Origin of the sequence: Thioalkalivibrio sp. ALRh (assembly GCF_000381425.1) — a bacterium.
Lineage (GTDB): Bacteria > Pseudomonadota > Gammaproteobacteria > Ectothiorhodospirales > Ectothiorhodospiraceae > Thioalkalivibrio.
Genome location: NZ_KB906520.1, coordinates 167,386 through 217,679, shown reverse-complemented (window position 1 = coordinate 217,679; position 50,294 = coordinate 167,386). Strand labels below are relative to the sequence as shown.

Genomic DNA, 50,294 nt, shown 5'->3' with positions numbered 1-50,294 from the left:
AGCGAGTTTCAGCGCCGCCGGCCCGAGGGCCCTGGAGCAAGGTCCCCGGGCGGAATCCGGGTGCCCTTCTTTGGGTACTTTCTTGGGCAAGCAAGAAAGTACCTCGCGGCGCGCTGGCGAGACAGCGCAGGCAGGCGGTCGGACGAAAGCACCGTAAACACCAGATGCTGAACAAGGCCCAGCCTCACAGCGGCTGGTTGCCAACCACCGTTCAGGTGATAACCGAGGGTGGCAACTTGCAGACATACGCCCCGGCGTGCCGGGCGATGAGGGGGAAGCGCCGGGTGGCGGGATTTGCGAGACTGATCCTATGGCGATGAAAAAGCGAATCACGGTTGGGCTCATCGTGCTGGCAGGGGTGGCCGCGCTGGTATGGGCGCTGCGCCCGCAGCCGGTGCCGGTATCGCTGACCACGGTCGAGGCCGGCCCGTTCGAAGAGACCGTGCGCGAGGAAGGGCGCACGCGGCTGCGCGACACCTTTACGGTGTCGGCGCCGATCGCCGGCTTCCTGCATCGCGTCCGGCTCGAGGAGGGCGATGCCGTCGAGCTCGGCGACGCGCTCTTCCGCATGGAGCCTTTGCCGACCCCGGCGCTGGATGCACGTTCGCGTGAGCAGGCGCGCGAGAATCTCGCCGCTGCTCGGTCGCGGCTGCGAAGCGCCGAGGCGAATCTGGAGAACCTGCAGTCGGAGGCCCGCTTCGCGGAATCGGAATATCGCCGTTATCAAGAGCTGTTCGACCGGGGTGCGGTTTCCGCCACCGAGGTGGAGCGTATGGAGACCGCACGCGATCGGGCGCGCTCGGCGGTTCGCGCCGGCGAATCCGCGGTGGAGGTCGCGCGCAGCGAGGTCGAGAGCGCGCGGGTGGTGCTGGATATTGCCAGTGGACAGATGCCGGAGTCCGAGGCCGATGCCCTGACGGTTCGTTCGCCCGCCGCAGGCGTGATCCTGGAGCGGTATCGCTGCTGCGAGGGCACGATCGGGGCCGGCGAGCCGGTGCTGGTCGTGGGCGATCTCGACGACCTCGAGGTCCAGGTGGATCTGCTGTCCATGGACGCGGTGCGCGTGGTGCCGGGCATGCGCGTGCGCCTGACCGACTGGGGCCGCGATGCCGAACTGGAGGGCACCGTACGCCGGGTGCAGCCTTTCGGCTTTACCAGGATCTCCGCGCTGGGCGTGGACGAGCAGCGCGTGCCGGTGATCCTCGACCTCGACGCGGTGGAGGCCCGCATGGCCGGGCTGGCGGTGGGCTACCGCGTGGAGGCCGAGTTCTTGCTGTGGGAAGGGGATGAGGTGCTGCAGGTTCCGACCAGCGCGCTGTTCCGCGACCGCGGCGAGTGGTCGGTGTTCGTGGTCGAGGACGGCCGTGCCGAGCCGCGCCGGGTCGAGGTGGGGCGTCGCTCGGGTTTCGCCACGCAGATCCTCGAGGGCCTGGAGGCGGGCGAGCGTGTGGTCACCCGCCCGGGGGACCGCGTGCAGGCTGGCACGCGCGTGGTCGAGAACTGACCGCTGTAGATGGCGAAAGAGTTGAATGAGGCGCCGCAGGCCCGGACGCTGGAAGATCTCCTGAACCCCCTGGATGCCGCGCTGGCGTCGCACGGCGCCGCCGTGCTGGTGGCCGAACCCGGTGCCGGCAAGACCACCCGCGTCCCGCTGCATCTGGCCGCCTCCAGCCCCGAGGACCGTGTGATCGTGCTGCAGCCACGCCGGCTGGCCGCGCGCATGGCGGCGACCTACATGGCCGGGCAGCTCGGTGAAGCGCCCGGGAAGACGGTCGGCTATCGCGTACGCGACGAGCAGAAGGTCTCGGAGCGCACCCGGGTGGAGCTGGTCACCGATGGGCTGTTCCTGCGGCGCATCCAGGGTGACCCGCTGCTGGAAGGGGTCGGCACCGTGGTCTTCGACGAATTCCATCTGCGCCGTCCGGAGGCCGAGCTGGCACTGGCCTTTGCGCTGCAGGTGCGCCGGCTGCTGCGCCCGGAGCTGCGCATCGTGGTGATGTCGGCGACCCTCGACGACGAGGCCGTGGCCAGGTTGCTGGCCGGCCCGAAGGCAGATGCCGTTCCGGTGCTGCGAGCGCGCGGGCGGCAGTTCCCGGTCGAGGTCCGTTATGCCCCAACGGCCAAGGATGCGCCGCTGGCCGACGGCGTGGCGCAGGCGGTGCGGGACGCGCTGGCGGCGGAGACGGGCTCGATCCTGGTCTTCCTGCCCGGCGAGCGCGAGATCCGCGAAGTGGCCGCGCGCCTGGGTGAGGGGGTGGACACGGCCTCCGGCCCCGCGCAGATCGCGCCGCTGTTCGGGCGGCTGTCGGCGCAGGAGCAGGCCCGGGCCGTGGGCCCGGCGCCCGCGGGCGAGCGCAAGGTGGTGCTGGCGACCGACATCGCCGAGACCAGCCTGACCATCGAGGGCGTGCGCGTGGTGATCGACGCGGGGCTGTCCCGCGAGCCGCGCTTCGATGCGGCGACCGGGCTCTCGCGCCTGGTGACGCTCCCGGCCTCGAAGGCCGCCGCCGAGCAGCGCGCCGGGCGTGCCGGACGCACCGAGCCCGGCGTCGCGATCCGCCTGTGGGCGCGGGCCGACGAGGTCGCGCGCCCGGACTACGCGACGCCGGGGATGCAGCAGGTGGACCTGCTGCCGCTGGCCCTGGAACTGGCCGGCTGGGGCGAGGCGGTGGCCGAACTGGACTGGCTTGAGCCGCCGCCCGCGCAGGGCCTGGCCTCCGCGCAGGCGGTGCTAGCGGAACTGGGTGCGGTGGATGCCACCGGTCGGATGACCGGGCATGGGCGGGCCCTGCTACGCCTGCCGACCCACCCGCGGCTGGCGCACATGCTGTTGCGGGGCCGCGAGCGGGGGCTGGCACGCCTGGCCTGCGAACTGGCGGTAGCCGTGGAGGAACCGGGTGTGGCCGGGCCGGGGGCTCCGCTGGAGCTGGGTGCGCGCCTGGAGCGCGCGCGGCGCTCCGGTGGCCGGGCCTGGCAATCCGGGCTGCGGCGTCTGGAGCAGGCGCTGGCGCGAGCCGGGGACCGCCCCGCCGTTATGGATGCGGTACTGGACGAAGGCGCGGCGCTGGGCGTGCTGGCGGCGCTGGCCTGGCCGGAGCGCATCGCGCGCCGCCGCGGCGAGGCGGCCGGTCGCTTCGTGATGGGGAACGGTCGCGGCGCGTGGCTGCCGGAACGCGAGCGTCTGGCGCATGCCGACTATCTGGTGGCGGTGGACTGCACGGATGCCGACCGCGAGGCCCGCATCCGCTGTGCGGTGGCGCTGGATCTGGCCGCACTGGAGCAGGAGGCGCCGGAACTCTTCCACCGCGAGACGCGCTGCGACTGGGTGGAGGACGGCGCGCGGCTGGAGAACGCGCGGATTCGACGGATCGGCACGCTGGTGGTGGAGCGGCAGATGGTCGCGCTGGACGACCCCGCCGCCACCGTCCCGCGTTGGTGCGAGCGGCTGCGCCGCGAGGGCCTTGCACTGATGCCCTGGGATGACGCCGCGACCCAGTTCCGTGCGCGCATCCAGCTGTTGCACGAAACCATGCCGGGGGCCGGTTTTCCGGATCTGCGCGACGACGCGCTGCTGATGACCCTCGAGGACTGGCTGGGGCCGTATCTGGCAGGGATTACACGGCGCCGGGATCTGGAGCGGCTGGATCTGGCGGCGATCCTGCGCGCACGGCTGGACTGGGGCCACCAGCAGCAACTGGAGCGGGAGGCGCCGGCGCGGATCGAAGTCCCCTCCGGTTCCGCTCACCGCATTGATTACACGCAGGACCCGCCGGTGCTGGCGGTTAAGCTGCAGGAGCTGTTCGGCCTGGGCGAGACGCCCCGGGTGGCGGGCGGCCGCGTGGCGCTGGTGCTGCACCTGCTGTCGCCGGCACGGCGACCGGTGCAGGTCACCCAGGATCTCGCCAGCTTCTGGGAGAATGGATATCCGGAGGTGCGCCGCGAGCTGAAGGGGCGTTATCCGAAACACCCCTGGCCGGAGGATCCATGGAATGCGCCGGCCACGCGGCATACGAAGCGGCGCGGCTAGGAAGAGTCGGGTCTGGCGGGGGCTTCGCCTGCAAGCAGGTTCCCACAGGAGCTTGAGCAACACAGGACGCTGTGCGTCACCCTCTGTGTCGTCATCCCGGAAACCGCGGAGCGGTTAGCCGGGATCTCGGGCGTCGGGGTGGTGCATGGCTGCGGAGATCCCGGCTCTTCGCTGCGCTGCGGCCGGGATGACGAGGTGAGGTGACGCGGCCGGATTGACGCAGTGGGACGCGGCTGCGGCCGGGATGGCGAACTGGGGTGCGGCGGCGGGATGACGATGCGGCGGGTGGCGTTCTCGGGTAGTGTCGCGTTCAGAGCCTACCCGGGCCGAGTGCGAGGAAACGAACCGCGATGCTGAAGTTCCTGACCGTTGTCCTGATCCTGCTGTTTGTCTGGTGGCGGGTATCGCGCTGGCTGGAGGTGCGGCGGCGGCGGGCGCGCGGCGAGGATGTTTCCTACGAAGTGCGGGTGAAGGGCTTTCGCCCGATCACGATCCTTAGCGTCATCTTTCTGATTCTCTACGGGGGATACGTGATCTGGTTTGCTCTGACGGAGTGGGCGGATTTGTTCTAGCTGATTGAATCAGCGTTCCTCGGGAGGGGCCGCGCGTACTCGGGCCTGGGTCGAGCGCCATATTTTTGTGATGCAGTGCCTGAAACGATGGTGCGCACCGTGGCAGATCAAGGCCGGGTGGTTACGGTCGAACGACCCCCTCATGCGAGCCCTCTGTGGAAAACCAGCCGCAATCGAATATCGAATTCAGCGCCTTCGAGCGGACCTTGTTCCGCTATGTCGCCGTGCTCGCCGCCTTCATGGTGCTGACCGGGCTGGTGGCCCTGCTGGTCTGGTTGCTGGGGCAGGTGGTGTCGTTTTTCTACGCGCTGCTCTTGCCGCTGTCGGTGGCCGGGGTGCTGAGCCTGATCCTCTACCCGGTGGTGCGCTGGCTGCAGCGGATTGCGGGATTCTCGCGGATGGGGGCGGTGAGTTCGCTGTTCGGTGTGGTGTTGATTGCGCTGGTGGTTGTCGCCGTACTGGTGGTGCCCACGGCGAGCCATCAGGTTCAGGAGTTCATCAAGGGTGCCCCGGAGCTGGCGGAGAATGCCTACGAGTCATTCTCGCGCAATTTCCCTGACGCCACCGAGCGCGTGGCCTCGATGCTGGAGGACCTGGATCTCCAGAGCATCATGCCGAACCTGGAGGGTGTGGGCTCGCAGCTGATGCACTACGTGACGGTAGTCGTCGGGCTGGCCTTTGTGCCCTTGTATCTGTTCTTTGCGCTGCTGTCCGGCGAACGCCTGAAGGAGGGCGGGCGCGAGGTCTTGTCGGTCTTTCGGCCCCAGACCCAGCGCGAGCTGATGTTCCTGGGCCGCCTGTTTGTCGGCTATGTGACGGCGTTCTTCCAGGGGCAGGTGGTGATCGCCCTGATCATGGGGGTTCTGCTGGCCGCCGGGTTCTCGCTGATCGGCCTGCAGGCGGCGATCCTGTTCGGGTTGATGCTGGGGTTTCTCAATATCGTGCCCTATCTGGGGACGATCGTCGGCTTGACGCTGGCTCTTCCGGTGGCCTATCTCCAGCCTGAGGGTGGCGGATTGACCCTGGTTGCGCTGGTGCTCGTGGTGTTTGCCCTGGTGCAGCTGATCGAGAGCTGGCTGCTCACGCCGAAGATCATGGCGGATCGCTCCGGACTGCATCCGGCGATTGTCGTGATCTCGATTTTCTTCTGGGGGACGGCGCTGGGTGGCATCATCGGCATGATCCTGGCTGTGCCGTTGTCGGCGTTTGTGGCCAGCCTCTGGAAACACTTCAGGGTCAAGTGGAGTACGGCCCTGGTGGATACCTCGGAAGTGGCCGAGGAAGACCCGGAAATCCTGACGGGGTTGAGTGGTTTCGATGACCCTGCAACCAATTCCGCGGGGGATGGGTCGGAAGATGATCCAGGCCCGCGATAGGGAGTGCGTGTAATGGCAACGACGAAAAGCAGCAGTGCGAAGAAACAGGACGAAGCGGAGCATGATGCCTCCACCACTGAACGTGTGGCGGCCCAGGCCCACGAGGCCGTGGACCGCGTGGCGGAGCATGCCGGTACGGCCGAGGAACGCATCCGCGAGGGCCTTTCGCATGCGGATGAAGAGGTTCGCGAGCGGGCGGAGAAGGCGCGTCAGAGTTCCGAGGACGTCTTGCGCGTGGTTGGCAACTACGTACGCGACAACCCGCTGACCGCGATCGGCCTGGCCTTTGTGGCGGGGACCCTGTTCTCGGCCTTGACCCGCCGCAAGTAGGCCATGGCCGCGCAGGACGACGGGCCGGCGCGCGAGCGACCGGACTCCGATACCGCCGACCCCGGGGACGTGATGCAGGACCTCGGCCGAATCCTGGGTGATTCGCGCGAGTTGCTGGGGACCGAGACCCGACAACTGGTGCGCAATGCGGTGGGGGTTATCGTGTTTGCGGTGGTGCTGGGGCTGCTGCTGGTCACGGTGTGGCTGGCGCTGGTCGCGGCCGTGGTGATGCTGCTGCAGGCCTATGCGGGGGTGTCGCCGGCGTTGTCGCTGGTGATCGTGGCGGCGCTGACCGGCGTGCTGGCGTGGCTGGTTGCGCGCGGCATTGGCCGGCTGCTGCACGGCATGACCTACCCGGAGACGCGTGCCTTGGTACGGAATCTGGTCGCACGGCCCGAAAGCCGGGATACCGAGTAGCTCATGGCTGGCACCTGGCTGGGCCTGCGGGGCCGTTCTCGCGAACTGCGCCTGCGGCTGCAGGGTGAGGTCGACGAACTGCGCGACGATGTGCGTGCCACCGGCTGGTGGCGCGCGCTGCAGCGTCTGGGTTCACCGGAGATGATCCCCAGGGCGTTCCTGCTGGGATTTGCAGTCGATCAGCTGCGCGGACTGCGCCTGCTGCGGCCCGTGAAGGCACTGACAGCGGGTGTGCTGGCGGTGACGAAGCTGAGCTGGCTGACCCGGCGCTGGTGGTGGAAGGGCCGGACTCATCCGACCGAGTAAGGTCGAACCCCGGTTTCTCCTTCAGCCGCTCTTGAGGATGCGCGCTCGCTCGCGTTGCCAGTCCTTGTCCTTCTTGGCTGCGCGCTTGTCGAAATCCTTCTTGCCCTTGGCCAGGCCGATCTCCAGCTTGGCGCGGCCATGTTTCCAGTACAGGGCCATGGGGACCAGGGTATAGCCCTTGCGCTCCACCGCGCCGATCAGGCGGTTGATCTCCGAGCGGTGCAGCAGCAGCTTGCGCGTGCGGCTCGGGTCCGGGTTGATATGGGTGGAGGCGGTGGGCAGCGGGGTGATGTGGGCCCCGAACAGGAACGCCTCGCCCTTGCGTAGCAGCACGTACGCCTCGCTGAGCTGGGCGCGCCCGGCCCGCATGGACTTGACCTCCCAGCCCTGCAACTCCAGCCCCGCCTCCAGGCGGTCCTCGATAAAGAAATCGTGGCGCGCCTTGCGGTTCAGCGCGATGGTGTTGGAACCGGCGTCCTTTTTCTTCTTTGGCTTTCCCATGGCCCGCGCAGTGTACTGCACGCGCGGGGCGAAAGCCGAGGAAACACGCACGAACGTACAGGATCGCGGACGCGTTGCGGGTCGGCGCTTGCCGCGTACAGTTGAGCCCGTGGGAAGCCTGCCCCACAATTCCGGGCGACTCGAAGCCCCGCTTGTGCCGCCTGCGCCGTTGACCGCAACTCGATCTGGCTGCGCTGAACGATGGAACGGGTACCACCAACAAGGAGCCGCTGATGCCTGCCACGACTTCCATCCACGGTCAGTGGACGACCCGCCTGGCCTTTATCCTCGCGGCCACCGGGTCGGCTGTCGGGCTTGGCAACATCTGGCGTTTTCCCTATATCGCCGGCGATAACGGTGGCGGGGCCTTCGTGCTGGTTTACCTCGGCTGCATCCTGCTGATCGGCCTGCCGGTGATGATGGCGGAGATCCTGCTGGGGCGGCGCGGCCGCCAGAGCCCGATCAATACGATGGTGACGCTGGCGCGCGAAGAGGGCCTGAGCCGTGGCTGGGGCATGATCGGGTGGATCGGTGTGCTCGCCGGGTTCCTGATCCTGTCGTTCTACAGCGTAGTGGCCGGTTGGTCGCTGTCCTATGTGTTCAAGTCCGGCACGGGCGGCTTCTTGGGCCTGGATGCGGATGGCTCGGAGGCCATGTTCGACGGCCTGCTATCCAATCCCGAGGCCCTGCTGGCCTGGCATACGATCTTCATGGTGATGACCGCGATGGTGGTCGCGCGCGGCGTGCAGTCCGGTCTGGAGAAGGCCGTGACCATCCTGATGCCGCTGCTGTTCGTAATGCTGGTGGTGATGGTCGGCTACGCGATGGTGGAAGGGAACTTTATCGCGGGGCTGGAGTTCCTGCTGTACCCGGATTTCTCGGCGCTGACGGCCAACGCGGTGCTGCTGGCGATGGGGCAGGCGTTCTTCACGCTGAGCCTCGGCATGGGCGCGATCATGATCTACGGCAGCTACCTGCAGAGCGACGCCTCGATCGCGAGGACTTCGGCGGCCGTGGTGGGCGCCGACACCCTGGTGGCGATCATGGCCGGGCTGGCGATCTTCCCGATCGTGCTGGGCGCGGGCCTTTCGCCGGAGCAGGGGCCGGGCCTGATCTTCGTCACGCTGCCGCTGTCGTTCGCGGAGATGCCGGGCGGGCTCTACTTCGGGACGATGTTCTTTGTGCTGCTGGTGTTCGCGGCCTGGACGTCGTCCATCTCCATCATCGAGCCGGCCGTCGCCTATCTGGTGGAGAATGTCGGCATGACGCGCGTGGCCGCGAGCGCCAGCATTGCTATCGCCGCCTGGCTGATGGGAATTGGCGCGCTGCTGTCGCTGAACGTCTGGTCGGATTACACCCTGTTCAACATGGGGATCCTGGACCTGCTGGACTATGTGACTGCTAACATCCTGCTCCCGCTGGGCGGGTTTCTGATCGCGGTATTCGTAGGCTGGCGCATGACCGAGCGCTCGGTCCAGTCCGAGCTGCGCATGAAACTCGGGGGTCTGTACCAGATCTGGTATTTCCTGGTGCGCTTCGTGGCCCCGATTGCCATCCTGTTTGTGTTCCTGCGCGCGGTGGAGCTTATTTGATGTCCTCGACAGTCCGGCGCTCGGCGGAGGTCCCGTACTCCCGCGAGCAGATGTTCGACCTCGTTAATGACGTGGATTCCTACTCGGAATTTCTGCCGGGTTGCCGCAGCTCGCGTGCGCGCATGTGCGGAGAGGATGAGGTGGAAGGGACCATCGAGATGGCCAAGGGCGCCCTGCACAAGTCGTTCACCACGCGCAATCGCGTGCAGCGCCCCGAGCGCATCGACATCCGCCTGGCGGACGGGCCGTTTCGTCGCCTGCACGGCACCTGGAGCTTTACCGAGCTGGACAATGGCCAGACGCGTATCGCGCTGGAGCTGGAATTCGAGTTTGCCAGCCGGCTGATGTCGTTCGCGATCGGGCCGATCTTCCACCAGCTCGCCAACTCTTTTGTCGACGCCTTTGTGCGGCGCGCGCGCGAGGTCTACGGTGCCCGATGATCAGGATGCCGTTAGCCCCGAGGCGGGGCACGGCACAATCCGTATCGAGGTCGCCTATGCACGCCCCGACCGCCAGGTGATCCTGCCGTTGGTCGTGCCCGAGGGCACGACCGTGGACGCAGCCCTGCGCCAGTCGGAGATCGACGCCCAGTTCCCGGAGATCGATCTGGAAAACGCCAAAGTGGGGATCTTCGGAAAGCTCACCCGGCGTGACACGGTGTTGCGCCCGAAGGATCGCATCGAGATCTACCGCCCGTTGATCGCCGACCCGAAAGAAGTGCGTCGTCAGCGGGCCGGCAAGAACCGGAAGAAGCCCGGCAAGGGGGACGCGCAGAAGGCCGGCGATCAGGCGTCCGCAAAGCCCGCGGGCGAGAAGCCGGAGGACGGCGCCGGGGGCGGCAAGGATTCGGCCGGCGATTGAGCCGGCCGGTTGCGATCAGTTGTCGTCGAGCTCGACCGGGTACTGGTCCAGCGCGATCGGCTGCGGCACGTCGGAGTCGACGTAACTGACTACGCCATTCTCGAAGAACACCGTTACGCGGCGCTGCTCCGTCGGCCCGATCCCGGGACGGCGATAGTAGACGTAGTCCCAGCGGTCTTCGCGCTTGAACGCGCCGTCGATCTGCGGCGTACCCATCAGAAAGCGGACCTGCTGCGGGGTCATGCCGGGCTGGATCTGGGCGACCTGTGTCGCGTCGATGACGTTGCCCTGCTGTACATCGAGGCGGAACTGATTGAAGCCACTGCAGGCGGTGAGCAGGCTTGCAGCCACGGCAATAGAAATGAGAATCTTGATCATCGAGCCGGCGGGTCCCCAGAAGTCGGATGGGCCGTTGAACGCGCATGGTACACCAAAGCGTCCGGATGCTCTCAAGCAATCGGGTGACGGGAATCGAAGGATGGAAACAAGCGATCTCAAGAAAGCGGGGCTCAAGGTCACGCTGCCACGGATGAAGATCCTCGAGATCCTCGAGAACTCGGAAACGCGCCACCTGACGGCCGAGGCCATTTACCGCGAGCTGCTCGACTCGGGCGAGGAGATCGGGCTGGCCACGGTCTACCGCGTGCTGACGCAGTTCGAGGCCGCGGGGCTGGTCTGCCGGCTCCACCTGGAGGGCAACCAGGCCGTGTTCGAGCTGGAGCGCGGCGGGCACCACGATCACATCGTCTGCAACCAGTGCGGCCGTGTCGAAGAATTCTTCGACGAGACCATCGAGACCCGCCAGCGCGAGGTCGCGCGCCAGCACGGCTTCTCCATCAAGGACCACGCCCTGGTCCTGTACGGCGACTGCAACGACAGCGCCTGCCCCCACCGCCCCGTCTGACGCGCCCTCGCGCGGCTTTTCAGTCCAGCCGCTTTTCAGGCTGGGCTTGGTTCGTCCTCTGGAGTTTACGGTGCCTTCGTCCGGCCGCCTGCCATGCGCTGTTTCGCCAGCGCGCCGCGAGATACTTCTTTGCTTGTGCAAAGAAGTATCCAAGAAACACGCCCGGGATTCGCCCGGGGACCTTGCTCCGGCCGCGCCAGGCCGGCAGCGCTGAAACTCGCTGCGCTCAGACAGTCAGCGCCTCTCTTCCGGCCTGTCACGCCCTCCACAAGGGGCTCATATCGGGAGGGAAGGTCAAAACCGACGGTGTTTCTGCACCTGTCTAAATCCCGAGCTGTAGGGTGCGTTGAGCGCAGCGAAACGCACCATCCCAACGCCGGGGCAACCCCTGATGCGATTCGCTGCGCTCATCACATCCTACGATGGGGTCTGGCGCCCGCTGGCGGGCGCTGCACGCCAGGGCTGCAGGCCGCGCGTGCCCAGGATGTCGGAACACCTTGTCTCCATCCATTGGCACGAACGTCAGAGCGGCCGTTGTCTTGACCTTCATCCCCCGTATGAAGCCCCTTGCGGAGGGGTCCTCGGGCCGGAAGAGAGGCGCTGACTGTCTGAGCGAAGCGTAGCGCAGCGAGTTTCAGCGCCGCCGGCCCGAGGGTCCTGGAGCAAGGTTCCCGGGCGGAATCCGGGTGCCCTTCTTTGGGTACTTTCTTGGGCAAGCAAGAAAGTACCTCGGGGCGCGCTGCCGAAACAGCGCAGGCAGGCGGCGGACCGAAGCCACCGTAAACTCCAGAGGACGAACCAGGCCCAGCCACAAAGACGTGTGCTGCTGCCACGTCCAACCCGTCAGGGCCCGGGCGCCCGGAGGCCTGGCCTCAGGCCGTGTCGGCCAGGCGCGAGGCGATGTGCGCCGGGGCGAAGCCTTTCTGTGCGCGCAGGTAGGCGGCCAACCGCGCCGCAAAGTCACCGGGGACCGAGGTAGAGACCGCGTCCATGTCGCGCAGCATTTCCCAGCGCGCGGCCAGGCGCGGAAACGCCTCTGGCTCCCAGGGATTATCGATGTCGTCGATCAGGCCGTAGCGCAGCAGGATCGGCGCGAGGGTGGCATCGATCAGGGTGAAGGCATGCCCCGTGAGCAGCGGATCGGCTGCCAGCTCCCGTTCCAGTCGCTCCAGCCCGCGCGAGGCCGCATGGCGTTCCATCTCGAAGGCCTCTTCGTCCGCCGCCGTCATCCAGCGGTACTGCGTCATGGTCTGCTCGCCCAGGTATTCGATCCAGGCGCGCGTGCGGGCCTGCTGCAGCGGCGTGTCCGGCATCAGTGAGGGCGGGGTGATCGCATCGATATATTCGTTAATCACCGCCGATTCGAACAGCACGGTGTCGTGATCAACCTTCAGGATCGGCACCTTGCCGAGCGGAGATTGTTCGCGAAACCAGTCGGGCGGGTCCGCGAGATCGATATAGGTCACTTCGAACGGCGCCTGCTTGTATTTCAGCGTGATCACGCTACGCTGAACGAAAGGACAAAGGTCAAAGCTGATCAGGTGCAGATGCGGGAGTTTCATGACGTATCGAAGCCCCATGCGGGGCCCCATCCTCTGATGGTGGAAAGGCGCGCATTGTCCATGCCCGCGATCCGGCGGGAAAGTCCAGTGTCTCCAGTGCGAGGGTTCCTTGGCCAGGGCTGAGGCGCGCGCCGCGCCCGCCGGCGGGCTGCGCATCGACAAGTGGCTGTGGGCCGCGCGCTTCTTCAAGACCCGCGCGCTGGCCACCGAGGCCGTCAGTGGTGGCAAGGTCCATGTGAATGGCGAGCGCTGCAAGCCGGCGCGCCGGGTGCACCCGGGTGATCGCCTGACGATTCATCGTGGCCAGCAGACCTGGGACATCGACGTGCGGGCGTTGAATGATCAGCGTCGGCCCGCGACCGAGGCGCGCGAGCTGTATGCCGAGACGCCCGAGAGCACGGCCCGGCGCGAGGCCGAGTCCGAGCGCCGGCGCTCGGAGCGGGCGGTGGCCGACAGCGCGCCTATTCGCCGCCCGGACAAGCGCCAGCGCCGCCAGATCCGGCGTTTCATCCGCCAGGACGGACAAGACGAATGAGTGGCCCACCACAAACCCCCTTGCTGGCCGCGGATGTGGTGATCCATCACCCCGCTCACCCTGGCCGTGTCCTGGTGATCGAGCGACGCAACCCGCCCCATGGCTGGGCCCTCCCCGGGGGCTTCGTGGATGTCGGCGAGTCGGTTGAGCTGGCCGCCGTGCGCGAGGCCCTGGAGGAAACCGGTCTGGAGGTCACGCTGGAGGCCTTGCTGGGCGTCTATTCCGATCCTGCGCGGGATCCGCGCGGGCACACCGTCAGCGCCGTATTCGTGGCGCGCGGTGCGGGCGAGGCCCATGCGGCCGATGACGCCGCGGACTGTGCCTGGCTGGACCCCGACGATCAGAGCCAGCCCCTGGTCTTTGACCATCGGCGTATCCTCGATGACTATCTGCGCTACCGCCTGACCGGCGAAACCGCGCCGCTGCGCCTGCAGTTGTCGGGGGCGGGACGAGGAGCCGGGACATGATGTTTGTCCGTCCGGTCCTTTCCCGAACCGGCTTGCTGTTACCATATTGCGCTTTCGTTCACGGAACCCGAACCGAGTGACTCAGGCCGATCCTGCAACCCCGTCCGCCGCGATCCCCGAACCGCGCGTGTATTCACGCGAGGAGCACGGCATCTCGCGTGCCGCGATCGACGATAACGCCCTGAAGGTGCTCTATCGCCTGCGTGATGCGGGCTACCGCGCCTGTCTGGTGGGCGGGGGCGTGCGCGACCTGCTGCTGGGGCGCGAGCCGAAGGACTTCGACATCGCGACCGATGCCACGCCGGACCAGGTGCGCGGGCTGTTCCGTAACTGCCGCCTGATCGGGCGCCGTTTCCGCCTGGCTCATGTCTTGTTCGGCCGCGAGGTGATCGAGGTCGCCACCTTCCGAGCGCCGCACGACGAGGACGAGGGCGGCGACGGGCAGGTGGCGCTGAGCGACGAGGGGCGCATCCTGCGCGACAACCGCTACGGCACGATCGAGCAGGACGCGGTGCGGCGGGACTTCAGCGTGAACGCGCTGTACTACGACATCGACGATTTCTCGGTGCTCGACTACACCGGCGGGGTCGAGGACCTGCGCGAGGGCGTGTTGCGCCTGATCGGAGACGATGTCGAGACGCGGCTGCGCGAGGACCCAGTGCGCATGCTGCGCGCGGTGCGTTTCTCCGCGAAGCTGGGGCTGCGCGTCGCGCCCGAGGTCGAGGCCGGGATACACGAGCTCGCGGGCCTGATGCAGACGGTGGCCCCGGCGCGGCTGTTCGACGAGGTGATCAAGCTGTTCCACAGTGGTGCGGCGGTCACCTGCCTGGATGAACTGGAGCGCTTTGGTCTGTTCGCGCCGATGTTCCCGGAGGCGGCCGAGTGCTTCGCCGATCCGGATGTGGGCGCCGAGCGGCGGCAGTTCCTGGTCGAGTCGTTGCTCAATACTGACAAGCGCATCAACGAAGAGCTTGGGGTCAACCCGGCGTTTCTTTATGCCGCGATCCTGTGGGCCCCGGTGCAGGTGGCGGCGACCCGGCGCATCGAGGACGGCGAGCAGGAGATCCCGGCCTGGCAGCAGGCGATGGCCGAGGTGCTGGATCGCCAGGTGAAGACGGTGTCGATCCCCAAGCGCTTCAGCCTGATCGTGCGTGAGATCTGGGAGCTGCAGGCGCGGCTGGAACGGGCGCGGGGTGGCCGCGCGCTGCGCCTGCTGACGCATCCGCGTTTCCGAGCGGGATACGATTTTCTCTGCCTGCGCGCCCGCGCGGGCGATGCCGACCCGGAACTGTGTCGCTGGTGGACCGAGTTCCAGGAGAAGGACGAGGGCGAGCAGAAGAAGATGGCTGGGGGCGGCGGCAAGGGTAAGGGCCGTGCCCGCCGTGGCGGGCGTCGCCGAAAACGTCGACGCACGGGCGATGGCGAAGCCGGCAGCTCGAATGACGGCGGGGATGCGGCATGACCGACGCTGGTTTGCAGGTGTTCGTGGGCATCGGCGCCAATCTTGGCGACCCCGAGGATCAGGTGCGCGAGGCCTTTCGGCGCCTGGCCGGTGACGTGCCGCAGACGCTGCTGACGGGGCAGTCGCGGCTGTACCGAAACCCGCCGATGGGCCCGCAGGACCAGCCGGACTACGTGAATGCCGTGGCCCGGCTGCACACCCGGCTCGAACCCCTGGAGCTGCTGCATGCGCTGCAAGCGATCGAGGCCGACTGTGGCCGCGAGCGCGATGGCACCCGCTGGGGGCCGCGCCTGCTCGACCTGGACATCTTGCTGTACGGGGATCAGGTGCTGGACCTGCCCGGGCTGCATGTACCCCATCCGGGCCTGGCCGAGCGCGACTTCGTGGTCCTGCCGCTGGCCGAGCTGGCACCGGGTCTGAAGATTCCGGGTGAGGGCCTGATCGAGCGGCTCGCCCGCCGCTTCGATGGCGCCTCGCTGGTCGCGCTGGAGGACCCGAACGTTGCCCGTGCTGGAGGGCAGCGGTGAGTCTGAGCAACTTCGATTTTGTTGCGGTGGAAGGACCGATCGGGGTGGGCAAGTCCAGCCTCGCGCGTCTGCTGTCGGAACACCTGCGGGCTGAGGGAATTTTTGAAGCACCGGACGAGAACCCGTTCCTCGAGCGCTTCTACCAGGAGCCGGACAAACACGCCCTGGCCACGCAGCTGCATTTTCTGGTGCAGCGTGTGCGGCAGCTGACGCCGGTCAGCCAGAAGGGCCTGTTCGAGCAGCGCCACGTGGCCGACTACGTGATGGACAAGGACCCGCTGTTCGCCGAGCTCAACCTGCACCCTGACGAGCTGGAGATCTACCGCGAGATGTTTCGGCATCTGCGCGCGGGTCTGCCACGACCTGATCTGGTGATCTACCTGCAGGCGCCCGTGGAAGTGCTGCTGGACCGCATTCGCCAGCGTGCGCGACCGTACGAACGTCACATCGAGGCGCATTACCTGGAACGCCTGAACGCCGCCTATGCGGAATTCTTCTATCATTTCGAAGGGGCGGCACTGGTGATCGTGAACGCCACCGAGATCGACTGGGTGAACAATCCGGCCGATTTCGAACAGCTGGTGCAGTTCCTGGAGCCGATCCAGGGTGGCCGACACTATTTCAATCCGCTGCCGATCACGCTCTGACGTGCGGCAGACCGATCCCGCCCGGGAGGCAGACTGATGCGGCCGATCACGGTCAATACGCTGGCCAGGCGCAAGCAGGCCGGCGAACCGATTACCTGTCTGACGGCGTATGATGCGTCCTTTGCCGCGCTACTGGATCGCTGTGGCGTGGACGTCATCCTGGTCGGGGATTCGCTCGGCATGGTGGTGCAGGGGCACCCGACCACGCTGCCGGTGACAATTGACGACATGTGTTATCACGTCGCAAATGTTGCTCGTGTGACCCATAACGCAATGATCATGGCGGACTTGCCGTTTCTTGGCGACGCCGATGCACCGACCGCGTTGCAGCAGTCCGGGGCCTTGCTGCGTGCCGGTGCGCACATGGTCAAGGTCGAGTGCGGTCTGGCCGAGCTGCCGATCGTCGAGCGCCTGGTGGCCGCCGGGATTCCCGTTTGTGCCCATCTGGGCCTGACGCCGCAGGCGGTGCATCGCATGGGTGGCTATCGTGTACAGGGTCGTGACCCGCACGCCGCCGCCGAGATGGAATCGCTGGCCGCACGCCTGGAAGCGGCGGGTGCCCAGGGCCTGCTCCTGGAAAGCGTACCGGAGGAGCTGGCGAACGCGATCGTGCGCGCGACCGATATCCCGGTGATCGGGATCGGCGCCAGCCCGCGCTGCGATGGCCAGGTCCTGGTGATCCAGGACGTGATTGGTCTGACGCCCGAGCCGCCGCGTTTCGCCCGCGACTTTCTGGGCGACGGTGGCTCGCTGGAGGGCGCAGTTCGCGCCTATTGCGAGGCGGTGCGTGCGCGCACGTTCCCTGAATCCGGCGTGCACACGTACCGTTAGTTCTTTCTTTTTTCCGTCCATGAGGACCCCGGCCCAAGAGACCCCTGGCCCATGAGAATCCTGCGTGACCGGCCCCAGTTGGTGGCCATGCATCGAGAATGGGCCCGCAAGGGCCGCGGAACCATTGCCCTGATCCCCACGATGGGGCACCTGCACGAGGGGCATATGACGCTGATCCGGCATGCCCGGGCGCGTTCGCAGCGCGTGGTGGTTTCGATTTTCGTGAATCCGATGCAGTTCGACCGCCCCGAGGACCTGGAGCGCTATCCGCGCACCCTGGAGGAGGACTCGCGCCTGCTGACCGAGGCGGGTGTGGACGCGGTGTTCTGCCCGTCGGAGGAGGATATGTACCCGGACGACGGCATGCCTCCAGTGCGGGTGGTCGTCCCGGGACTGTCGGAGATGCTGGAGGGGGCTTTTCGCCCGGGGCACTTCGATGGCGTGGCCACGGTGGTGACCAAGCTGTTCAATCTCGTGCGGCCGGATATCGCGCTGTTCGGCGAGAAGGACTACCAGCAGTTCAAGCTGGTCGAGCGCATGGTGCAGGGGCTGGATATCCCGGTACGGGTCGAGGCCATCCCGACGGTACGCGAGAAGGATGGCCTGGCCTGCAGCTCGCGCAACGACCAGTTGCCCGAAGAGGCGCGGGTGATCGCGCCGGAGCTCAAGCGCGTGCTGGACGAAGTGGCCACGGTCTGCCGGGGCGCGACGGTATTCGATGCCGAGCGCATCCCCGAGGTCGAGGGGCGTGCCTGCGATCGTCTCCGCGAGGCCGGCTTCGACCCCGAATACCTGTCCATCCGCCGCGCGCAGGACCTGGCCGAGCCGGAGCATGGCGTGGCGCTGGCCGATCAGGACCTGGTCGTGCTGGCCGCCGCGTGGCTGGCGGAAGTCCGTCTGATCGACAACGTCCGCACCCGCCCGACGAACTGATCCGTGCCCGATTCGGGGTGGGGCATTTGCCGCGCCTGGCACAATCGCGGATAATTTTGCGCCCCCAGAGGTTATCGCCGGGAAAATCGCCGATGCACGTCACCATGCTCAAGGGCAAGCTGCACAAGGCCCAGGTCACTCATTGTGAGCTGGAGTACGAGGGCTCGTGCGCCATCGATACGCGGCTGCTGGAAGCCGCCGGCATCCTGCCGTTCGAGCAGATCCAGATCTACAACGTGGACAACGGCGAGCGCTTCACCACCTACGCGATCGAGGGCGAGCCGGGCTCCGGCATCATCTCGGTCAATGGCGCCGCCGCACACAAGGCGGCGGTGGGGCATCGCGTGATCATCTGCGCCTACGCGCAGATGGAGGCCGCCGCGGCCCGGGAATTCACCCCGAACCTCGTGTATCTCGACGCCCGCAACGCGATCGTGCGCACCGGCCACGGCATCCCGGTGCAGGCCGCCTGAGAAACCACCCCTCGCGTTCGCCCCCGCAGTTGTAGGGCCCGCAGTTGTAGGGAAATGGGCGCACCGCTATCCTCCACACCCATGAATCTCCACGAATTTCAGGCCAAGGCGCGCTTTCGCGACGCCGGCATCCCCGTTCCCGACGGACAGGTGATCACCCACGCTGACGAGCTTCCCGAGGCCTGGCAGGCACTGGGCGGCGAGCGTGTGCTGGTCAAGGCCCAGGTGCATTCCGGTGGGCGTGGCAAGGCCGGTGGCGTGGTGATGGCGGATTCCGCCGAGGCTGCGCGCGAGGCGGCGGAGAAGCTGCTGGGCTCGCGTCTGGTCACCGGGCAGAGCGGCCCCGAGGGCCTGCCGGTGGATCAGCTCCTGCTGGAGCCAGCCGCCGACATCGCCCGCGAGTTCTATTTCGCCCTGCTGGTGGACCGGGCCCGCGAGCGCCTGGCGCTGGTGGTCTCCGCCGAGGGCGGCATGGACATCGAAACCCTGGCCGCCGAACGGCCCGAGGCGGTGATCACCCTGCCGATCCACCCGGCCACGGGCGTGATGCCGTTTCACGGGCGGCGGGTTGCCTTTGCCCTCGGGCTGTCGGGCGAGCCGGCCAAGGCGATGGCCCAACTGGTGACCAATGCCCATGCCCTGTTCCAGCAGGTGGATGCGCAGCTGCTGGAGATCAACCCGCTGGTGCTGACCGCTGACGACCAGCTGCTGGCCATCGACGCCAAGCTGACCGTGGACGACTCCGCCGCCTACCGCCAGAAGGCACTGATGGCCGAACGTGACGCGCGCCAGCGCGACCCGGCCGAGGAACAGGCGCACGAGCACGACCTCAACTACATCCGCCTGGACGGCTCCATCGGCTGCATGGTGAACGGCGCGGGCCTGGCCATGGCCACGATGGACCTGATCAAGCACCACGGCGGCGAGCCGGCCAACTTCCTGGATGTCGGCGGCGGCACGACGGTGGAGCGGGTCACGGCCGCGTTCAAGCTGATCCTGTCGGACCCCTCGGTGAAGGCGGTGCTGGTGAATATCTTTGGCGGCATCGTGCGCTGCGACCTGATCGCCGAGGGCATCATCGCTGCAATCCGCGAGGTGCAGGTCCAGGTGCCGGTGGTGGTGCGGCTGGAAGGCACGAATGCCGAGCAGGGCCGCGAGGCCCTGGCCAGCTCCGGCCTGGACGTGATCCCGGCCGCGGACCTCGACCGCGCGGCGCGCACCGTGGTGGAGGCCGTGGCATGAGCATCCTCGTCGACCGCGATACGAAGGTGATCTGCCAGGGCTTTACCGGCAAGCAGGGCAGCTTCCACTCCGAGCAGGCGATCGCCTACGGCACCCGTCTGGTCGGGGGCGTGACGCCCGGCAAGGGCGGACAGACGCATCTGGACCGTCCGGTGTTCGATACCGTCGCCGATGCGGTGGCGCAGACGGGTGCGACCGTCAGCATGATCTATGTCCCGGCCCCGTTCGCGGCCGATGCGATCTGCGAGGCGGCGGATGCCGGCATCGAGCTGGCCGTGTGCATCACCGAGGGCATCCCGGTGCAGGACATGATCCGCGTGAAGCAGGTGCTGGCCGGCAGCCCGACCCGCCTGATCGGCCCGAACTGCCCCGGCATCATCACCCCGGATGCCTGCAAGGTCGGCATCATGCCCGGCTATATCCACCAGCGCGGGCGCATCGGCATCATCTCGCGCTCCGGCACCCTGACCTACGAGGCCGTCAAGCAGACCTCGGATCGGGGCCTGGGCCAGAGTACCTGTATCGGTATCGGTGGCGACCCGATCCAGGGGCTTGACTTCGTCGACTGCCTGCGCCTGTTCCGCGACGACCCGGAGACCGACGGCGTGCTGCTGGTCGGCGAGATCGGCGGCGATGCCGAGGAACGCGCCGCGCGCTATATCGAGAACGAGTTCGACAAGCCGGTGGCGGCCTACATCGCGGGCGCCACCGCGCCGCCCGGACGTCGCATGGGCCATGCCGGGGCGATCATCGCCGGCGGCCAGGGCACGGCCGAACAGAAGATGGCGGCCCTGCGTGCGGCCGGGGCGAGCGTGGCCGAGAGCCCGGCCGAACTCGGCCAGGCCATGCAGTCCGCGCTCGATCGCGCCTGATACGCCGCGATGGCGTCCACCGATGACCTGCCGCTGGCCCTGGCCCAGATCAACCCGATCGTGGGCGGGCTGGATACGAACCGCCACCTGATCGAGGACGCGATCGAACAGGCCCGCGCCGCCGGTGCGCGCGCGGTGGTCTTCCCCGAACTCGCCCTGACCGGCTACCCCCCGGAGGACCTGCTGCTGCGCCCGGCCTTCCTGCGCGCGGTGGAGCAGTCCCTGGCCGCGATTACACGCTCGGTAGCGGGCATCGACGTGATCCTCGGCGCGCCGGTTACCACCGAGAAGGGTCTGGTGAACGCCGCGCTGTGGCTGCGCGACGGTCGCGAGATCGCGCGCTATGCCAAGCAGGTCCTGCCCAACTATTCGGTATTCGACGAACAGCGCTATTTCGTCGCGGGCGATCAGGCCTGCGTGGTTGAGCTGGCGGGCTGGCGGATCGGCCTGACCGTCTGCGAGGACATCTGGCAGGCGGCGCCAGCCGCTGCCGCACAGGCGGCCGGCGCCGAACTGATCCTGAACCTGAATGCCTCGCCCTATCATCGCGGCAAGGCCGAGGAGCGCCTGCAGGTGGTGGGCGCGCGGGTCGCCGAGACCGGCTGCCCGGTGGTCTACGTGAACCAGGTGGGCGGTCAGGACGAGCTGGTGTTCGACGGCCGCTCCTTCGTGCACGACCCCGCGCATGGCGCGCGCGCGGTGCTGCCGGCCTGGGCGACCGGGTATGCCCTGGTGCAGGGCCGGCGCGGACCGTCCGGGATCGAACTGCAGCCCCGTCCCGAGACCATGCACCTGTCCGCCTGCGGCATCCGCCCGACGCTGACCGACCCCGGCCCGGAGCCGGACGAGGCGGATGCCCGCGACCTCTACCAGGCCCTGATGATCGGCATCCGCGACTATGTCGCCAAGAATGGGTTTCCCGGCGTGCTGCTGGGCCTGTCCGGCGGCATCGACTCGGGGCTGACGGCCGCACTGGCGGTGGACGCCCTGGGTCCGGCCGCCGTGACGGCGGTGATGATGCCGTATCGCTACACCGCGTCGATGAGTATCGAGGATGCCGAGGCACAGGCCCGGCTGCTGGGTATCGAGTACCACGAGATCGCGATTGAGCCGATGGTGCAGGACTTCCTCGAGGGCCTGTCACCGGCGTTCGACGCGATGCCCGCCCATGCGGGGGATGTGACCGAGGAGAACCTGCAGTCGCGCGCCCGCGGGGTGCTGCTGATGGCACTGTCGAACCGCAGCGGCAAGCTGCTGCTGGCGACGGGCAACAAGTCGGAGATGGCCGTCGGCTATTCCACGCTGTATGGCGACATGAACGGCGGCTTTGCCCCGCTCAAGGATGTCTCCAAGCAGTGGGTGTACCGCCTGGCGCGCTGGCGCAATACGCGTGGCGCGGCGATCCCCGAGCGGGTGATCGAGCGTCCGCCCAGCGCCGAACTGGCGCCCGATCAGAAGGATGCCGATTCGCTGCCCCCCTACGAGGTGCTGGATGCGGTGCTGGAGGCCTTCGTCGAACAGGAGCGCTCGGTGGAGGAGATCGTGGCCGATGGCTTTGATCGGGCCACCGTGGAGCGCATCGCGCGGCTGGTTTTCCTGGCCGAGTACAAGCGCCGCCAGGCCCCGCCCGGGGTGCGCGTCAGCCGACGGGCCTTCGGCCGTGACCGGCGCTACCCGATCACCTCCGGCTACCGCCCGGGCTGAGGGCCCTCACGCGCCTGTGGCCCACGCAACGGCTGAGCCGGGGCGCGGGCGCCGCGGTGGCGGTTTGGTACACTTTCGGATGCAAGACGAGCGCCCGCGCGGCGGGCACAACCAAAGGGATTCGCATGAAGAAGATCGAGGCGATCATCAAGCCGTTCAAGCTGGAGGATGTCCGCGAGGCCCTGACCGAGATGGGCATTGCCGGCATGACCGCGACCGAGGTCCAGGGCTTTGGCCGGCAGAAGGGCCATACCGAGCTCTACCGGGGTGCGGAATACGTGGTCGACTTCCTGCCCAAGGTAAAGCTGGAGCTGGTGGTGGATGACGACCGCGTGGACGCCTGTATCGATGCGATCGTGAAGGCCTCGCGCACTGGCAAGATCGGGGACGGCAAGATCTTTGTCTCCGACATGGCCCGCGTGGTGCGTATCCGTACCGGCGAAGAGGGTAGCGAGGCGCTGTAACCCTCGGCCTCGGGCTTTGTCCCGTCATTGCGAGGAGCGCAGCGACGAGACAATCGGCCGGCTCCGGTAATCCCCGGATTCAGGCCTGCGGGTTCAGGAAACCGATTGCCGCGTCGCCTTCGGCTCCTCGCAATGACGGTTTGATTGTGAAGCCGGGGGAGTGCGGATGCTCCCCGGTCAGTTCGTGAAGAACGGCAAGCGGTCGAACACGCGCCACAGGCCGCCGCGCTGCTCGCGGGTCTCGATCGGTTCGCCCGCGCGCACGGCTACGGCGGCGTCGGGATAGTTCAGTTCCAGGACCATCATCGTCGCGTCGGCGTAGTCCTCGAGCCCCAGTTCGGTATAGGCACGCCACAGCACGCCCAGGGCCTGTGGCTGGACCTCGGCACCGGGGTAGGTGGCCAGCAGGTGACGCGCGCGCTCGGCGCCCGCGACCCAGGCGGTGCGCTCCATATAGAACTCGGCCACGCGCAGTTCGTAGGCCGCCAGCGCATTGCGGATATAGACCATCCGCAGGTAGGAATCCTGCGCGTAGCGGCTGTCGGGGAACTCGCGGATCAGACGGTCGAAATCCTGGAAGGCCTGCTCGAAGGGTTCCGGGTCCATCTCCGCCGGATCCCGCGGGAACAGGTTGGCGAGGAAGCCCTGCTGGCGGTTGAAGTTGATCAGCCCGCGCAGGTAGTACGCATAATCCAGGTTCGGGTGGCGCGGATTGAGCTGGATGAAGCGGTCCACCGCGGCGATGGCGGCCTCCGGCTCGCGCGCCTTGTAGTAGGCGTACGGGATCTCGATCTGCGCCTGCTGGGCATAGCGGCCGAACGGGTAGCGAGCCTCGAGGATTTCGTAGTATTCGACGGCCTGATCGTAGTTCCCCTCGTTCAGGGCGTTCTTCGCCTCGCCGTAGAGCTGACTGGCGGACCAGCCCAGCGTCGGGTCCTCGCGTCCGGCGCAGCCGGCAATCACAAGTGCCAGGAGCAGGACGGCGAGCAGGCGCAGCAGGTTTGGAGCAGAAATCACGATGGGGCCTCGCAGATGAAGCGGTGTCCGCGGATTCTACAACATCATGCCGTGCCTGGCCGTTCGCGGGTGCGGGAAAATCGAGACGAGTATCGCCAATGAACGAACCGCGATCTGCGGAACTCCCCGAGGAAGAGGCCGGCCAGCGGCTGGATGCCGCGCTGGCTAGGCTGTTCCCGGAGTATTCGCGCAGCCAGCTGACCCAGTGGCTGAAGGAAGGGGCCTTGACTGTGAACGGTGGCCAGCCGAAACCGCGCACGCCGGTGCAGGGCGGCGAGCATGTCGTGCTGGAGCCCCCGGAGGCCCCGGTCCTGGAGGCCGAGCCAGAGCCCATTGCGCTGGATATCGTCCATGAGGACCCCGCCGTACTGGTAATCAACAAGCCGGCCGGGCTGGTTGTGCACCCGGCGGCGGGGCATCGTGCCGGTACCCTGGTCAATGCCCTGCTGCACCATGACCCGAACCTCTCGCAGCTGCCGCGCGCCGGGGTGGTGCACCGGCTGGACAAGGACACCACCGGGCTGATGGTGGTTGCGCGTACGCCGCAGGCGCAGACCGCGCTGGTGCGCCAGTTGCAGGAGCGTACGGTCCACCGCGAGTACCGGGCACTGGTGCAGGGTCGCGTGATCAGCGGTGCCACCATCGAAGAGCCAATCGGCCGTCATCCGGTGGATCGCAAGCGCCAGGCGGTCACGGGCGGTGGCAAGCCGGCGGTGACCCACTATCGGGTAGCGGAGCGTTTCCCGGCTCATACCCTGCTGAATGTGCGACTTGAGACCGGGCGTACCCACCAGATCCGCGTGCACATGGCGCATATCCGGCACCCGATCGTGGGCGATCCCGCCTATGGAGGGCGCCCGCGCCCGGTGCGTGGCATGGGCGAGGCGGCGAAGGGGGCGCTCGCGGCCTTTCGCCGTCAGGCCCTGCATGCGGCGCGACTGGAATTCGAGCATCCTGACAGTGGCGAAGTGCTCGCCTTCGAGGCACCCGTGCCCGAGGATTTCGAGGCGCTGCTCGTCGCCCTGCGTACCGACCGGGAGGCCGAGAATGACCGCTGAATTGATCCCCACGCTCGCACCGGACTTCGGCGACCTCCCGTCGGGCGTCTGGGCGGTACAGAGCACGCGGGAGGGGGGCGTGAGCACGGGCCCCTGGTACTCGCTGAATCTCGCCCTGCATACCGGCGATGACCCCGAACATGTCGCCGAGAACCGCTACCGCCTGGAACACAGCCTGGGGATCGCGGAGCCCGTCGCCTGGCCGCGGCAGGTCCACGGCACGCGCGTCATCCGGGCCGAGGACCTGCTGGAGGCGTGGGAGCAGGGCGAGGTGATCGAGGCCGATGCGGTATTCACCGACGCGCCCGGTGTGGTCTGTGCGGTGCAGACGGCGGACTGCCTGCCCGTCGTGCTGGCGACCGACGATGGCGAGGCGGTGGCCGTGGCCCATGCCGGCTGGCGCGGGCTGGCCGACGGGGTGCTCGAGGCGGCCGTCGAGGCCCTGCGCATTACTCGCCCCGAGGCGGAGATCCGCGCCTGGATGGGGGCGGCGATCGGCCCGGGGGCCTTCGAGGTCGGGCCGGAGGTGCGTGATACCTTCCTCGATCACGATGTCGAGGCCGCGCCCGCCTTCCGTCCCGGCCCGAACGGGCATTTCCACGCGGACATCTACGCGCTGGCCCGGCACCGGCTGGAGCGCGTCGATGTTGTGCAGGTGGCAGGCGGCGGGCGCTGCACCTATTCGGAGGTCGGGCGGTTCTACTCCTACCGCCGGGACGGCGAGACCGGGCGCATGGGCACGCTGGCCTGGCTCGGGCATCTGGACGAGGAATGACGGCGCGCCACGTGTTCTAAATTCGGTGGCTATCCTTGAAGCGACGGGCATTGCCCCCATGGTTCGTGTCAGTTCATACAGATTTGACCGAGGGGTTTCCCAATGCGAATGGATCGCCTGACCACCAAATTCCAGTCCGCGATCGCCGATGCGCAGTCACTTGCCGTTGGCCGCGACCACCAGTTCATCGAACCGTCCCACCTGCTGCTGGCCTTGCTGGACCAGGATGGCGGTACCGTGCGCCATGTACTCGACCGCGCGGGCGTCAACGTGCGCCAGCTGCGCTCGGCGCTGGGCGAGGCGCTGGACCGCATGCCCCGCGTCGAGGGCGCGGCCGGCGAGGTCCATGTCTCCAATGACCTGGGCCGGTTGCTGAATGTCTGCGACAAGCTGGCCCAGCAGAACAAGGACCAGTACATCTCCAGCGAGCTGTTCCTGCTCGCCGCCGTCGACGAGAAGGGCGGCGTGGGCGAGATGCTGCGCCATGCCGGCGCCAACAAGGACGCACTGGACAAGGCCATTCATGACATTCGCGGTGGTAGCCAGGTGGACAACCCGGATGCCGAGGAGAGCCGTCAGGCGCTGGAGAAATACACCACCGATCTGACCGAGCGTGCCGAGCAGGGCAAGCTGGATCCGGTCATCGGGCGTGACGAGGAAATCCGCCGCTCGATCCAGGTGCTGCAGCGCCGCACCAAGAACAACCCGGTGCTGATCGGCGAGCCGGGGGTTGGCAAGACCGCGATCGTCGAGGGCCTGGCGCAGCGCATCATCAACGGCGAGGTGCCCGAGGGGCTCAAGGACAAGCGCGTACTGGCGCTGGACCTGGGTGCGCTGCTGGCCGGGGCCAAGTACCGAGGTGACTTCGAGGAACGGCTGAAGTCCGTGCTAAAGGAGCTGTCGCAGGAAGAGGGCCGGGTGATCCTGTTCATCGACGAGATCCATACGCTTGTAGGCGCCGGCAAGGCCGAGGGCGCGATGGACGCAGGCAACATGCTCAAGCCGGCGCTGGCGCGTGGTGAGCTGCACTGCATCGGCGCGACCACGCTGGATGAATACCGCCAGAACATCGAAAAGGACGCCGCGCTGGAGCGCCGCTTCCAGAAGGTGCTGGTCGACGAACCCAGCCAGGAAGACACCATCGCCATCCTGCGCGGACTGAAAGAGCGCTACGAGGTCCACCACGGAATCGAGATCACCGACCCGGCGATCGTCGCCGCCGCGCAGCTCTCGCAGCGCTACATCACCGACCGCCAGTTGCCGGACAAGGCGATCGACCTGATCGACGAGGCGGCCAGTCGCATCAAGATGGAGATCGACTCCAAGCCGGAGTCCATGGATCGCCTGGAGCGCCGTCTGATCCAGTTGAAGATCGAGCGCGAGGCGCTGAAGAAGGAATCCGACGACGCCTCGAAGAAGCGCCTCGACACCCTGGAGGGCGAGATCGAGCGCCTGGAGCGCGAGTACTCTGATCTGGAAGAGGTGTGGAAATCCGAGAAGGCCTCGGTCTCCGGTGCCGCGCAACTGAAGGAAGAGCTCGAGCGTGCCCGCATGGAGCTGGAGACGGCCCGCCGCGCCGGGGATCTCTCGCGCATGTCGGAGCTGCAGTACGGGCGGATCCCGGACCTGGAGAAGTCCCTGGCCATGGCCCACGAGATGGAAAGTCAGGAGACCAAACTGCTGCGCACCAAGGTGACCGACGAAGAGGTCGCCGAGGTCGTATCACGCTGGACCGGCATCCCGGTCTCCAAGATGCTGGAGGGGGAAAAGGACAAGCTGCTGCGCATGGAGGAGGCGATCGGCGCCCGCGTGGTCGGTCAGTCCGAGGCGGTCAATGCCGTGGCCAATGCCATCCGTCGCTCGCGGGCGGGCCTGTCCGACCCGAATCGCCCGAACGGCTCGTTCCTGTTCCTCGGCCCGACCGGCGTGGGCAAGACCGAGCTGACCAAGGCGCTGGCCAGCTTCCTGTTCGACACGGAAGAAGCGATGGTGCGCATCGACATGTCCGAGTTCATGGAGAAGCACTCCGTGGCGCGGCTGATCGGGGCGCCCCCGGGCTATGTCGGCTACGAGGAGGGCGGCTACCTGACCGAGGCCGTGCGCCGCAAGCCGTACTCCGTGATCCTGCTCGACGAGGTCGAGAAGGCGCACCCGGATGTCTTCAACGTGCTGCTTCAGGTGCTGGATGACGGCCGCCTGACGGACGGGCACGGGCGCACCGTGGACTTTCGCAACACGGTGATCGTGATGACCTCCAACCTGGGCTCGCAGCAGATCCAGGAGATGGCCGGCGAGGAGAACTACGCGGCGATGAAGGGCGCGGTGATGGAGATCGTCGGGCAGCACTTCCGCCCCGAGTTCATCAACCGAGTGGACGACGTGGTGGTGTTCCATCCGCTGGAGCGCGAGCAGATCCGCGCGATCGCCGACATCCAGTTGCAGTACCTGCGCAAGCGTCTGGAAGAGCGCGACCTGGGGCTGACCATCACCGACGCCGCGCTGGACCACCTGGGGGCTGCGGGCTTCGATCCGGTCTACGGGGCGCGTCCGCTCAAGCGGGCGATCCAGACCCAGCTGGAAAACCCGCTGGCGCAGTCGCTGCTGGCCGGCGAGTTCGGCCCCGGCGACACCATCGAGGTGGACATGGCCGGCGAGCATCTGGCCTTCACCCGCGCCGCAGCGGCCGCCTGATTCGGCCCGCTTTCTTCCGCAACCGACAAGGCCCGCCCCGCGCGGGCCTTTTTTGTTTGGGGCGCGCAGGGGCGGGTACCACAGCGGCGGTTAACAGCAGGCGATTTGGCGTGTGCGCCGCTATCCTGAGAGGGACAGGTGGGCGGCGAGATGCACGAGCCGCTTGTTGGACTAATCCGGGCGGGCAGGAAGGCGGACATGGACGGAGCAAGGATTGCCGCACTGGTGCTGGTGGCGTGGTGGCTGACGGGCTGCGGGCTGTGGGATGCGCGCGGACAGATGCAGATGATGGGCCAGGCCTGCACGATTGCCGGAACCGTGATGGCGGATGACGAGGTCCCGGGACCTTATGTGGTCGCGGTATTCCGCGCGCCGATGGAGGAGGGTGCCGTGCCGGAACCGGTGGACCACATGGTGAGCGCTGGAGGTGGCGAGTGGTTCTTTGGCCTGGCGCCGGGGCGTTACCAGGTCCTGGCCTTTGCCGACCCCGAGCGTGACGGGCGCCACGAGGCGGGTGCCCCGGTGTACCTGGCAAACGAGGGTGGCGTGCTGGAATGCCCTGCGGGTACGCGTTTTGGCGATATGGAGATCCGGATCGGGGGCGAAGGGGTCGCGGCACATGCGATCGCGTTGTCGCCCGCGCGCGAGCGGGGTCCGGAGGGCGGCCCCTTCAGCGTCGGTGGGGTCACGGCGTTCGGGGAAGTGACTACGCTGGATGACCCGCGTTTCGACGACGATGTCGCGCGCGGGAGCCAGTGGCGGCCGCTGGATTTCATGCTGGCCGGCTATGCCGGGGTCTATTTTCTCGAACCCTACGATCCCGACCGCATCCCGGTTTTGTTTGTACACGGTATGAACGGCTCGCCGCGAGGGTTCGCCGAACTCATCCACCAGCTCGATCGCGAGCGTTACCAACCCTGGTTGTACTACTACCCGTCCGGGTTGCCCCTGCAGTCCATCGCGGCCCACCTGGCGCAGACCCTGGAAGAGCTGGAGCTGCGCTATGACGTGGAGTCCCTGCCGGTCGTGGCGCACAGCATGGGGGGGCTGGTGGCGAAGGGCTTTCTGCATGAGCGCGAGCGGCGGGCGGCGCCGGCCCGGATCCCACGCATGATTGCGTTGTCCACGCCCTGGCACGGGCATGCCGCCGCGCAGTCGGGGGTCGATCGTTCGCCGGTGGTGATCCCGGTCTGGCGTGACATGGCACCCGGCAGCGAGTATCAGCGCCGACTGTTCGAATCGGAACTGTCGGGGGAGACGGAGCTGCACCTGCTATTCAGCTTTCGCCGTCCGGATAGCGGAGGACGCGCAGGGACGGATGGCGTACTCACGCTGTCGACCATGCTGTACCCCCCGATACAGGGAATGGCGAGCAGCATCTACGGCGTGAACACCACGCATGCGGGGATTCTGACAGACCCGCTGGCGCTGAAGCGGGTACAAATGCTGCTCGAACCAGACCCCTGAGTGGGCCTTGAGGGCCAGAACGTGCGCGACGCATGCAGCGGTTTTGGCGTAGGCTGAAAGCCGTGCCGCGAATCGCCGCGGCACGGCTTTTCGGGAGGTCGTAATGCAGCTGTTCGAGTGTGAAGGCTGCGGTAGTGTCATTTATTTCGACAATACCTACTGCAATGGTTGTGGACGGCGGCTGGGCTTTCTACCCGACCGCCTGGAGCTGTCGGCGTTGGAGATGGCCGGGGATGCGCTTTTCTCCTCCGGGGAGCCGATCCCGGGCGGGCTGTGGCGTGTCGCGGGCGAACCCGATGGGCCGCTTTATCGCCAGTGCCGCCACTACGCGGTGGACGCGGTCTGTAACTGGATGGTGCGCCACGATGACCCGGAGGGCTATTGCCGCGCGTGCCGGCTGAACCGCACCATCCCCGATCTGAGCGTGCCGGGCAATGCGCGCCTGTGGGAACGGATGGAGACGGAAAAGCGGCGCCTGGTCTACAGCCTGTTGCGCCTGGGGTTACCCGTTGTGTCCAAGCAGACGGACTCCGCCGGCGTGGCGTTCGATTTTCTGGCCGACCCGAACCCTGATTTCCACGAGGGCGGCGGCGTGGTAACCGGGCATGCGAACGGCGTGATTACACTCAACATCGCGGAGGCGGACCCGTCCGTGCGCGAGAGCATGCGCGAGGCCATGGCCGAGCCCTACCGCACCATCCTCGGACACTTTCGTCATGAATCGGCGCATTACTACTGGGACCGTCTGATCCGGGGGACGCGCTGGCACGAGTACTTCCGTGGCCGCTTCGGCGATGAACGCATCGACTACGACGAGGCGTTGCGCCGCCATTACGAGGATGGGCCGCCCAGCGACTGGCAGAACCATTTCGTGTCCGCCTATGCAAGCTCCCATCCCTGGGAGGACTGGGCCGAGACCTGGGCGCATTACCTGCATATCGTCGACGCCCTCGATACGGCGGCGGCCTATGGCATGGATGTCGCGCCCAGTGTTGGAGAGGCGGCGAGGCTTGGGCCGCAGGGCGGGCAATCGCATTTCGATGCCTACGCCACCGACGATCCGGATGCCCTGGTCGCGCACTGGCTGCCGCTGGCCGCAGCCCTGAACAGCCTGAACCGCAGTATGGGGCATGCCCATGTCTATCCATTCGTCTTGACACCGGAGGCGATCTCGAAGCTGGGCTTCGTGCATCGGGTCATCCAGGATTTTCGTACCGGTAACCGTTCCGCAGGCGAGCGGGAACTGCTGCACACGCATCGCGTCTGAGGGCCGGACACTTCAGGGAGGAAGCGGATGTACAACGTCGCGACCCGAGGACCGTTCAAGGGACTGAACCCGCGCGTAGCCCCGATCGCGCTGCTGCTGGTGGTGCTGATCGCGCTGTTTGCGATCTACCGCACGGATGAACTCGAGCGGGTGGTCTCGGACGCCCGCACCTTTCTGACGCCTTTCCTCGAGTGGTACTACGTGGTCGCGATGGCCGTGTTCCTGGCCATCGTGATCTGGCTGGGCGTCGGCCGCTACAAGGATGTTCGTCTTGGACGGGATGACGAGGTGCCGGAGTTCACCACCGTGTCGTGGCTGGCCATGCTGTTTGCCGCCGGCATGGGCGTGGGCCTCCTGTTCTGGGCGGTGGCCGAGCCGCTCAGTCACTACGGGGGCAACCCGTTCCTGCTGGACAACGGCGAGACGGCCGAGGCCGCCGACATGTCGATGGTGCTGACCTATTTTCACTGGGGTCTGAATGCCTGGGCGGTGTTTGCGCTGCTGGCGCTGATCCTCGCCTACTTCGGCTTTCGCAGGGGGCAGCCGCTGGCGCTGCGCTCCGCGCTGCATCCGCTGATCGGGAAATACAGCCACGGCTGGCCCGGCGACATCGTTGATCTGCTGGCCATCCTCGCCACGGTGTTCGGGATCGCGACTACCCTGGGGCTGGGTATTCAGCAGCTGGATACCGGGTTGGTGCATACCCTGGGGATTTCCGGTGGCGAGAACGGGCAGCTGTTCCTGGCAGCCCTGCTCACTGTCATTGCGATCGTTTCGGTCATTACCGGCGTCCAGGTCGGCGTACAGCGGATTTCCCAGGCCAATATGTGGCTGAGCGTGGCGCTGATGGGCCTGCTGCTGATCTGGGGGCCGACCCAGTATCTGCTGGCACTGTTCGTGCAGTCCTCCGGCAGTTACCTGCAGAACCTGCTGGGGCTCTCGCTGTACACCCACGCCCACCAGACGGACCCCTGGCATTCCGACTGGACGGTGTTCTACTGGGGCTGGTGGCTGGCCTGGGCGCCGTTTGTCGGGCTGTTCATCGCGCGCATCTCGCGCGGGCGCACGCTGCGCGAATTTGTCCTGGGCGTGCTGCTGGTGCCTACGGTCATCACCTTTTTCTGGCTCGCGATGCTGGGCGGTACCGCGCTGCATGCCGAGGTCGAGGGGATCGCGGATATTGCCGACAAGGTCTCCGAAGACCTGACCATGGCCACCTTCGCGACCATGGATACGCTGGAGCCCTGGCTGGTGGCCAAGGTCGGGGGCGGGCTGATCACGATCCTGATTGCGACCTACCTGCTGACCTCCGCCAACGCCGGGATCGTCGTGATCAATACCCTGCTGGCCCACGGTTCCACAGAGCACCGCAAGCGGCATCTGACGATCTGGGGTGCGCTGATCGGCCTGATCACTGCGGTGTTGCTACTGGCGGGCGGGCTGGAGGTCCTGCAAAGCGCAGTGATCCTGGCGGCCCTGCCATTTTCGCTGGTGATCCTGATGATGATCGTGGGGCTGATCCGGGGGCTGGAGCAGGAGCGCTGGGCACCGCGCCCGGGCGAGCGGTCGATCCTGCCCAGCGAGCCCTGGCAGGTGCCGGCGGATCGCGTTAGCGAGGACTATGACACCGAGGATGATGCCCCAGAATCCGGTCCGGACGACGATAATCCGGAAGATCGGGGGCCACCGCCGCGGCCGTGGTGAGGGTCGGGCGATTCGCCGGTCGTGATGGAAAGTCCCGCCGGCTTTGCGTTCACTTTTGGACGCGGCGACCTTGCCTTAGCCTGTTCACACATTCGATAACCGAGAGAGCACCATGAGCGACGATACCCTGCAGCTGTCCGGCGACCTGATCCAGAAGATCCAGGACGTTCTGGTCGAGACCGATCCCAAGGCCCAGCAGCCCATCGTGGCCGTGCAGTATCTGAGCGCGATCACTGGTTTTCTGGTGGCGCAGATGCCGGAGTCGGTGAACGAGCGCAAGGAGTATCTGAAGCAGCTCTCGCAGTTCACCGAGTCGGTGTTCGTGGATATGGAGAGCCGCAAGCAGGCCGCCCCGCCGCCGCAGGAGGCCAGTGGCGTCTGGCGCCCGGGCGATAACTAAAGTCCGTTTGTGCCCGCCTGAGTGGGGGCATGAAGCCGGAGGCTGGGGCTCAGTCGTCCTCGGCCTCGCCCTTCTTGCGTGAGCGCATCTGGCGCAGCATGGCTTCCTGCTCGTTGAAGCTTGGCATGCGCCGCTTGCCGCCCACGTCGCGATCGCGCTCATTCGCCCCGGCGGGGCCCGGGTGCCCGGCGCGCTCGCCTTCCTTGATCGACTGGTATTCAGTCAGTTCGCGCTGGGCGTCCTCGTCGCTGGTGTAGCGGCCGCGATAATCCTGGGGCGGCTTGTGGCCCTTGCGCAGGAACACCTGCTTGCGCAGTTCCTTGTTGTAGTCGGTCACGCGGCGGTCGATCCAGATCAGATCAAACGCCGCCCAGGCCACCATGGCACCCGTCGGGATCAGCCACCACCAGCCAGCCACTAGCCAGGCCACGATCAGGATTGCCGCACTCAGGCCAATGTAGCCCGCGCCCCCCAAAGGTTCGCGCAGATAGAAACGGTGCAGTCCCAGCGGAAACAGGACCCAGGCGACGTAGGCGGGCGGGCGCGCGCGCATCTCGGCCGCGAGTTTCGCGTTGATCGCCTGCAGGCCGCCGCCCTCGAGATCCAGTTCCTTCCACGCCTTGCGCATGGGTGCCTCCCAGCTGTGGACAATCGTCCGTGCACGGTAACGAACTGTGCCGGCATGCGCGATTGTTCGGGTTCGGCTCGGGGTTACCCGGTCGGGTTCTCGTGGGTCGGATCGCGTTCCAGCAGGCGGCGGGCGGCCTCGCGTACCGGTCGCCCCTGGTAAAGCACGGCGTGGACCTCCGCGGAGATGGGCATGTCCACCGACAGGGCCTCGGCGCGCGTGCTGATCTGGCGCGCGGTCTCGACCCCCTCGACCGACTGGCCGATACGGGCGCGGGCCGTCTCCAGGTCATAGCCCTGACCCAGTAGGCGCCCCAGGCGACGGTTGCGCGACTGGTCATCGGTGCAGGTGAGGATCAGATCGCCGAGACCGGAAAGCCCGGTCAGCGTGCCCGGCTGGGCCCCGACCGCCTCGCCCAGGCGCTGCATCTCGGCCAGACCGCGCGTCATCAGCGCGGCGCGGGCATTGCCGCCGTAGCCCGCGCCGTCGGCGATCCCGGTCGCGACCGCGAGGACGTTCTTCAGGGCTCCGCCCAGCTCCACACCAATCACGTCGTGATTGCGATAGATGCGCAGGGCGTTGCCATGCAGTGCGCCAGTCAGGCGGTCCAGGCTGTGTTCGCTCTGCGAGGCCGCCGTCAGTGCGGTGGGCTGGCCGCGGGCCACCTCTGCGGCGAAGGAGGGTCCGGAGATCAGCGCGGGCGGGAAGCCGGAGCCCAGTTCTTCCTCGGCGATCTCGTGCAGCCAGGCCCCGCTGGATGTCTCCAGTCCCTTGGTGGCCCAGGCGACCGTCTGCCCTTCACGCAGGCGCGGCTGCATCCAGCGCAGGGTCTCGCGAAAGGCCCCGGACGGGACTGCGATCAGCACCAGGTCGACATCGTCGATCACACCGGGGTCGGCGCTGATGGAGAGGGTTTCCGGGAAGGGGATGCCGGGCAGATAGCGGGCGTTCTCGCGCGCGCGGCTCAGCCGCTCGGCGGCCTCGTCCTTGCGGACCCAGAGCACGACGTCCTGGTGCAGGCGCGCGGCATGGATCGCCAGCGCGGTGCCCCAGGAGCCGCCACCCAGGAGTGCGATGCGCACGGGTGCGAGCCCCGGATCAGGCCTGTGAGGTCGACTCCGGCGCGGCCGTCTGCGAGTCGCCGGATGCCTTTTTCTGGTCTTCCAGGTGTTGCTGGTACAGCGCCTCGAAGTTGACCGGCTGCAGCAGCAGCTGCGGGAAGCCGCCCTTGAGTACCAGGTCCGCGACCGTTTCGCGGGCGAACGGGAACAGCAGGTTCGGGCAGTAGGAGCCCAGCAGCTGGTTGAGCTGGTCGCGGGGGAAGCCGCGGACAATGAAGACCCCGGCCTGGTTGATCTCGACCAGGTAGGCGGTCTTGCCGTTGGACTCGGTGGTCACGGTCAGTTTCAGCTCGACCTCGAACACGCCTTCTTCTTCGCGAATCGGGCGGGCGTTGGTGTTCAGCTGAATGTTGGTGTCGCCCTTCCACTCGTTCAGAAAGATCTCGGGGGCGTCCGGCGACTCGAACGAGATGTCCTTGATGAACACCTTCTGGATGGAGAAGCCGGGGTTGTCCTGGGAGTTGCCCTGCGCGCCCGCGCCGTTACCGCTGGTGTTGGAGGTTTCTTCAGCCATGATGTTGTTCCGAGTCGTGGAGAATGGGATTCGTGTGCGGGAATCGTAAAGGAATGTGGCGCCGGATAGGAGTCAAGAGGTGGGTGAGTTTTCCCGTCGTCCTGGGGGCTCAGGCGTCGCTGGTGCGCGCGATGCCGGCCGCTTCGGCCATGCGTTGCAGTTCACCGGAGCGATCCAGCGCCTGCAGCTCGTCGTATCCGCCGATATGGGTGTCACCCAGGAAAATCTGCGGCACCGAGCTGCGGCCGGCCCGCTGTTCCATCTCCGCGCGCGCCCCGGGTTCGCGATCCACCGGGTGGTCGTCGAAGGGGTAACCGTGGTGGATCAGCAGCCGGCGGGCCAGCAGACAGAACGGGCAGCGGACCGTGCCATAGACCTCGAAGCGCATTACTTCTTCTTGATCGGCATGCCCGCGGATTGCCAGGCCTGGATGCCGCCCTGGAGGTTCACGACATCCTGGAACCCCGCAGCGGTCAGCTGTGAGGCGGCCATCGCGGAGCGGTTACCGCTGCGGCAGTACACCACTACGGGCTTGTCCTTGTACTTGGCGATGTCGTCCATGCGCTTTTGCAGGCTGCCCACCGGGATGTGCTTGGCCCCACCAATGCGGCCGGAGGCGATCTCGTTGTCCTCGCGCACATCCAGCACCAGGCTGTCGTCCTGATTGATCACGCGCACGGCCTCGCTCGGCGAGAGGGTGCGGTACTTGCGGGTCAGGCGGCGGAACTCGGTGAACAGGATCATCCCGACAACCGCCAGCAGGGCACCGGTCAGGATCGGATGATTGGACAGGAATTCAGGGAGTCTTTCGAGCATTCAGGCCGCCGCGTCGGTCAGGGAGATGTCAGGAGCTGCAGAAAACGTCCTGCATCATACCGATCAGGCGCAGCGTGCGGGAGTCCCCCACTCGGTAGTAGACACGGTTCGCATCCTTGCGGGTCGCCAGGATGCCCTTGTCGCGCAGGATGCCCAGGTGCTGCGAAATGTTGCTCTGCGAGGTCCCGACCTGATCGACGATTTCCTGTACGCTGATCTCGCGATCGCCGAGAATGCAGAGGATCTTGAGCCGCAGGGGGTGGGACATGGCCTTGAGCGAGCGCGAGGCCCGTTCAATGTCCTCGTCCTGAGACATCAGTTCTTCTTCGACCATCTTTTCTTCTTCGACCGCTTCGTTGCTCACGGCATGCCTCTTTATTGTTTTGCGAAACAGCAAGCCCGTAACCGGGTGAGAATATAAGTACCTAAACGTACCCCGATATGCGAATTTGCGCAATCTTGACTTCCCGATACCCCTTACTGCTTGTTCTGGCGGCATTTTTGCTGGCGCCCGCAGGCAGCCTGTCGGCGTTTGAACCGGAGGCCGAACTGGAGGAGACGCTGGAGGCGATCCGTGACCTGGAGCGCAGTCAGGAGGAGCGCCAGGCCGCGCTCGAACGTCTGGAGGATGAGCTCGAGCGCGCGGCGCGGGGCAGCAGCGAGTCGCGGCGCGAACTGCGCGAACTGGAGGCCCAGCGCGAGCAACAATCCGAGGTGATCGCCGAGCACGAGGCGCGCGTTGAGCAGGAAGAGGAACGGCTGCGCGAGGAACGCGTGCAGGCGGGGCGCCTGCTGCGCGACCAGTGGCAGCGCGACCGGCACCCGGGACGCGTACCCGGCACCGGAGGCGAGGGCGAGCTGAGCCGGTTGCACCCGGAGATCGCCGCGCGCCTGCGCGAGGCGCGGGCCGAGGCGCTGGCGGCCCTGGGTGAACAGCTCGAGGTGCTGCGCGCCGCGCGCGACGACCTGGAACGCGAGCAGGCGGTGCTGGCCGAGCAGGAGGCGGCGCTGCGCGAGGTGGTGGCGGATCTCGAACGCGAGGAGGAGCGGCAGCGTGTGGCGATGGACGAGCTGGAACGCGCGATCGCGGACGAGGCGCTGGAGCTGGCGCGGCTGGAGCGCAATGCCGAGACGCTGGAAGACCTGATTCGCGAGGTGGAGCGCGATGCGGCTGAACGCGAAGAGCGTGCCGCGCGGGGCGATCCCCCACCCGAGCGTGCGCCCGTTCGTTCCGATGTCGCCTTTGCTGACCTCCAGGGCGAGCTTCCGATGCCGGCGGACGGCTCGGTCGTTCGGCGCTTCAACGAGCCGCGCGGCAGTCGTCTGCAGTCACGCTGGCGCGGAACCGTGCTGGAGGTTGACAACGGCGAGTCGGTGCACGCCGTCCATTTTGGTCGTGTGGTCTACGCCGACTGGATGCAGGGCTACGGTTTTCTGGTGATCCTCGACCACGGGAGCGGTTACCTGACGCTGTACAGCAACCTGGAGGAAATCCTGGTCGCCGAGGGCGAGGAGGTCGAGGGCGGCACGCGGATGGCCCTGGCCGGCGCCGGGCGCGAGGCGATCGCACCGGGACTCTACTTCGAGATTCGGCGAAATGGCGATCCGTTGAACCCTGAGGACTGGTGGCTATCTCAATGACGAGCGTCACGAAATAATCGTGACCGTGTTTGAAGGATTTGTCGGGCGAAAACAGCAGACGCAGTCGGGCGTTCAGGCATGGGTCAGATTCCCGGTGCTACCATCGGTCCGGTAAATACCTCCGTTTCTAGAGGATCGGTAATGAAGAAGTCTTGTCGCACTGGGTACGCCCTGGTGGTGGGTTTGGTTGTCGGTGTCATGCTCAGCGTGTCGGTGGCGGTGTATGCCGATCGCGAGAATGGCGCACAGAATGCCTTGCCGGTGGAGGACCTGCAGCGGTTTACCGAGGTGTATATGCGCATCAAGCGCAATTACGTCACCGAGGTGGACGACAAGGAGCTGCTGGATAACGCCATCCAGGGGATGCTCTCCGGGCTGGACCCGCATTCGGCCTATCTCGACGAGCAGGACTTCGAGGACATGCAGGTCGGGACCTCCGGCGAGTTCGGTGGTCTGGGGATCGAGGTCGGCATGGAGGATGGCTTCGTCAAGGTCATTGCCCCGATCGACGACACCCCGGCGAGCAAGGCCGGCATCCAGGCGGGTGACCTGATTATTCGCCTGGACGGTGAATCGGTGCAGGGCATGACGCTGTCCGATGCCGTCTCCAAGATGCGTGGAGAGAAGGGCTCGGACATTACCCTGACGATCGTCCGCGAGGGCGAGGATCAGCCGAAGGAGATCACGCTGACCCGTGACCGTATCCAGGTCCAGAGCGTGCGATCCGAGATCCTCGAAGACGGGTATGGCTACCTGCGTATCAGCAACTTCCAGCAGCGCACCGCGCGTGACGTCGTGCGAGCCGTCGAAGAGCTGAAGGAAGAGGGTGATCTGCGCGGCCTAGTGCTGGACCTGCGCAACAACCCGGGCGGCATTCTGAACGGCGCGGTCGGTGTGTCCGATGCGTTCCTGGAGGAAGGGCTGATTGTCTACACCGAGGGCCGGCTGGAGGACTCGCAGTTCCGCTACCAGGCCTCGCCGGGTGATGTGCTCGGCGGTGCCCCGATGGTGGTACTGGTGAACCGGGGTTCGGCCTCGGCTTCCGAGATCGTGGCCGGCGCCCTGCAGGACCACAAGCGTGCGGTGGTCATGGGCCAGAACACCTTTGGCAAGGGTTCGGTGCAGACGATCCTGCCGCTGACCGAGAACACCGGTATCAAGCTGACCACCGCGCGTTATTTCACGCCGGACGGCCGCAACATCGAGGAAGACGGCGTAGAGCCCGATATCCGGCTGGAGAATCTGACGGTCTCGCGTGCCGATGACGGCAATGGCCGCGACGCCCAGGTGCGCATGCAGCGGGAGCTGCAGGGCGAGGACGTGCCGGAGGATGATGACGACAATGGCGAGAGCCTGGCCGAGCGCGACTACGGCCTGAGCGAGGCCCTGAATCTGCTCAAGGGGCTGAACATCTACAGCCAGCGCTGATCGGAGGTGGCCATGACGCAGGAAACACCGCGTGTCCTGGTGCCGCTGGCGGCCGGGGCCGAGGAGCTGGAGGCCGTCACCATCATCGACTTGTTGCGCCGCGCGCGCTTCGAGGTCACGGTTGCGGGGCTCGAACAGGGCCCCGTGCGCTGTTCCCGCGGGACGGTGATCCAGCCGGACGCCACGCTGGAAGCAGTTCAGGACGATGCCTTCGACCTGATCGTGCTGCCCGGTGGGCTGCCGGGCGCCGATCACCTGCGCGACGATCCACGGGTGCAGGCAATGCTGCGGGCACAGGCCGAGCGCGACGGCTGGCTGGGCGCGATCTGCGCCGGGCCCAAGGCGCTGGCGCAGGCGGGTGTGCTGGAAGGTCGCCGCGTGACCTCGTTTACCGGGGCACTGGACGAATCGGGTATCCCCTCTACCGGGGGGCTCGTGGAAGTCGACGAGCGCATCATTACCGGACGTGGTCCGGGGGCTGCGATGGACTTTGCCCTGACGCTGATCGAGCAGCTGGCCGGGCGCGAGGCCCGCGAGGCCGTCGAGGGGCCGTTGCTACGTCCTTAGCAAGGCAGACCTTTCCTGCTCCCCGTGCAAGCCCTGCGCGGCTCCATCCAGCGTCCCTTTGCATCCTGGCATGAACCCGACGGCCCCAGTCGATTAGACTGTGCGGGTCTCGCGGTCGCCTGGCCGCGCCCAACGAACCCAACCCAAGGAGTCGTGACCGAATGGCAGGCCACAGCAAGTGGGCGAACATCCAGCATCGCAAGAACGCCCAGGACGCCAAGCGCGGCAAACTCTTTACCAAGCTGATCCGCGAGATCACCGTCGCTGCCCGGCAGGGCGGGTCCGACCCCGAGACCAATCCGCGCCTGCGCCTGGCGATCGACAAGGCGCTTGGCGCCAACATGACGCGGGATACCATCGAGCGCGCGGCCAAGCGCGGCGCCGGTGAGTCCGACGGGGCCGCGATGGAGGAGATCCGCTACGAGGGTTATGGCCCGGGCGGTGCGGCGATCCTGGTCGACTGCATGACCGACAATCGCAACCGGACAGTGGCCGAGGTCCGCCACGCCTTCTCCAAGATGGGTGGCAACCTGGGGACCGATGGCTCGGTGGCCTATCTGTTCCAGAACAAGGGCGTGGTCCGCTTTGCGCCCGGTCTGGACGACGAGACGGTCATGGAGGCCGCGCTGGAGGGCGGCGCCGAGGATGTGCAGGTCGAGGACGACGGCGCAATCGAGGTGATTACCGAGCCCGATGCCTATCAGGACGTGCGCCAGGCGCTGCTGGACCGCGGACTGGAGCCGGAGAGCTCCGAGGTCACCTGGCGCCCGGAGACCCTGTCGCCACTGGATGCGGAGACCGCCGAGTCCGTGCTGAAGCTCCTGGAGATGCTGGACGACCTGGACGACGTGCAGAACGTCTTTACCAACGCCGATTTCCCGGAAGGCGTGGGGCAGTGATGCCGCGCTGCTGCGCGCCGTAATCCGCGCCTCTCTGGACAAACAACGATGCGTATCCTTGGTATCGATCCCGGCTCGCGGATTACCGGCTTTGCGGTGATCGAGTATGCCAAAGGCCAGGGCCGTTCCCGCGGCCATGGCGTGATCCGGCCCAGATCCAAGGGGTTTCCCGAGCGCCTGGGCGAGATCTTTGCCGGTGTCGTTGAGGTGATCAGCGAACTCAAGCCCGACGTACTGGCGATCGAAACGGTGTTCGTCGCGCGCAATGCGCAGTCGGCGATCAAGCTGGGGCACGCCCGGGGGGCCGCCATCTGCGCGGCGACCCAGGCCGGGCTCCCGGTACATGAATATGCGCCGCGTGCGATCAAGATGGCGGTGGTCGGCGTGGGCAGCGCGGACAAGGAGCAGGTCCAGCACATGATGCAGCAACTGTTACGTCTGACCGAACCGGCCAGCAGCGATGCCGCCGATGCCCTGGCCGTCGCGCTGTGCCATGCCCATACCGCCCAGCACCAGGCGCGTCTGGCAGGGGCCGCCTCGGCCGTGATCGGGGGGCGCCCATGATTGCCCGGCTGGAGGGGACGCTGATCAGCCGCGAGGTGAATGGCGTGGTGATTGATGCGGGTGGCGTGGGCTACGAGGTCGAGGTTCCGCTCTCCACGCTGGCGGCCCTGCCGGAGCCGGGCGGCAGTGTCGTGCTGACCACGCACCTCGTGGTACGCGAGGATGCGCACCAGCTGTTCGGGTTCATGCACAAGCGCGACCGCGATCTGTTCCGGCGTCTGATCCGGGTCAACGGCATCGGGGCCAAGCTCGCGCTGGCGATGCTCTCGACCTACGCGGGTGACGAACTGGCCGGCCTGATCAGCGGCGGTGACGTGACCGGACTGGCCAAGGTCCCGGGGATCGGCAAGCGCACGGCCGAACGGGTGGTGCTGGAGCTCGGCGAGCGACTGGCCGAGATGGGATTCGCGGCCACGCCGGGTGTCGCCGGCACAGGGGTCGATGCCCCGGCCGCCGCGATGGACGGCGAGGCCCTGGCGGCGCTCGAGTCGCTGGGTTATCAGCGCGCCAGCGCGGAGAAGATGGTCGCCGCCGTGCGCGATCAGGCCGATTCGGTAGAGACGCTGGTGCGCCTGGCATTGCGCGCGACCGTCAGGCGCTGAGAATGCCGGCCCGGTATCGCCTGGGCCGGTCAGATACGGTCAGCAGGCGCCCCCCCTAGCAGTCGCCGATGCGCTGGCCTTCAACCGAGATTCGCACGGACATGGGACCCATCGGCGAGTCGATCTCGCTGGTCATCTCGCCCTCCGCTCGATCCCCCATGAACTGCATTGAGCCCTGCATGTCCATGCTGGTGCCGTCGGGATCGGTGCAGGTCATGGTGTAGTCCACACCGTCCGCGCGCATGTCCATGCTGTCCACGCTGCAGCCGTCCGGTGCCTCGATCATCTCCTCGCCGCGCGCGAGGTCGTCCTCGGTCACGCACTCGGTGTAGGTCTCGGTCTGCTCCGGCATCTGGTGCGCGCCGTCCATGGTGGTGGTGTTCGTGTACTCCCACTCGCCCGGCTGGATATTCGGTGTTTCGGCCTGGGCCACCAGTGGCAGGAACGCGAACGGGACGGCGGCCAGCAGGCTGTAAAGGCTGGAACGAGGCATCATGATGGGGCTCTCCCTGCGAAATGTGTGCGGTTCATGGTGCCTTGGCGCTTGCAGGGGAGCAAATTGGCGAATGTCTCTGATCGGTGGCATGTTGCGGTTGGGGGTCTCGGAGGGGATGCATGGCCATACCATTATGGGTGTTGGGCGGTGCGGGTGCCGTGGTGCTGGGCGGCGCCGTGCTGCTGGACGGGGATCCGCGCGATTTCCTGGCGGGCGGCGGGCATCCGGCCGCTCCCGGCTGTGCGATTCCGGTGGAGATGCATCTGGGCGAGATCGACCCGCGCTTCGAGCTGGAGCCCGACGAAGTGCGCCGCGCACTCGATGCCGCGGTGGCGATGTGGGAGACCCATACCGAAGAACGGCTGTTTACCGCCCGCGACGGTGAAGGGATGGCCGTGCGGCTGGTGTTCGACGAACGTCAGGCCGGCGCCATGGCGCGGGAGCGCTCGCGTGCGCAGCTGGATCAGGCACAGGCGGATATCGACGATGCCCGGGAGCGCCTGGACCGCCATCGCTCGGCGCTGAACGCCGACGTCGAGCTGTACGAACGCGGTGTGCGCGGGTTCGACGAGCGCCGCCGTGCGCACGAAGGCCGGGTCGCCGACTGGAATGCGGGGCGCGGGGAGCGCAGTGCGCAGGCCCGCGAGCGTCTGGAACGGGAAGCGCGAGAGCTGCGCGAGGAGCACGAACGACTGGAAGAGCGCCGCCGCGGGCTGGAGGATCGCCGGTCGGATCTGAACGCGGCCGGTCGCGACCTGGAACGCGAGATCGCCGCCTTCAATGAGCAGGTCGATCAGTTCAACCGGACAGCGGCTGCGGGCAGCGGTTTCGACATGGCGATCTACCAGCAGCAGGGCAACCGTCGCAGCATCACGGTCTACAAGGCGAGCGACTTTGACGAACTGCGCCTGACGCTGGCACACGAGCTCGGCCATGCGCTGGGGATCGGGCACGTCGATGACCCCGCCGCGGTCATGCACGCGGAGCTGGGCCCCGCGAACGCGGGCCGCGAGGACCTGGCCGCGGCGGATCGTGCCGCGCTGGTGGAGTCGTGCGGGGTGGAGCTGGTGAAGCCGTGAAGGGCCGGGGCGCGATCCCTCGCCCCGGCAGGCATCAGAAGCGGTAGCGCAATCCCGCCGACAGGACGTGTACATCGCCCCGCGTGCGCCCGCGAGTCTCGGTGGTTACCCCGACATTGGCAAACTCCGATTCGAGCTCGATCGACTCGCTGCCAACGTCGATATAGGCATAGCCGAAGTCGAAACTGAAGCGATCGCTGGCGCGGTAGCTGGCGCCGACCGTGTACCAGGTGCGGTCGCCATCCGGTGTGCGCGTGCTGCGAAATCCGTCGCGGGTCGGTGTGCGGTCGTACTGGATTCCGGCGCGCAGCGTCCACTGCGGGTTGGCCTGATATTCTGCGCCCAGGGCGATCGCATAGCTGTCGCGATAGTTCTGATCCAGGGTCTGGATGGAACCGCCACCGCTGCCGCGAACATCGATCTCGTCGAAGTTCGACCAGCGAAACCAGGTGTACTGCACAAGCCCGGTCCAGCGGGCATCGAACTCGTGCAACAGGGCGACGCTCGCGATATCCGGCAGTTTCAGTTCGGCCTGCGCGGACATGGTGTTGGTATCCGCACCGGTCCCGGCCGGGGGGCGTGATCGTTGCGGTGCCACGCAGGTTCTGGCTGACCCCGTGGCGGTAGTGCAGGCCCAGCCGGGTCGCGTCGGTCAGGTCGGCCTGCAGGCCCAGGTTGAAACCGACATCCCAGCTGTCGCCCTCCAGCTTGAATTCGCCATCGGTGTCCGGATCCGGTCCCGCGGGCGAGGGGATGGCGCTGCGCAGCGTGGCGTTCGCGTAGTGCAGGTCCAGGCCGCCGCCGATGGAGACGCGCTCGCTCAATTCGAAGGCCATCGACGGGTGCAGGTTGATCACCTTCAGGTCGGTCTCGGTGGAGTCGTAGCGGCCGAAGAAGTCGTCGTCGTAGTCGTTGGCCAGGCCATAGGGTGCGGTCAGCCCCACGCCCAGCCACAGGCGCTCGCCATAGCGCTCGGCCCAGTAGAGGTTCGGGACGGGGGTCGGCTCGTACGGGTTGCCGCCGTTGCCACCGTCGGTGGCCTGTTCGCCGAAGGCGCCGGTGGCCGAGGAGCCCCGGTCGCTCATGCGTGTGCGCGGCATCAGCAGGTGCACGTTGGCCTGAAACTCGCCGCTTTGCAGACGCGTCATGCCGGCCGGGTTGAAGTAGATGGTGCTGGCGTCATTGGCGGCGGCGGCCTCGCCGGCATAGGCTCGGCCAAGGCCGGTGACACCCTGTTCCTGGATGTAGAACCCCGCTGCGAGCAGGGTGGCCGGCGCGGCGAACACGGCGCCGGCGACGGCCACACTGAGCGCCAGTCGGCGCGTGGAATAGTGCGTCATGCGGTCCCCCCGGGGTCTTGTTATGGTCGGGGCAGGGCGTGCCCCCCGTCCCGGGGTGACCGCCTGCTCCCGGTCCGGACCCTACCGGGTTGGACGATATGCGCCAACCTTTTTTCGGGGTGAGAGCATTGGAAAAGTCATACGCTGGGGGATGACTGCGGGGGAGTCAGAGCAGTAGGGCAAGCCCCACGACCGCGGCGGTGACGCCCCCGATCAGCAGGGCAAGCGTGCGCCGGGTGAAGCGGCCGAAGAACAGGCGGGCGGCCCGTTCACGCAGGCCGAAGCTGTCCTGCAGTCCGACGATGGCCGCGATCAGGCCACCGACCAGCAGGACAATGCCGAGGATCTGGATCATCGCGTCTCCCTCCATGCGGTTCGTTTACCACTTGCGTGGTGCGATCAGACGCAGCAGCGCCAGCAGCAGAATCGCCCCGACGGTGGCCGCCACCAGGGTCCCGATCAGGCCGGCCGTCGGTACCCCCAGCTGGGTGAACAGCCAGCCACCCAGCACCGCCCCAATGACCCCGATCACGATGTTCAGCAGGATGCCCTGGCCGGCGCCGTGGACCAGCAAACCCGCGAGCCAGCCGGCGATGCCGCCGACCAGCAGCAGCAATAACAGTGATTCAACGGGCATTGAGTACTCCTTTGCTCTCTTGTCTGATGGATGACGGGGACGGGCGTTCCGTGCGGCCCGGATTCAGCCGACGGTGGCATAGCGCGTGGCGCTGCCCAGCCAGCGCTCGATCAGGGCCGCAGCACGCGGCCGGTCCTCGTGCACGCGCAGGGCCAGTTCCGTGGCCTCCTCCAGCAGGTCCTGATCGCGTGACCAGTCGGCCACGCGGAAGCTGCGGTCGCCCGTCTGGCGTGTGCCCAGCAGCTCGCCAGGGCCGCGCAACCGGAGGTCCACCTCCGCGATCTCGAAGCCGTCGTCGGTGCGGCGCATCGCCTCGAGGCGCTCGCGGGCGGTCTCGCCCAGCGGCGGGCGGTAGAGCAGCACGCAGGCGGAGGCGGTGTTGCCGCGCCCGACACGTCCACGCAACTGGTGCAGCTGCGACAGCCCCATGCGTTCGGCGTTCTCGATGATCATCAGGCTGGCGTTGGGGACATCCACGCCGACCTCGATCACCGTGGTCGCGACCAGCAGATCGAGCGCGCCGGCGCGGAAGCGTTCCATCACCGTATCGCGCTCGGGCCCCTTCATGCGCCCATGGGCCAGCCCGATGTTCAGCTCCGGCAGCGCTTCGCGCAGGCGTTCGGCGGTCGCCTCCGCGGACTCTGCCTCCAGTTGTTCCGATTCCTCCACCAGCGGGCATACCCAGTAGGCCTGGGTGCCGGAGCCGCAGGCGGCGCGGATGCGCTCGATCACCTCGTCGCGGCGCTCGTGGCTGATCAGTGCGGTGCGCACGGGTGTGCGCCCCGGTGGACGCTCGTCGATGACCGAGCTGTCCAGATCGGCGTACAGGGCCATGGCCAGGGTGCGCGGGATCGGGGTCGCGGTCATGATCAGTTGATGCGGCGTCTGGCCGTTGCCCTTGTCGCGCAGGGCCATGCGCTGGTGCACGCCAAAGCGGTGCTGTTCGTCAATGATCGCCAGCCCCAGGCGCTGGAAGCGGACCTCCTCCTGGAACAGGGCGTGGGTGCCGATCGCGACCTGGCGCTGACCACTGGCCAGTTCCGAAAGCAACTGGCTCCGCTCGCTGGCGCCCTGGCGTCCGCCCAGCCACGCCACCGACACGCCCAGCGGTTCCAGCCACATGGCGAGATTGCGCCCATGCTGACGGGCGAGCAGCTCGGTGGGGGCCATGAATGCCACCTGATGGCCCGCCTCCACCGCCGCCAGGGCGGCCGCGACTGCGACCAGGGTCTTGCCGGAGCCGACGTCGCCTTGCACCAGCCGGTTCATCGGAGCCGGGCGGGCCAGGTCCTCGCGCACCTCGTGGATCACGCGGTCCTGTGCGCCGGTGGGCTCGAACGGGAGCTGGTCGCGCAGTTGTCGCCACAGTGCGCCCTCGGGGCGGATGACCGGCGCGCGGCGCGTATCCTGCGGGGCGCGGCTTTGTTCCATGCGGGCGAGCTGGTGGGCGGTCAACTCCTCCAGGGCCAGGCGGGTGCGTGCGGGCCCGCGCTGCTCGGCGGTGTCCAGTGCATCCAGGGCCTCGGCCCGCGCCGGCGGGTGGTGCAGCTGCTGCAGGGCCGTGTGCAGCCCGGGCAGCTGGCGCTGGTTCAGCTCCGGGAGCAGGTCGGGCAGCTGCCCGGTCGTCGGCAGGACCTCGGTTACCAGCTGGCGCAGGAGCTTCTGCGAGATGCCCTCGGTGGTGGGATAGATCGGAGTGAGGTGGGTCTCCAACACGGGCGGTTTCGTGCCCACCACCTGGAGTTCCGGGTGCACGCACTCCATTGCGCCGGGCATACCGCGGGGCTCGCCAAAGGCGCGAATGCGCGTGCCCGGGCTCAGGCGGCGTTGCTGACCACTGCCGAAATGGAAGAATCGCAGCAGGATGGACGCGCCGTCCTCTTCCAGCGTGACCACCAGCATGCGTCGGCGGCGATGGACGACCTCGGCATGGGTAACCCGGCCCTCGAACAGGGCGGGGAGTCCCGGGCGCAGGGCGCGGATCGGGGTCAGCCGGGTACGGTCCTCGAAGCGCAGCGGCAGGTGCAGGAGGAGGTCGCGGGCCTGTTCCAGGCCCAGGCGGGCCAGACGCTCGGCCACTGCGGGGCCGACGCCCTTGAACCCCGTCAGCGGTGCCTGCAGGTCCACCGCGGTCGCCGCGCGCGGATCAGCCGCGCGGGCACCAGGCGATGGCGTCCATCTCCACCTGCGCACCCTTGGGCAGGGCGGCTACGCCGATTGCGGCGCGGGCCGGGTACGGCTCGGCGAAGACCTCGCTCATGATCTTGTTGACCAGCGGGAAGTGGGTCAGGTCGATCAGGAAGATGTTCAGCTTGGCGATGTCGGAGAAATCCGCACCGGCGGCCTCCAGCACGGCCTTCAGGTTGTCGAACACGCGGTGGATCTGGTCTTCGATGCCGCCGTCGACCAGCTCCATCGTGGCCGGGTCCAGCGGGATCTGGCCGGACAGGTACAGGGTGTCGCCGGCACGCACGGCCTGGGAGTAGGGGCCGATCGCGGCCGGGGCATTTTCGGTCTGGATGATTTCGCGCGACATGCGGGCTCCTTGGCTCGGGTCGGTGATTCGGGATGCGGGCACCTTACCGCATTCGTCGAGCGGTGGGATCGCCGGGGCAATGCATCTACAAGAGAACGAGATTGTCGCGGTGAATGAGCTCGGGTTCCAGGAGGTAGCCAAGCTCCGCCTCGACATGGTCCGCGCGCAGGCCGCGGATGCGTTCCACCTCGCTGGAGGCGTAGTTGGTCAGCCCGCGCGCGACCGGGCGGCCGTCCGGGTCGACGCAGGTCACGACCTCGCCGCGGCGAAAGTCGCCGCGCAGGCCCACCACGCCCACCGGCAGCAGGCTGCGGCCCGACTCGCGCAGTACGCGTGCTGCGCCGGCATCCAGCAGGAGTTCGCCGCGCGAATGCAGCTGGTCGGCCAGCCAGCGCTTGCGCGCGGCCAGCGGCTCGCGGTCGGGCTTTAGCCAGGTGCCCAGGCGCTCGTTCTTCAGCACGCGGCCAATCACCTGGGCCTCGCGCCCGGAGGCGATCACGGTATGCGTGCCGGAGCGCGCGGCGCGCTCCGCGGCCTTGAGCTTGGTGGCCATGCCGCCGCGCCCCAGGCGCCCGAAATCGGCAGCCACGAAGCGGTGCAGTTCGGTATCCGTGGCGCGGCCCTCGTGGATCAGCTCTGCGTCGGCGTGCTGGCGCGGATCACGGTCGAACAGGCCGTCCTGGTCGGTCAGGATCAGCAGCAGGTCTGCGACCACGAGGTTGGCGACCAGGGCCGCCAGGGTGTCGTTGTCCCCCAGCCGAATCTCCTCGTAGGCGACCGTGTCGTTCTCGTTCACCACGGGGATGGTCCCCATCTCCAGCAGGGCCTGCATGGTCGAACGGGCATTCAGGTAGCGCGAGCGATCGGCGAGGTCGTCATGCGTCAGCAGGACCTGTGCCGCGTGCAGGTCGTGGCTTGCGAACTCCCGCTCGTAGGCCTGCACCAGACCCATCTGCCCCACGGCCGCGGCGGCCTGCAGGCGATGCAGCTGGTGCGGGCGCTCGCTCATCCCGAGCCGGCGCATGCCCTCGGCCACGGCGCCACTGGAGACCAGGATGACCTCCAGCCCCTTGCGCCGCAGCGCGGCGATCTGGTGAGCCCAGGATTCCAGCGCCGGGCGATCCAGGCCCGCGCCATCGGCGGTGATCAGCGCGGAGCCGATCTTGACCACCACGCGGCGGATGGCCGGGAGTTCGCGCAGGGCGCGGGTGCTCACGCGTGATCCTCCCCGGCCTCGCCGGTCGCCGTGGGGGCCGTGGCGGGCTCCTGGTTGGCCGCTTCGACGTGGCGCATGACGGCCTGCATCAGCGCGTCCACCCCGTCGCCGGTGGCGGCGGAGATGGTGAACACCGGGCGCTCGCCGCCCGCCACCTCGCGCACCCTCGTGATCAGGGTCTCGAGGGCCTCGGCGTCCAGCAGTTCCTTCTTGTTCAGCACGATCCAGCGCGGACGGCCGGCCAGTTCATCGCTGTGGCGTTCGAGCTCGCCCAGCGCGGTCTGCATGTCTGCGACCGGATCGGCCTCGGGGTCGGGCGGGGCCACGTCGACCACGTGCAGGAGCAAACGGGTGCGCGCCAGGTGCTTGAGAAAGCGGGTGCCTAGCCCGGCGCCCTCTGCCGCGCCCTCGATCAGGCCGGGGATATCGGCCATCACGAAACTCTGGTTCGGTCCGATGCGCACCACGCCCAGCTGCGGGATCAGGGTGGTGAACGGGTAATCCGCGATCTTCGGGCGTGCGGCCGAGGCGCGCGAGAGCAGGGTGGACTTGCCGGCATTCGGCAGGCCCAGGAGCCCCACGTCAGCCAGTACCATCAGCTCAAGCGCCAGCTTTCGCAGCTCGCCCGGCGTGCCGGGCTTGCTCTGGCGCGGGGCCTGATTGGTAGAGGACTTGTAGCGGGTGTTGCCGAGCCCGTGAAAGCCGCCCTGGGCGACCAGCAGGCGCTCGCCGTCGCGGGTGATATCGCCCAGGACCTCGTCGGTATCGGCGTCACGGACCTGGGTGCCGACCGGGACCGGGATCTCCAGGTCCGCGCCGGAGGCACCGGTGCGCTGGCGCCCCATGCCGTTCTCGCCACGCTGGGCGTCGAAGCGGCGCTGGTAGCGGAAGTCGGCCAGGGTGTTGAGCCCCTCGTCGCCGACCAGCCACACAGAGCCGCCATCGCCCCCGTCACCGCCGTCCGGCCCGCCAAACGGGATGAACTTCTCGCGGCGAAAGCTCACGCAGCCGTTCCCGCCGTCGCCGGCCTTCACGGTAATGGTTGCCTCGTCGATGAACTTCATGCCGCTTCTTCCTGGTTCCCGTTCTTGATGCGCACAATAAAAAAGCCCCGCGGAACGGGGCTTTTGGCGCTACCAGTGGCGTGTCCGCTTACTGCTGCGGCTGCACGCTCACAAAGCGCCGGTTGTTCGGCCCACCGACCTTGAACACGACCTGGCCGTCCA

At 67.3% G+C, this 50,294-nt stretch carries 55 protein-coding genes and 1 pseudogene (1 of these 56 running past the window's edge); 37 read left to right on the top strand and 19 right to left on the bottom strand.

From position 1 onward, the window contains the following. Window positions 1-310: 310 nt before the first annotated feature. The 7 genes from F791_RS0108880 (at window position 311) to F791_RS0108850 (ending at window position 7,028) form a co-directional block, all read left to right on the top strand. The gene (locus F791_RS0108880; protein ID WP_018175390.1) at window positions 311-1,504 is read left to right on the top strand and encodes an efflux RND transporter periplasmic adaptor subunit; all 1,194 of its coding nucleotides are present in this window, start codon (window positions 311-313) and stop codon (window positions 1,502-1,504) included. 9 nt (window positions 1,505-1,513) lie between these two features. Continuing rightward, window positions 1,514-4,027 (top strand): ATP-dependent helicase HrpB, encoded by a 2,514-nt coding sequence (hrpB, locus tag F791_RS0108875; RefSeq protein WP_019592468.1) that lies wholly within the window; start codon window positions 1,514-1,516, stop codon window positions 4,025-4,027. 350 nt (window positions 4,028-4,377) lie between these two features. Continuing rightward, window positions 4,378-4,599: a hypothetical protein gene (locus tag F791_RS0108870; protein WP_017925782.1), complete on the top strand. Its 222-nt coding sequence runs from the start codon at window positions 4,378-4,380 to the stop codon at window positions 4,597-4,599. A gap of 155 nt (window positions 4,600-4,754) precedes the next feature. After that, window positions 4,755-5,975 carry an AI-2E family transporter gene (locus F791_RS0108865; protein ID WP_018138059.1) on the top strand — a complete coding sequence of 407 codons (1,221 nt, stop codon included), beginning with the start codon at window positions 4,755-4,757 and terminating at the stop codon, window positions 5,973-5,975. Between the two features lie 12 nt (window positions 5,976-5,987). Continuing rightward, complete coding sequence (locus F791_RS0108860) at window positions 5,988-6,305, top strand: YqjD family protein (protein ID WP_018138060.1); 318 nt, start codon at window positions 5,988-5,990, stop codon at window positions 6,303-6,305. Between the two features lie 3 nt (window positions 6,306-6,308). Continuing rightward, entirely contained in the window at window positions 6,309-6,722 is a 414-nt protein-coding gene (locus F791_RS0108855; protein ID WP_018175393.1) for a phage holin family protein, read from the top strand. Between the two features lie 3 nt (window positions 6,723-6,725). Beyond that, window positions 6,726-7,028 carry a hypothetical protein gene (locus F791_RS0108850; RefSeq protein WP_018138062.1) on the top strand — a complete coding sequence of 101 codons (303 nt, stop codon included), beginning with the start codon at window positions 6,726-6,728 and terminating at the stop codon, window positions 7,026-7,028. A 21-nt stretch (window positions 7,029-7,049) separates the two neighbouring features. Here the strand turns inward: F791_RS0108850 and smpB are convergent, their stop codons facing one another. Beyond that, the gene (gene smpB / locus F791_RS0108845; protein WP_018138063.1) at window positions 7,050-7,529 is read right to left on the bottom strand and encodes an SsrA-binding protein SmpB; all 480 of its coding nucleotides are present in this window, start codon (window positions 7,527-7,529) and stop codon (window positions 7,050-7,052) included. 233 nt (window positions 7,530-7,762) lie between these two features. On the opposite strand from smpB, the gene F791_RS0108840 reads away from it, so the two are divergent. The 3 genes from F791_RS0108840 to F791_RS0108830 are packed head-to-tail and all read left to right on the top strand — an operon-like array spanning window position 7,763 to window position 9,982. After that, on the top strand, window positions 7,763-9,121 hold the full coding sequence (locus tag F791_RS0108840; RefSeq protein ID WP_018138064.1) for a sodium-dependent transporter: 1,359 nt from the start codon (window positions 7,763-7,765) through the stop codon (window positions 9,119-9,121). Then, on the top strand, window positions 9,121-9,561 hold the full coding sequence (locus F791_RS0108835; protein ID WP_018994109.1) for a type II toxin-antitoxin system RatA family toxin: 441 nt from the start codon (window positions 9,121-9,123) through the stop codon (window positions 9,559-9,561). The genes F791_RS0108840 and F791_RS0108835 overlap by 1 nt, the downstream gene beginning before the upstream one ends. Further along, entirely contained in the window at window positions 9,551-9,982 is a 432-nt protein-coding gene (locus F791_RS0108830) for an RnfH family protein (protein ID WP_018138065.1), read from the top strand. Before F791_RS0108835 ends, F791_RS0108830 begins: the two co-directional genes overlap by 11 nt. A gap of 15 nt (window positions 9,983-9,997) precedes the next feature. Here F791_RS0108830 and F791_RS0108825 read toward each other — a convergent pair whose 3' ends face one another. Beyond that, on the bottom strand, window positions 9,998-10,360 hold the full coding sequence (locus F791_RS0108825) for an outer membrane protein assembly factor BamE (RefSeq protein ID WP_018138066.1): 363 nt from the start codon (window positions 10,358-10,360) through the stop codon (window positions 9,998-10,000). 100 nt (window positions 10,361-10,460) lie between these two features. Here F791_RS0108825 and fur point away from each other — a divergent pair, with 100 nt between their 5' ends. Further along, window positions 10,461-10,886, top strand: a complete 426-nt coding sequence (gene fur, locus F791_RS0108820) for a ferric iron uptake transcriptional regulator (protein WP_018138067.1) — start codon at window positions 10,461-10,463, stop codon at window positions 10,884-10,886. Between the two features lie 872 nt (window positions 10,887-11,758). Here fur and F791_RS0108815 read toward each other — a convergent pair. Next, window positions 11,759-12,448 carry a glutathione S-transferase family protein gene (locus F791_RS0108815; RefSeq protein WP_018994108.1) on the bottom strand — a complete coding sequence of 230 codons (690 nt, stop codon included), beginning with the start codon at window positions 12,446-12,448 and terminating at the stop codon, window positions 11,759-11,761. A 109-nt stretch (window positions 12,449-12,557) separates the two neighbouring features. Between F791_RS0108815 and F791_RS0108810 the strand changes: the two genes are divergently transcribed. From F791_RS0108810 to F791_RS0108755, 12 genes are all read left to right on the top strand, one after another. Further along, a complete protein-coding gene (locus tag F791_RS0108810) occupies window positions 12,558-12,983 on the top strand; it encodes an RNA-binding S4 domain-containing protein (RefSeq protein WP_018138605.1) in 426 nt (141 codons plus the stop codon). 20 nt (window positions 12,984-13,003) lie between these two features. Beyond that, the gene (locus F791_RS0108805) at window positions 13,004-13,450 is read left to right on the top strand and encodes an NUDIX hydrolase (protein ID WP_018138606.1); all 447 of its coding nucleotides are present in this window, start codon (window positions 13,004-13,006) and stop codon (window positions 13,448-13,450) included. 76 nt (window positions 13,451-13,526) lie between these two features. Then, the gene (gene pcnB / locus F791_RS0108800) at window positions 13,527-14,912 is read left to right on the top strand and encodes a polynucleotide adenylyltransferase PcnB (RefSeq protein ID WP_018138607.1); all 1,386 of its coding nucleotides are present in this window, start codon (window positions 13,527-13,529) and stop codon (window positions 14,910-14,912) included. Then, window positions 14,909-15,439: a 2-amino-4-hydroxy-6-hydroxymethyldihydropteridine diphosphokinase gene (gene folK / locus F791_RS0108795; protein WP_012983411.1), complete on the top strand. Its 531-nt coding sequence runs from the start codon at window positions 14,909-14,911 to the stop codon at window positions 15,437-15,439. Before pcnB ends, folK begins: the two co-directional genes overlap by 4 nt. Next, window positions 15,436-16,086: a deoxynucleoside kinase gene (locus F791_RS0108790; protein WP_012983410.1), complete on the top strand. Its 651-nt coding sequence runs from the start codon at window positions 15,436-15,438 to the stop codon at window positions 16,084-16,086. Before folK ends, F791_RS0108790 begins: the two co-directional genes overlap by 4 nt. Window positions 16,087-16,122: 36 nt before the next feature. Then, window positions 16,123-16,917: a 3-methyl-2-oxobutanoate hydroxymethyltransferase gene (gene panB / locus F791_RS0108785; protein WP_012983409.1), complete on the top strand. Its 795-nt coding sequence runs from the start codon at window positions 16,123-16,125 to the stop codon at window positions 16,915-16,917. 51 nt (window positions 16,918-16,968) lie between these two features. Next, a complete protein-coding gene (panC, locus tag F791_RS0108780; protein ID WP_018175399.1) occupies window positions 16,969-17,850 on the top strand; it encodes a pantoate--beta-alanine ligase in 882 nt (293 codons plus the stop codon). Between the two features lie 92 nt (window positions 17,851-17,942). Beyond that, entirely contained in the window at window positions 17,943-18,323 is a 381-nt protein-coding gene (panD, locus tag F791_RS0108775) for an aspartate 1-decarboxylase (protein WP_012983407.1), read from the top strand. An 81-nt stretch (window positions 18,324-18,404) separates the two neighbouring features. Beyond that, window positions 18,405-19,565 carry an ADP-forming succinate--CoA ligase subunit beta gene (gene sucC / locus F791_RS0108770; protein WP_018138610.1) on the top strand — a complete coding sequence of 387 codons (1,161 nt, stop codon included), beginning with the start codon at window positions 18,405-18,407 and terminating at the stop codon, window positions 19,563-19,565. Beyond that, a complete protein-coding gene (gene sucD / locus F791_RS0108765; RefSeq protein ID WP_018138611.1) occupies window positions 19,562-20,437 on the top strand; it encodes a succinate--CoA ligase subunit alpha in 876 nt (291 codons plus the stop codon). Before sucC ends, sucD begins: the two co-directional genes overlap by 4 nt. 9 nt (window positions 20,438-20,446) lie before the next feature. Further along, entirely contained in the window at window positions 20,447-22,141 is a 1,695-nt protein-coding gene (locus F791_RS0108760; RefSeq protein WP_019592467.1) for an NAD+ synthase, read from the top strand. Window positions 22,142-22,266: 125 nt separating this feature from the next. Continuing rightward, on the top strand, window positions 22,267-22,605 hold the full coding sequence (locus tag F791_RS0108755; RefSeq protein WP_012983402.1) for a P-II family nitrogen regulator: 339 nt from the start codon (window positions 22,267-22,269) through the stop codon (window positions 22,603-22,605). A 177-nt stretch (window positions 22,606-22,782) separates the two neighbouring features. On the opposite strand, the gene F791_RS0108750 is transcribed toward F791_RS0108755, so the two are convergent. Beyond that, window positions 22,783-23,622 (bottom strand): outer membrane protein assembly factor BamD, encoded by an 840-nt coding sequence (locus F791_RS0108750; RefSeq protein WP_018138613.1) that lies wholly within the window; start codon window positions 23,620-23,622, stop codon window positions 22,783-22,785. A gap of 98 nt (window positions 23,623-23,720) precedes the next feature. Between F791_RS0108750 and rluD the strand changes: the two genes are divergently transcribed. The 7 genes from rluD (at window position 23,721) to F791_RS0108715 (ending at window position 32,984) form a co-directional block, all read left to right on the top strand. After that, complete coding sequence (gene rluD / locus F791_RS0108745; protein ID WP_018138614.1) at window positions 23,721-24,680, top strand: 23S rRNA pseudouridine(1911/1915/1917) synthase RluD; 960 nt, start codon at window positions 23,721-23,723, stop codon at window positions 24,678-24,680. Further along, window positions 24,670-25,455 carry a peptidoglycan editing factor PgeF gene (gene pgeF / locus F791_RS0108740; RefSeq protein ID WP_018994106.1) on the top strand — a complete coding sequence of 262 codons (786 nt, stop codon included), beginning with the start codon at window positions 24,670-24,672 and terminating at the stop codon, window positions 25,453-25,455. Before rluD ends, pgeF begins: the two co-directional genes overlap by 11 nt. Window positions 25,456-25,563: 108 nt before the next feature. Further along, window positions 25,564-28,146, top strand: coding sequence for an ATP-dependent chaperone ClpB (gene clpB / locus F791_RS0108735; RefSeq protein ID WP_018138616.1), 2,583 nt, complete (start codon window positions 25,564-25,566; stop codon window positions 28,144-28,146). Between the two features lie 198 nt (window positions 28,147-28,344). Next, on the top strand, window positions 28,345-29,613 hold the full coding sequence (locus F791_RS0108730) for a triacylglycerol lipase (RefSeq protein WP_018649264.1): 1,269 nt from the start codon (window positions 28,345-28,347) through the stop codon (window positions 29,611-29,613). Window positions 29,614-29,716: 103 nt separating this feature from the next. Beyond that, on the top strand, window positions 29,717-30,880 hold the full coding sequence (locus F791_RS0108725) for a putative zinc-binding metallopeptidase (RefSeq protein WP_018138618.1): 1,164 nt from the start codon (window positions 29,717-29,719) through the stop codon (window positions 30,878-30,880). Window positions 30,881-30,907: 27 nt separating this feature from the next. Beyond that, window positions 30,908-32,584 carry a BCCT family transporter gene (locus F791_RS0108720; protein ID WP_018994102.1) on the top strand — a complete coding sequence of 559 codons (1,677 nt, stop codon included), beginning with the start codon at window positions 30,908-30,910 and terminating at the stop codon, window positions 32,582-32,584. Window positions 32,585-32,696: 112 nt separating this feature from the next. Beyond that, entirely contained in the window at window positions 32,697-32,984 is a 288-nt protein-coding gene (locus tag F791_RS0108715; protein ID WP_017925760.1) for a hypothetical protein, read from the top strand. Between the two features lie 49 nt (window positions 32,985-33,033). Here the strand turns inward: F791_RS0108715 and F791_RS0108710 are convergent, their stop codons facing one another. The 6 genes from F791_RS0108710 to F791_RS0108685 all read right to left on the bottom strand — a co-directional run bounded on the left by F791_RS0108710 (window position 33,034) and on the right by F791_RS0108685 (window position 36,427). Next, window positions 33,034-33,612, bottom strand: coding sequence for a hypothetical protein (locus F791_RS0108710; protein ID WP_018138620.1), 579 nt, complete (start codon window positions 33,610-33,612; stop codon window positions 33,034-33,036). Between the two features lie 83 nt (window positions 33,613-33,695). After that, complete coding sequence (locus F791_RS0108705) at window positions 33,696-34,694, bottom strand: NAD(P)H-dependent glycerol-3-phosphate dehydrogenase (RefSeq protein ID WP_018175405.1); 999 nt, start codon at window positions 34,692-34,694, stop codon at window positions 33,696-33,698. Window positions 34,695-34,710: 16 nt separating this feature from the next. Then, entirely contained in the window at window positions 34,711-35,247 is a 537-nt protein-coding gene (gene secB / locus F791_RS0108700; RefSeq protein WP_019592466.1) for a protein-export chaperone SecB, read from the bottom strand. 109 nt (window positions 35,248-35,356) lie between these two features. Next, on the bottom strand, window positions 35,357-35,635 hold the full coding sequence (locus F791_RS0108695; protein WP_018138622.1) for a glutaredoxin domain-containing protein: 279 nt from the start codon (window positions 35,633-35,635) through the stop codon (window positions 35,357-35,359). After that, complete coding sequence (locus tag F791_RS0108690) at window positions 35,635-36,063, bottom strand: rhodanese-like domain-containing protein (RefSeq protein ID WP_018138623.1); 429 nt, start codon at window positions 36,061-36,063, stop codon at window positions 35,635-35,637. The genes F791_RS0108695 and F791_RS0108690 overlap by 1 nt, the downstream gene beginning before the upstream one ends. A 28-nt stretch (window positions 36,064-36,091) precedes the next feature. Next, on the bottom strand, window positions 36,092-36,427 hold the full coding sequence (locus F791_RS0108685; RefSeq protein WP_017925754.1) for a helix-turn-helix transcriptional regulator: 336 nt from the start codon (window positions 36,425-36,427) through the stop codon (window positions 36,092-36,094). A gap of 77 nt (window positions 36,428-36,504) precedes the next feature. Here F791_RS0108685 and F791_RS0108680 point away from each other — a divergent pair, with 77 nt between their 5' ends. The 6 genes from F791_RS0108680 to ruvA all read left to right on the top strand — a co-directional run bounded on the left by F791_RS0108680 (window position 36,505) and on the right by ruvA (window position 41,764). After that, window positions 36,505-37,704, top strand: coding sequence for a peptidoglycan DD-metalloendopeptidase family protein (locus F791_RS0108680; protein ID WP_038038402.1), 1,200 nt, complete (start codon window positions 36,505-36,507; stop codon window positions 37,702-37,704). A 141-nt stretch (window positions 37,705-37,845) separates the two neighbouring features. Continuing rightward, entirely contained in the window at window positions 37,846-39,132 is a 1,287-nt protein-coding gene (locus tag F791_RS0108675; RefSeq protein ID WP_018138625.1) for a S41 family peptidase, read from the top strand. Between the two features lie 12 nt (window positions 39,133-39,144). Then, window positions 39,145-39,699 (top strand): DJ-1 family glyoxalase III, encoded by a 555-nt coding sequence (locus F791_RS0108670; RefSeq protein WP_018138626.1) that lies wholly within the window; start codon window positions 39,145-39,147, stop codon window positions 39,697-39,699. A 161-nt stretch (window positions 39,700-39,860) separates the two neighbouring features. Continuing rightward, complete coding sequence (locus F791_RS0108665) at window positions 39,861-40,598, top strand: YebC/PmpR family DNA-binding transcriptional regulator (RefSeq protein ID WP_018138627.1); 738 nt, start codon at window positions 39,861-39,863, stop codon at window positions 40,596-40,598. 48 nt (window positions 40,599-40,646) lie between these two features. Further along, a complete protein-coding gene (gene ruvC / locus F791_RS0108660) occupies window positions 40,647-41,162 on the top strand; it encodes a crossover junction endodeoxyribonuclease RuvC (RefSeq protein WP_018138628.1) in 516 nt (171 codons plus the stop codon). Further along, window positions 41,159-41,764 (top strand): Holliday junction branch migration protein RuvA, encoded by a 606-nt coding sequence (ruvA, locus tag F791_RS0108655; RefSeq protein WP_018175406.1) that lies wholly within the window; start codon window positions 41,159-41,161, stop codon window positions 41,762-41,764. Before ruvC ends, ruvA begins: the two co-directional genes overlap by 4 nt. 55 nt (window positions 41,765-41,819) lie before the next feature. Here ruvA and F791_RS0108650 read toward each other — a convergent pair whose 3' ends face one another. Further along, window positions 41,820-42,260: a DUF3617 family protein gene (locus F791_RS0108650; protein WP_018138630.1), complete on the bottom strand. Its 441-nt coding sequence runs from the start codon at window positions 42,258-42,260 to the stop codon at window positions 41,820-41,822. Window positions 42,261-42,379: 119 nt separating this feature from the next. Here F791_RS0108650 and F791_RS0108645 point away from each other — a divergent pair, with 119 nt between their 5' ends. After that, a complete protein-coding gene (locus F791_RS0108645) occupies window positions 42,380-43,339 on the top strand; it encodes a matrixin family metalloprotease (protein ID WP_038050099.1) in 960 nt (319 codons plus the stop codon). 34 nt (window positions 43,340-43,373) lie between these two features. Here the strand turns inward: F791_RS0108645 and F791_RS13200 are convergent. From F791_RS13200 to rpmA, 8 genes and pseudogenes are all read right to left on the bottom strand, one after another. Then, a pseudogene (locus F791_RS13200) lies at window positions 43,374-44,679 on the bottom strand (OmpP1/FadL family transporter). Between the two features lie 166 nt (window positions 44,680-44,845). Continuing rightward, window positions 44,846-45,034, bottom strand: a complete 189-nt coding sequence (locus F791_RS0108635) for a DUF3185 family protein (protein ID WP_026296451.1) — start codon at window positions 45,032-45,034, stop codon at window positions 44,846-44,848. A 24-nt stretch (window positions 45,035-45,058) separates the two neighbouring features. Then, window positions 45,059-45,316, bottom strand: coding sequence for a GlsB/YeaQ/YmgE family stress response membrane protein (locus F791_RS0108630; protein ID WP_018138634.1), 258 nt, complete (start codon window positions 45,314-45,316; stop codon window positions 45,059-45,061). A 63-nt stretch (window positions 45,317-45,379) separates the two neighbouring features. Continuing rightward, window positions 45,380-47,509 (bottom strand): ATP-dependent DNA helicase RecG, encoded by a 2,130-nt coding sequence (recG, locus tag F791_RS0108625; RefSeq protein ID WP_081622309.1) that lies wholly within the window; start codon window positions 47,507-47,509, stop codon window positions 45,380-45,382. Further along, window positions 47,463-47,852 (bottom strand): RidA family protein, encoded by a 390-nt coding sequence (locus F791_RS0108620; protein WP_019592461.1) that lies wholly within the window; start codon window positions 47,850-47,852, stop codon window positions 47,463-47,465. The genes recG and F791_RS0108620 overlap by 47 nt, the downstream gene beginning before the upstream one ends. 85 nt (window positions 47,853-47,937) lie before the next feature. Continuing rightward, window positions 47,938-49,068, bottom strand: a complete 1,131-nt coding sequence (proB, locus tag F791_RS0108615) for a glutamate 5-kinase (protein ID WP_018138637.1) — start codon at window positions 49,066-49,068, stop codon at window positions 47,938-47,940. After that, window positions 49,065-50,132 carry an Obg family GTPase CgtA gene (cgtA, locus tag F791_RS0108610; protein WP_018138638.1) on the bottom strand — a complete coding sequence of 356 codons (1,068 nt, stop codon included), beginning with the start codon at window positions 50,130-50,132 and terminating at the stop codon, window positions 49,065-49,067. The genes proB and cgtA overlap by 4 nt, the downstream gene beginning before the upstream one ends. A gap of 88 nt (window positions 50,133-50,220) precedes the next feature. Beyond that, window positions 50,221-50,294, bottom strand: partial view of a 50S ribosomal protein L27 gene (gene rpmA / locus F791_RS0108605; protein ID WP_012983372.1) — the final stretch only. It continues 187 nt past the right edge of the window; 74 of the gene's 261 nt are visible here — the last part of the coding sequence; the start codon falls outside the window, past its right edge — the gene reads right to left on this strand; its stop codon occupies window positions 50,221-50,223.

Coding starts and splice junctions, on each gene's coding strand:
- panC (WP_018175399.1), top strand. CDS start 16,969: ATGAGAATCCTGCGTGACCGGCCCCAGTTGGTGGCCATGCATCGAGAA.
- pgeF (WP_018994106.1), top strand. CDS start 24,670: ATGACCGCTGAATTGATCCCCACGCTCGCACCGGACTTCGGCGACCTC.
- F791_RS0108835 (WP_018994109.1), top strand. CDS start 9,121: ATGTCCTCGACAGTCCGGCGCTCGGCGGAGGTCCCGTACTCCCGCGAG.
- F791_RS0108630 (WP_018138634.1), bottom strand. CDS start 45,316: ATGCCCGTTGAATCACTGTTATTGCTGCTGCTGGTCGGCGGCATCGCC.
- sucD (WP_018138611.1), top strand. CDS start 19,562: ATGAGCATCCTCGTCGACCGCGATACGAAGGTGATCTGCCAGGGCTTT.
- secB (WP_019592466.1), bottom strand. CDS start 35,247: ATGGCTGAAGAAACCTCCAACACCAGCGGTAACGGCGCGGGCGCGCAG.
- F791_RS0108815 (WP_018994108.1), bottom strand. CDS start 12,448: ATGAAACTCCCGCATCTGCACCTGATCAGCTTTGACCTTTGTCCTTTC.
- F791_RS0108860 (WP_018138060.1), top strand. CDS start 5,988: ATGGCAACGACGAAAAGCAGCAGTGCGAAGAAACAGGACGAAGCGGAG.
- F791_RS0108650 (WP_018138630.1), bottom strand. CDS start 42,260: ATGATGCCTCGTTCCAGCCTTTACAGCCTGCTGGCCGCCGTCCCGTTC.
- F791_RS0108840 (WP_018138064.1), top strand. CDS start 7,763: ATGCCTGCCACGACTTCCATCCACGGTCAGTGGACGACCCGCCTGGCC.
- F791_RS0108665 (WP_018138627.1), top strand. CDS start 39,861: ATGGCAGGCCACAGCAAGTGGGCGAACATCCAGCATCGCAAGAACGCC.
- folK (WP_012983411.1), top strand. CDS start 14,909: ATGACCGACGCTGGTTTGCAGGTGTTCGTGGGCATCGGCGCCAATCTT.
- F791_RS0108635 (WP_026296451.1), bottom strand. CDS start 45,034: ATGATCCAGATCCTCGGCATTGTCCTGCTGGTCGGTGGCCTGATCGCG.
- fur (WP_018138067.1), top strand. CDS start 10,461: ATGGAAACAAGCGATCTCAAGAAAGCGGGGCTCAAGGTCACGCTGCCA.
- F791_RS0108720 (WP_018994102.1), top strand. CDS start 30,908: ATGTACAACGTCGCGACCCGAGGACCGTTCAAGGGACTGAACCCGCGC.
- F791_RS0108695 (WP_018138622.1), bottom strand. CDS start 35,635: ATGCGCTTCGAGGTCTATGGCACGGTCCGCTGCCCGTTCTGTCTGCTG.
- F791_RS0108760 (WP_019592467.1), top strand. CDS start 20,447: ATGGCGTCCACCGATGACCTGCCGCTGGCCCTGGCCCAGATCAACCCG.
- F791_RS0108880 (WP_018175390.1), top strand. CDS start 311: ATGGCGATGAAAAAGCGAATCACGGTTGGGCTCATCGTGCTGGCAGGG.
- rluD (WP_018138614.1), top strand. CDS start 23,721: ATGAACGAACCGCGATCTGCGGAACTCCCCGAGGAAGAGGCCGGCCAG.
- ruvA (WP_018175406.1), top strand. CDS start 41,159: ATGATTGCCCGGCTGGAGGGGACGCTGATCAGCCGCGAGGTGAATGGC.
- F791_RS0108850 (WP_018138062.1), top strand. CDS start 6,726: ATGGCTGGCACCTGGCTGGGCCTGCGGGGCCGTTCTCGCGAACTGCGC.
- ruvC (WP_018138628.1), top strand. CDS start 40,647: ATGCGTATCCTTGGTATCGATCCCGGCTCGCGGATTACCGGCTTTGCG.
- F791_RS0108725 (WP_018138618.1), top strand. CDS start 29,717: ATGCAGCTGTTCGAGTGTGAAGGCTGCGGTAGTGTCATTTATTTCGAC.
- F791_RS0108645 (WP_038050099.1), top strand. CDS start 42,380: ATGGCCATACCATTATGGGTGTTGGGCGGTGCGGGTGCCGTGGTGCTG.
- F791_RS0108855 (WP_018175393.1), top strand. CDS start 6,309: ATGGCCGCGCAGGACGACGGGCCGGCGCGCGAGCGACCGGACTCCGAT.
- F791_RS0108870 (WP_017925782.1), top strand. CDS start 4,378: ATGCTGAAGTTCCTGACCGTTGTCCTGATCCTGCTGTTTGTCTGGTGG.
- F791_RS0108690 (WP_018138623.1), bottom strand. CDS start 36,063: ATGCTCGAAAGACTCCCTGAATTCCTGTCCAATCATCCGATCCTGACC.
- clpB (WP_018138616.1), top strand. CDS start 25,564: ATGGATCGCCTGACCACCAAATTCCAGTCCGCGATCGCCGATGCGCAG.
- sucC (WP_018138610.1), top strand. CDS start 18,405: ATGAATCTCCACGAATTTCAGGCCAAGGCGCGCTTTCGCGACGCCGGC.
- F791_RS0108715 (WP_017925760.1), top strand. CDS start 32,697: ATGAGCGACGATACCCTGCAGCTGTCCGGCGACCTGATCCAGAAGATC.
- F791_RS0108675 (WP_018138625.1), top strand. CDS start 37,846: ATGAAGAAGTCTTGTCGCACTGGGTACGCCCTGGTGGTGGGTTTGGTT.
- F791_RS0108825 (WP_018138066.1), bottom strand. CDS start 10,360: ATGATCAAGATTCTCATTTCTATTGCCGTGGCTGCAAGCCTGCTCACC.
- F791_RS0108710 (WP_018138620.1), bottom strand. CDS start 33,612: ATGCGCAAGGCGTGGAAGGAACTGGATCTCGAGGGCGGCGGCCTGCAG.
- hrpB (WP_019592468.1), top strand. CDS start 1,514: ATGGCGAAAGAGTTGAATGAGGCGCCGCAGGCCCGGACGCTGGAAGAT.
- panB (WP_012983409.1), top strand. CDS start 16,123: ATGCGGCCGATCACGGTCAATACGCTGGCCAGGCGCAAGCAGGCCGGC.
- F791_RS0108730 (WP_018649264.1), top strand. CDS start 28,345: ATGGACGGAGCAAGGATTGCCGCACTGGTGCTGGTGGCGTGGTGGCTG.
- F791_RS0108755 (WP_012983402.1), top strand. CDS start 22,267: ATGAAGAAGATCGAGGCGATCATCAAGCCGTTCAAGCTGGAGGATGTC.
- panD (WP_012983407.1), top strand. CDS start 17,943: ATGCACGTCACCATGCTCAAGGGCAAGCTGCACAAGGCCCAGGTCACT.
- F791_RS0108620 (WP_019592461.1), bottom strand. CDS start 47,852: ATGTCGCGCGAAATCATCCAGACCGAAAATGCCCCGGCCGCGATCGGC.
- smpB (WP_018138063.1), bottom strand. CDS start 7,529: ATGGGAAAGCCAAAGAAGAAAAAGGACGCCGGTTCCAACACCATCGCG.
- cgtA (WP_018138638.1), bottom strand. CDS start 50,132: ATGAAGTTCATCGACGAGGCAACCATTACCGTGAAGGCCGGCGACGGC.
- F791_RS0108670 (WP_018138626.1), top strand. CDS start 39,145: ATGACGCAGGAAACACCGCGTGTCCTGGTGCCGCTGGCGGCCGGGGCC.
- F791_RS0108680 (WP_038038402.1), top strand. CDS start 36,505: ATGCGAATTTGCGCAATCTTGACTTCCCGATACCCCTTACTGCTTGTT.